Consider the following 55,348-nt stretch of genomic DNA (forward strand, 5'->3'; position numbering starts at 1 on the left):
GAGGAGATTCAGCGGTCGCCGACGTACTCCTCCGGGTACGCCCTCCGCTTCCCCCGCTTCGTCTCCGTTCGCGACGACAAGGACCCGGCCGACGCCGACTCGCTCTCGCGGGTCGAGCGGCTGGCCGAGTCGCAGTGACGGCGCGGGGTCGCTCCGGTCGGGGCCGCCGCGAAGCACAAGACACTTCTTCGACACTCGATTTGACCGTCCCGTGACTTCGGAACGCTCGCTCGTGACTCACGACCCCGGCCGCGACGCCGTGACCGCCCTGTCGGTCCTCGCCGTCGCCGTGACCGCCGCGTACGCAACTGGCGTCCTCCCGGGCGCCTCCGCGGTGTCCTCGTTCGCCCGGCTCGCGTCGGTGACGGGACTGTTCGTCGTCGCCGCGCTGGCGCTCTGGGCGGTGTCGCTTCTCGACCGGTAGCCGCCCGACCACCCGACAGGTCCGCAGTCGGCAAGCGACTCGACCCACCGGGAGCTATACGACCGTGGCGAGCCACCGACGAGCCATGACGATAAAACACGACGGTCTCCGCGTCACGTGGCTCGGCTACGCGACGGTCAGGATAGAAACCCCCGACGACTTCGTCGTCTACCTCGACCCGGGTCGCTACGGCGTGCTCGACGACTACCACGCCCGCGACGGGGACGTGGTCTGTGTCACTCACATCCACCACTACGACAGCGACGGCATCGAGCACGTCGCGAAGGAGGACGCCACCGTCGTCGCCTACGGCGGTATCGAGGCCGACGACACCGACCGCGACGTGCTCCCGCTCGACGAGTTGCCCTACGAAGTCGTCACGGTGGGCCAGGAGGACCGCGCCGCCGTCGACGACGCGCAGGTGTGGACGCTCCCGGCGTACAACCACGAGGACGGCCCGCACGTCCGCGACGACGGCACCCCGTACCACCCGAAGGGGTTCGGCGTCGGCTTCCTCCTCTCCGTGGGCGGGAGGACGGTGTTCTGGCCGGGCGACTCCGACGTGCTGGAGGGCCACCACGAACTCGAAGTGTCGCTGTTCCTCGCGAACATCGCCGGCACCGTCGTGATGGACCGCCACGAGGCCGCCGACCTCGCCGAGTCGCTCGACCCGGACCTCGTGCTCCCCGTCCACTACGACACGCTGGAGATGCTGGAGGCCGACTCCGCCGCGTTCGCCGCCGACGTGGCGGGCCGCGGGGTGCCCGTCGTGCTCGACGAGCGCGGCGTGCCGGGTCAGAAGTAGGAGTCGGACGGTGCCCACCATCGACTACGGTCACCTCGACGCCGGCGGGAACCGCTTCCCGTACTACCTCGTCGGCGACGGCCCCACCCCGCTCGTCGTCTTCTCGGGGCTCAACGACGCGCTCCAGCCCGCAGACCCCTCCCGGCTCGGCGCCGAGTATCTCGGCCGATGGCTGTTCCGGCGGTACACGGACGACTACACCGTCCTCGTCCTGAGCCGACCACGCGACCTGCCGCGGGGCACGACGACCCGCGACATGGCCGACGACTACGCGGACGCGGTCGCGGCGACCGTCGACGACCCCGCGTCGGTGCTCGGCGTCTCGATGGGCGGGCTAATCGCCCAACACTTCGCGGCCGACCACCCCGAACTCGTCGACCGACTCGTCGTCGGGACGGCCGGGGTCCGCCTCGGACGCGAGGAACGACAGGTGGTTGACCGCTGGCGACGGCTCGCCGAGGCCGACGACTGGACCGCCCTCTACGCCGACAGCGCCGACGCGTACGTGGGTCTCCGTCGGCACCTGTACCCGCCACTTGTGCGACGGCTCGGCGGGGCGATGCCGACACCTGCCGCGCCGTCCGACGTGGTCGCCTCCTGTGTCGCCTGCCTGGCACACGAGGGCACCCACCCCTGTTCCCGAGTGAAGGCGCCGACGCTCGTTCTCGGCGGGACCGAGGACCGCTACTTCCCGCCCTCGACCCTTCGGGAGGCGGCGTCGACACTCCCCGACGGCCGCCTCGAACTGCTGGACGGGGCGGGTCACCTCGCCCTCGCCGAGCAGGGAGCGGTGTGGGACCGGGCCCTGCTCGACTTCCTCGGCGGCTGAAGTCGCCGTCGGGGGCGGAACTCACCGGTCCACGACTCACTCCTCCCGACCCTCCCGGTCCTCCACCGGAATCGAGAGCGCCGACCCCTCGAACGTGGCGTCCCACGGACCCACCCGCTCGTATTCGACCCCGGCCTCGTCGAGAAGCCCTTCCAGCACCTCCGTCCCGTACCGGACGCTGATGTAGCGCTTCCGGACGTGGGCGTCCGGATGCTCGGCGGGTTCGGGTTCGAGGTGGGCGGTGAGTTCGAGGCGTCCGCCGGCCGCCGGGCCGTCGACCGGTGCGTCGTACGGGAACCCCCGGACGTGCACCTGCCACCAGCGGAGACGGTCGGGGGGCGCCTCTGGGAGGTACCCCTCGGGGAACGACGCCTCGTACTGGACCCGCCGCAGGTTCACCGTCTCGTCCTGGTAGCTGTAGGACATCTCCCACCCGGGCTCGAAGTAGCGCTCGCCGAGTGTCCGCCGGACGCCCTCCTCGTCGAGGTCGACGACGAACCCGGGGATGTTCGACCGCTCCCGGGAGAAGAAGGCCTTACGCACCCACCAGAGGCTCCGTCGGAGACTGCCCAGCGGCGCGTCCGATAGGTGTGCCAGCCGTCGCGGGTCGATGCCGAAGACGACGTCGCGCCACACCCGGATACGCGGGCCGAGTCCGTGCGGGATTCGGTCGGGGTCCATCGACGAACGGTACGACCCCGAAGCTATTCAGCGGGACGGGTACCCTACAGAATCCCCATCTCGGTCAGCCGCTCGGGGAGGTACGTGTCGGTGACGAAGTCCAGCCCGCGGGAGGCGAGCGCCTGCTGTTCCGCCTTCTTGCCGATTTCGAGCTGGAGCTCTATCTGCTCGCGCCAGAAGTCCGTCTGGAAGCGCGGGTCCTCCAGTTCGGATTCGAGGGCGTTGATGTCCGAATCCGAGAGGGGGTCCGTCGGCAGGTCGTAGTCGACGATGTCCTGCGGGCGGATGCCGACGTACTGGGCCGCTGGGGTGGCGAGGTACTCGGAGAGGTGGGCGGACTTGATGGAGCCGTAGGCGACGGAGCCGTAGATGCGGTACGACCACGGGTCGCCGTCGGTGAACACCGTCACGGGCAGGTCCAGTTCGTCGTGGAGGCGCTTCGTGATGCGTCGGGTCGCCCGCGCCGGCTGTCCCTTGAGGTGGACGACGAGCACGTTGTACTGCTCGTCGAACCCGTTTTCGACCAAACGGTCGCGCATCCCGCCGGTCTCGACACAGAGCACGAAGTCGACGTCGTGCTCGAGGAACTCGATGGTGTCCGGGTTGTTCGGAATCTGGTAGCCGCCCTCGCCCACGTCGTCCTGGCAGTGAATCTCGCGCTCGCCGCGGCGGGTCTGCTCGCGGATGCGGATTGGGCCCATCAGCGTCGCACCCGACTCCTCCGGCCGCATGTGGAAGTCCTCGCGCGTCACCTCCGAGACGATTTCTAAGTCCTCCACCAGCTGGTTGGACTCGTCCTGGTCGTTGAACTGCGCCTCCTCGTTGTCCCACGACTCCGAGAGGTAGTACAGCTCACGCAGGGTGGACGAGCGGTCCTGGTCCAGCTGCTGGGCGAGGAAGTCGATGGTGTAGATGGCTTTCAGCAGCTTCCGCGCGCCGCGCACCGAGTTGGCGGAGCGCGTCGAGGTGCGGTCGCCGTACACCCACACGTTCGAGTCCTCGTCGTACTCGATGTTGCTCTTCGTCCGAGTCGGCAGCTGCATCTCCGGAATCTCGCCGCGGGCGAACTGGTCGTAGAACTCCGCCGCGAGGTCGATGAGCTGTTCTCGCGCCTTCTCTTCCTGGGTTTTCGCGCTCATATCGTTAGTTCTGAACCGTCAGTTTCTCGGCTTCGACGCCGTCGACCTGGATGTCGAAGTCGGCGTCGTCGGCCACCTGATAGGTCAGCTCCGCCGTCTCGCCCGCCGACACCGACGGGGACCACTTCACGAACCACTCGCCGTCGAGGTCGACGACGGAGGCGTCGCCGTTGAGCCCCTGTGGCTCGACGCTGACGATGTCCGTTATCTCGGGCGTCTCGGTTCGGTCCGAGTAGTTCTCGACGCGGAGGGTCACCTCCCCCTCCGTCACGACGCGCTCGACGCTGACGTTGTTCATGATACGCGCCAACGCGCCGTCTATCTCGGGTCGTTCCCGCCCGGTGACCTCCGAGACCTTCGTCGCCATCTGCGGGAGAATCTTCCCGAGCACGTCCTGTTTCTCCCGGCGCTTCTCCATCGAGCGGCGCTTGTTGAGGTAGGACTTGAGCTCCCGTGCGGCCTCGCGGATGGCGAGTTCGATCTCGTCTTCGATGGCCGGGATGTTCGCGAGGGCGTCTTTCGACTCGCTGGTGAAGGGGACGTTCGTGGAGGCGACGTGAATCATGATGACGGCGGGGCCGTTCGGCATCCCGCTGCCGCCGGGCTGGTCCAGTCCGTAGTTGCGCCAGCCGATGCGCTTGACGACGTCCGTGGTGGCGCAGGCGCCGCGCTGGTAGACGAGCGGGACGCGGTTGGCGAAGCGGAGCAGGTCGACCTGTCCTTCCGCGGCGAGGTCGCCGCCGTAGGCGATGCCGGCCTCGACGATGAACGGGTCGCCGCCGTGGACCTCGGCGTCGCGCGTGGCGGCCGCGTAGAAGTCGGCGTCGTACTCCTTGCGAAGCCCCTCCTCCAGCAGTTCGGCGGTGATGGGGGAGAGACAGTCCGTCGGCGGCGCGAGGATGTCCGTCTCGCGCATCGCGTCGAGCAGTGCCGAGGCGGTGTCGCGGTTCGCGGCCACGTCGCGCACCTTCGGCGCCTCGTCGGGCACCGTCCGGGTCTTCGCCCACAGCGAGGCGACGACGTTCTCGCGGGCGGTCTCCCCGAAGGTGACCTCGTCGAACTCCACCATCCGGTCCGCGGCGTCGTCGACGAGTCGCTTCAGTTCCGAGTGGGTGAGCCGGTGTCGGAAGTCGTCGAGCGCCTCGAAGTCCGCGGCGAGGCGCTCTGCGAGCCCTTGCACCGTCGCGTCGTCCTTCTGGGTGCTGGTCGCGTCGTCGACGACGGCGTACAGCGGCGCGCGCAGGACGGACTCGGGTTCGACCTCGACGGCGTCGTCGTCCGCGTCGCCGACGGCGGCGTCGGCCTCTCCGTCGTCGACGCGGCCGGTCGTCATGGCGTCCCAGGCGGCCTCGACGGCGTTCTCGCGGACGGTGTCGCCGAACGTCTTGCCCGTCTCCGCCTCGACGCTCTCGGCGACGTTGTCGACGATTTCCACGAGGTCGGCGTGACACGTCCGGTCGCGGGAGGCGAGCACGTCGGCGACCCCCGTCGCGAAGGCGGCGGTCGCCTCCTTCCCCTTGCCGGAGACGGCCCCGATGAGGATGGCCTCGACGTCGACCGACTCGGGGGTCGGCCACGACATCTCCCGGCCGAAGTACCGGTCGCGGAAGTTGTTCACCACCTTGTCGGCGGTCTTCTTCCCGACCCGGGTGAACTCCTCCTGGAGGAACCCCGAGACGGAGTACGACTCCGTGGCCTCGAGCATCTTGATGAGGGTGCCGAGTTCGACCCCGTGCGGGTGGGGCCGAATCTCTTCGGTCTCGGCGGGGAGCTGGTCGGTTGCGCGCTCGAACTTCAGGGGCTCGTCGATGCCGGGCTCGCGGAGTTCGAGGCGGGCGTGGGGGTTGACGACCGCCGTGTGCTTGATGTAGTCGTGGAGCTGGGCCCGGGCGCGCATGTTGGCCTCCATCTCCAACTCGATGCGAGTGCCGTGTGAGCGGTCCCACGAAGTCTCGCTCTCGGCTTTGATTTCGGGCTCGTTCGTGTCCGTGTCGATGATGAGCTCGTAGTAGTTCGCCTCGGCGGCACCTTGGGTCCGACTCGTAATCTTCGCCGGCTTCCCGGAGGTGAGCTGGGAGAAGAGGACGGCCGCGGAGATACCGATACCCTGCTGCCCGCGGGACTGCTCGCGGGCGTGAAAGCGGGAGCCGTAGAGGAGTTTCCCGAACACTTTCGGGAGCTGTGCCTTTGTGATGCCCGGCCCGTTGTCCTCGACGACGAGGCGGTAGTAGTCGCCCACCTCGCTCACCTCGACGTAGATGTCGGGTGCGACCCCGGCCTCCTCGCAGGCGTCGAGGGCGTTGTCGACGGCCTCCTTCACGGCCGTGACGAGCCCTCGGGCCCCCGAGTCGAACCCGAGCATGTGCTTGTTCTTCTCGAAGAACTCGGCGATGGAGATCTCGCGCTGGCTCGCGGCCAGCTCCTCGGCGATCCCCTCGTCCTCGCCGAGCGTCGACTGGAACGACGTCATTCTGTGTGAACCCTCTTTACCCGTCGACCCTTAAAGCCTCTCCGTCACCGGAGTGAAAGTGAAATCGAAGGACGGCACCGGGATGTAGGGCCACGTTCGCCCGGCGTCCGACGAGCGTCTGCCGGCTACGCTCCCGTCTATTCTGTGATACCCGCCCGCGTGCGCGTGGGAGCCTTTAAGACCCACCATCACATAGGCCCCTCACGACCAATGTCACAGGAAAACGAGTACGGCGCCGGGCAGATTCAGGTGCTGGAGGGCCTCCAGGCCGTCCGAAAGCGCCCGGCCATGTACATCGGGTCCACGGACACACGTGGGCTCCACCATCTCGTCTACGAGGTCGTCGACAACTCTATCGACGAGGCGTTGGCGGGCTACTGCGACGACATCGACGTGACCATCCACGAGGACGGCTCCGTCTCCGTCGCGGACGACGGCCGGGGGATTCCGGTCGACACCCACGAACAGTACGACCGGCCGGCCGTCGAGGTCATCATGACCGTCCTCCACGCCGGCGGGAAGTTCGACAACAAGTCCTACCAGGTCTCGGGCGGGCTCCACGGCGTCGGTGTCAGCGTCGTCAACGCCCTCTCCTCGACGCTCGAAGTCGAAATCAAGCGCGACGGCGCGCTGTGGCGCCACGAGTTCGAGCGCGGCGAACCCAAGCCCGACGGGTTCGAGAAGGTGCGCGACCTCGAGGAGGGCGAGGAGCGCGGTAGCTCCATCCGATTCTGGCCGGACGACGACATCTTCGAGACGACGGACTTCGAGTTCTCCACGCTCGCCAACCGCCTTCGGGAGCTGGCCTTCCTCAACTCCGGCGTCGAGATAACGCTCACCGACGAACGCGAGTCCGAGGCGGTCGAGACCGAGGACGGCGACACCGAACCGCGCTTCGAGCGCTTCCGTTACGACGGCGGCATCCGCGAGTTCGTCGAGTACCTCAACGAGACGAAGACGCCGCTGCACGACGACGTCGTCTACTTCGACGACGAGGAGGAGGGCATCCAGGTCGAACTCGCCATGCAGGCCACCGACGAACTGCAGGGCTCCATCCACTCCTTCGCGAACAACATCAACACCCGCGAGGGCGGCTCACACCTCACCGGGTTCAAGACGGCGCTCACCCGCGTCGTCAACGACTACGCCAACTCGAACGGGCTGGCCGACGAGATAGACGGGAACCTCAAGGGCGAGGACGTCCGCGAGGGGCTGACGGCCGTCATCTCGGTCAAACACCCCGACCCCCAGTTCGAGGGGCAGACGAAGACCAAACTCGGCAACTCCGAGGTGCGCGGCATCGTTGAGAGCGCGGTCCACGAGGGGCTGGGCACGTACTTCGAGGAGAACCCCGACACGGCCGCGATGGTCGTCTCGAAGGCCGTCGAAGCCGCGAAGGCTCGACAGGCCGCGAAGAAGGCCGAGGAGCTGACGCGCCGGAAGTCGGCCCTCGAATCCACCTCGCTCCCGGGGAAGCTCGCCGACTGTCAGACCCGGGACCCGGCCGAGGCCGAACTGTTCGTCGTGGAGGGTGACTCCGCGGGCGGCAGCGCGAAGCAGGGTCGAGACCGGAAGTTCCAGGCCATCCTCCCGCTCCGTGGGAAGATTCTGAACGTCGAGAAACACCGGCTGGACCGCATCCTCGAGAACAACGAGGTGCGCGCGCTCATCACCGCCATCGGCGCGGGTATCGGCGAGGAGTTCGACATCGAGGAGGCGCGCTACCAGAAGGTCATCCTGATGACGGACGCCGACGTCGACGGCGCCCACATCCGCACGCTGCTGCTCACCCTGCTGTACCGGCACATGAAGCCGCTCATCGAGGCCGGCTACGTGTACGCCGCCCAACCGCCCCTCTACCGGGTTCGCTACCGCGGCGAGACGTACGACGCGATGACGGAGGCCGAGCGCGAGCGCATCATCGAGGAGGTCTGCGACGGCAACCCCACGCAGGTCCAGCGCTTCAAGGGGCTGGGGGAGATGAACCCCGACCAGCTCTGGGAGTCGACGATGGACCCCGAGAACCGTATCCTCAAGCGCATCACCGTCGAGGACGCTGCCGCCGCCGACCGGATGTTCTCGGTCCTGATGGGCGACGCCGTCGGCCCGCGCAAGCAGTTCATCAAGGACCACGCCGGCGACGCCGAGTGGGTGGACATCTGATGGCCCCCTCGGACGGCGTGAGCGGTCGCTACGGACCGCACACGGCGAATCAGCAGGACGGCGGCGACGCGAATCGCCGTATCGTACAGCGATGCACCGCTGACACCACCAGCATCCACGAGCCATGAGTTCGGAAGCACCACACCCAGACGACGACGTCGACGCCGCACGAATCACGACCGCCCGCATCGAGGACGAGATGGAGCAGTCGTACATCGACTACGCCATGTCCGTCATCGCCGGCCGGGCCCTCCCGGACGTACGCGACGGGCTGAAGCCGGTCCACCGGCGCATCCTCTACGCGATGCACGAGGCCGGCGTCACGCCGCGGTCCTCCCACCGGAAGTCCTCCTCCATCGTCGGCGAGACGATGGGTGACTTCCACCCGCACGGCGACAGCGCCATCTACGACACCCTCGCCCGGATGGCCCAGGACTTCTCGATGCGGTACCCGCTCGTCGACGGCCAGGGGAACTTCGGCTCCGTCGACGGCGACCCGCCGGCGGCCATGCGGTACACCGAGTCCCGGATGGCGCCCATCGCCCAGGAGCTCCTACAGGACATCGAGAAGGACACGGTCGACTTCTCCTCGAACTACGACGACCGCCTGCAGGAGCCGGACGTGCTCCCGGCGGCGTTCCCGAACCTGCTCGTCAACGGCTCCTCCGGCATCGCGGTCGGGATGTCGACGAACATCCCGCCGCACAACCTCGGCGAGGTCGTCGACGCGACCATCGAACTCATCGACGACCCCGACTGTGCCATCGAGGACCTGATGGAGCACGTCAAGGGGCCGGACTTCCCGACCGGCGCCAACATCGTCGGCCGCAACGCCATCCACAAGGCGTACAAGACCGGCCGCGGCCGGCTCCGCGTCCGCGCGGAGTTCGAAGTCGAAGAGGACGAACGCATCGTCGTCACCGAACTCCCCTTCCAGGCGAACAAGGCGCGTATGATAGAGCGCATCGCCGACGACGTGAACGAGGGGAAGATAGAGGGCATCCGCGACCTGCGCGACGAGTCCGACCGCGACGGCATCCGCGTCGTCGTCGAACTCAAGCGCGGCGCCAACGCCGAGGTCGTCAAGAACCAACTGCTCGAGAGCCACCTCGAGACGACGTTCGGCGTCATCAACCTCGCGCTCGTCGACGGCAAGCCCCGGGTGCTCGACCTCAAGGAGACCTTGGAGCACTACGTCGACCACCGCCGCGACGTGGTCCGGCGGCGCTCCCAGTACGACTTAGACGAGGCCGAGGACCGGGCCCACATCCTCGAAGGCCGCCTGAAGGCCCTCGACAACGTCGACGACGTGGTCGAGACCATCCGCGACTCCGAGAGCCGCGACGACGCCAAGACGGCGCTGATGGAGACGTTCGACTTCACCGAGCCGCAGGTCGAACACATCGTCGCGATGCAGCTCGGTTCGCTCACGTCGATGGAGGCGGAAGCCATCGAGGACGAGTACGAGGAGGTACAGGCGACCATCGAGCGCCTGAACGAGATTCTCGACGAGGAGGCCGAACTGCTCGGCGTCATCAAGGACGAACTCCGCGAGGTCAAAGACGAGTACGCGGACGAGCGGCGCACGAGAATCGTGGAGGACTACGGCTCGGTCACCCACGAGGACCTCATCCCCGAGGAGGAGTGTGTCGTCGTCCACACCGAGGACGACTACATCAAGCGAATGTCGATGTCGACGTTCCGCGCCCAGAACCGGGGCGGAAAAGGCATCATCGGCACCGAGCTCAAGGAGGGCGACCGCGTCTCCTCCGTCTTCGTCGCCAACAGCCACGACTACCTGCTCGCGTTCACGAACCACGGGCAGGTCTACCAGCTGAAGACCTACGAGATACCCGAGATGTCGCGGACGGCACGCGGGAAGTCCGCGGTGAACGTCCTCGAATTGGACGACGGCGAGGAGATCGAGGCCGTCGTCGACAGCGACGGGATGGACGAGGAGGAGTTCTTCACGATGGTCACCCGCGACGGGTACGTAAAGCGCACCGCCCTCTCCGAGTTCTCGAACATCCTCTCGACGGGCATCCGCGCCATCCGGCTGGAGGAGGGCGACGCGCTCGCCGACGTGGAGGTGACCGACGGGGAGATGGACGTGGTCATCGCCACCGCACAGGGGATGTCCATCCGGTTCGACGAGGACGAGGTCCGCCCGATGGGCCGCACCGCACGCGGGGTACGCGGCATCAACCTCGAGTCCGACGACCGGGTCGCCGGCGTCGCCGCCGTCGACGAGACCGACCACCAGTGGCTCCTCACCGTCACCCAAAACGGGTACGGCAAGCGGACCGACATCGGCGACTACCGCGTCCAGTCCCGCAACGGGAAGGGGCTCATCGACATCAAGACGAACGAGCGAAACGGCCCGTCGGTCGCGGTGGAGGCCGTCAGCTCGGGCGACCACCTCGTCGTGATGAGCGAGAGCGGCCAGATTATGCGCACCCGCGTCGACGACGTGTCGACGGTCGGGCGCAACACGATGGGCGTCATCGTGATGGACCTGGACGCCGGCGACCACGTCGCGTCCGTGGACGTGATTCCCGCGGCGGTCGTAACCGCCGACGCCGACGCCGACGACGAACCGGAGACCGTCGAAGCCGACGGCGGCGCGGCGGACGACCCCGCCGCCGGCGACAGCGAAGCTGACGCAGGCGAGGCCGACGACGAAGCCGAAGACGCCACCGACGAAGGAGCGGCGTAAGCGACCCACCGTTCACCGGTATCCGTCTCCCGTCCCCCTGTTGGGAGTCCGGATAGCGGGTCCGGATAGAGCGTCCGGGCTACACCTCTCCTCTCTTCACACGACGCCCGCTCCCGCCTCCTCCCCAGTGCGTCTGCTACCAGTATGCTCGGTCGACTCTCGCCCTCCGGACGGTCAGGCCGCCGTCTCGGACTCCGAGTCCTCGTCGAGGAGCCGTCGGATGTCCTCCTCGTCGAGGAGGTCGCCCAAGCTCTCGCCGTCCTCGTAGCGCCGCCGCTCGTCGGCGCTCAGATACTCGTCGAGGTCCTCGCCGTCGAGGAGCCCCTCCAGGTGGTCGTCGACGTCGTCGGGGTCGTAGCCGGGAATCGGCATGAACTCTCTTTCGACCTGTGGTGGCAAATAACACACGCCGGGTGGAGTCGACTCCCGCGGCCGAACGGGCCCCGCGAGGTCACCGCTCGTCGTCGCGCCAGGCGTCGACGCAGTCGTCGCTACAGAAGTGGCGGTGGTGGACGCGCCCCTCCTCGATGCGGCTGACGACGCGCCGGGTCGGACCGTCGACGGGGTCGCCACAGCGCCGACAGGAGGGGACGTCCTCGTCGTCGACGTCCTCGCCGAGGTCCGAGGTCGGGTCGACCATCCCCCGAACCGAGGGGGGCGCGACACTTGAAAGCGACTGCGTCGGCAGGTCTGACGGAAATATTGCGGGCGTCGACGGCCTCAGTAGACGGCGGACGAACCGCCGCGGGCCGACAGAGCGGACGGAGGTCTCCGGACGGATATTGAGACGACTTAGCAGGGGTTTTATGACCGGGAGTCGGTGTCCGAAACAGAAGCCGCAGATGTCCGCAACCGACCCATCCGCTCCCAGTACGGTCCGAGACGGCGCCCGTTCGGACGACCGCACCGGCCGCAGTTTCGCCCTCCACAGCGTCGTCGTCAAGTACGAGGACGGCCCGGACCGCTGTACTATATATCGACGGGCGGACTCTCGGATGGACCGGACGACCCGGTGGCTCTCCGCCGACCAGGAGGCGTTCGTCGACCTCGCGGACAGGTGCTGAACTGTCTCAGGCCGACAGCATCTCCCGCGCCTCCGTCGGGTCGAGGGCGATTCGATGTGCGTCCCACATGTGGTCTACGAGCGACTCGACGAGGTAGCGCCGGTCCTCCGACTCGATGCGGAACGGGCATTCGGGGCGACAGGTCGCCTTCACAGGGTGCTTCACGACCTCCACTGCGGTCGGAAACGACTTAGCGCATCTCGTCCGCCATATTTTGTGGACGCACGTCCACTTCGCTACGACCGCCACTGGGCGTCGGCGAGCGTCCGCTGGACGGCCTCCTCACCCACCGCCGCGGCGAGCGTCTCGAACCCCTGTCGTTCGGCGCGGTCGCGGGCGTTCGCGACGAGTCGGGAGACGATGAACTCCGGCGTGGACTTCCCGACCGTCCCGAACCGGGGCTGGTAGTCGACGCGGAGTTCGAGGTCGCCCGTCAACCCCTCCGCGAAGATGCCGTCGATGCGGGCTTCCTCGGGGAGCGGGCTGAGGTCGTCGGCGAGGTGGGTGACGTACACGCCGAGGGCGTCGCGGTCGACGGTGAGACCGACCAGCCCGTTGAGCAGGTCGGCCGCCCGTCCCGGTTCGGTGATGGCCTCGAACTCGTCGACGAGCATCAGCGGTCGGCTCCCGTCGACGAGCGGCGGGACGATGGACTTCAGCGTCGACTCCAACACCCCGGCGTTGAACGACGCGTGCCGGCGGTGGAAGACGACGGCGTCGAAGGAGCCCACCTGTGCGCGGTCGGCCGGGACCGGGAGACCCATCGCGGTCAACAGCGTGACGCCACAGAGCGTCTCCAGCAGGGTGGTCTTCCCGCCGGAGTTGGCGCCGGTGAGCACGGAGACGCGGTCGTCGCTCGGAGGGAGCGGGGCGGGGTCCACGTCGCCGGGTTCGAGCGAGTGCGTCCCGACCGCGTAGGTGACGGGCTGGACCTCCTCGCCGAGAAAGAGGTTCCGGGCGCCGGCGACGGCGATGCCGTCCTCGACGAGCTCCGGGCGGGTGAGGTCGTAGGCGACGGCGAAGCGGCCGAGCGAGAGGTCGAAGGCGATGTCGTCGACGGCGGCGACGGCGGCGTCCACGTCCTCCCGAGCGGTCTCGATTCTCGCCTGTAACTCCTCGCGGACGGTCGCCTCCCGCGACTCGGCGGACTCGCGCAGGTCGGCGACGAGGTTCCGGAGCGTGGCGCTCACGAAGTCGGCCTCGTCGCGGGCGTCGTCGGCCGCAGCGGCCCGAACCTCCCCGGCCGTGAGGTCGGTCTCCCGGGCGACGTACTCGACGACGGCGCTCTCGAACTCCGAGAGCGAGCGAACCCCGGAGTCGCGGACGGAGTCGAGCACGTCGAAGGCGGCGTTCTCCAGCCCCTCGGCGTCGACGAGGCGGGCGCGCAGGCGGTCGAGCTCCTCGTCGGCACCTTCGAGGACGCGGGCGTCCGCGTCGGTGCCGCCGGTGCCAGCGCCGTCGCCACTCCCGGTCTCGACGTACCCCAGCGCCCCGGCGGCGGCGCGAAGCTCCTCCGGGGAGACGGCGTCGAGCGCGTCGAAGGTGGCGCCCGAGAGCCCGGCGTCCCGCAGGGCGAGTGCGGCCTCGACGGCGGCACGCTCGGTCCCGTCGGCCTCGTCGTAGGCCTCGAACGCGTCGAGCACCGCCTCGCGGTCCCGCTCTTCGAGGCCGGCCCACGCGTCGCGGGCGTCGAGTACCCGGTCGAGTCGGGCCTCTATCGCCTCGCGGTCGGTGAGCGGCGTCAGGACGCGGATGCGGTCGGCGGCGTGACGGGTGACCGCGTAGTCGACAGCGAGTTCGAGCAGGTCGTCGTAGACGCTTCGGGCGTCGGACGTGGCGAGGATATCCATTCCGGCGCCGCCGTTGGCGCGGCGCAGGACGCGCGTCGCTCGCCCGCGGGGGATGCCGGCGTCGACGAGCGCGCGCACGTCGGCCGACTCGATGGCCTCGATGGCGCGCTCGACCCCGAGGGCCTCCTGCAGGCGTTCGCTCGTCTTCGGGCCGACCCCCCAGTAGTCCTCCAGACGTTGAGCCATAGGCGACCCTCCGTCGGGTCGGCTTTCTGTCTTTCGTCGTCCGCTCTTCGGGAGAATCAGCCGACCGCCTGCTCGGGCTGGTCGCGACCGTCCGAGGCGAAGGCGGCGATGCGCTCCGAGATGGCCGCCGCCAGGGTCTGTACCGCGCGCTCGTGGTCCGACCGGGAGGCTTGGAGGGCAACGGGAGTGACTTCCAGTTCGAAGTACGGCTCCAGGTCGGCGACCGTCAGCACGCCTTCGTCTCGGAGGTCGTCCGCGACCGTCACCAGGAGGCCGTGGAGGTGGAGTAGCTCCGTCTTGTTCACGGGCGTTTTTGGGGCCGAACGAGTGTAAACTGCGCGTCTAGGGTCAGTCAGTCGAGAGGTCGAGTTGCACGTCGGCACGCCGTCCGTCGCCTCACCCCCACCGCTCGGCGAGCGCGTCGAACCGTTCCAGGTCGTGGCCGTACAGGACCGACGCGTCGGAGCGGCGTTCCAGCTCCTTCACCGTCTCGAGGCTCTCGAACCAGTCGCGCTCGCTCCACAGCAACCCGGGACCGAGCGGTACCTCCTCGACGTAGTTCGCGTCGACGTAGCACTCGTCGCCGGCAATCAGGAGTGGCCCCTCGTCGGTGTCGAGATGCGCGCCCAACACACCCGGCGTGTGACCCGGGAGGTGGTACAGCTCGAACCCCGGGGCGAGGGTATGGCGGTGGCGGTGGACGACCTCCCAGTTCAGGTCGCGGTCGAAGTCGCTGGCGAGGTAGGCGATGGACCCCTCCGTCGTCTTCGCGGAGTAGTACGCGAACTTCAGCTCCTCCTCGTGGACGTAGACGGGGACGTCGGTCCCGTCGAAGTGGTACAGCCCGCCGGCGTGGTCGAGATGAAGGTGGCTCATCACGACGGCGTCGACATCCGACAGAACGAACCCCGCGTCGGCGAGGTCGGCTTCGAGGTCGTGGTCACCCGCGTCGACGTGTTCGAAGGCGTCGTACAGCGGCGCGGGCCAGTAGCCGTCGCCGGCGTCCGGGTGCGAGCCGGTGTCCCAGAGGTACGTCGTCTCCGGCGTCTCGACGACGGCGCTCCAGACGACGAACTCCTCCAACTCGTGGTCGGGGTCGGGATTCGACGCGGAGGCCATCGCGTGGCCGTCGACGACGTAGTTGCGGTCGGCGCGAACGCGCCCTCGGTCGAGCAGGGTGACGGAGACGTCTGCCATGGCCGGCGTAGGAACCGCCGGAAGATAACCGTTGGTCGAATGAGGGCTCCGCTCGAATCAGCGCCCCCCCTCGACCGCCTGCCGAACGCCGTCGAGGAACGACGAGACGACGCCCGCGACCGTCTCCGGCCGCTCCACACTCGGGAGGTGTGCGACGCCGGCGACGGTGTGGAGCCGGGCGTCCGGCACGTCACGTTCGACGAGCCGAGCGATTCGACGCATGTCGCTCGTGTCCCCCTCACCGACGACGACGAGCGTCGGGACGTCGAGGTCGCCGAGTCGGTCGACCGCGGGGGCACCACCGTCGACACCGTCCACCTCCTCGCCGCCCGCGGCGTCGAGTTCGTAACTCCGCAGCAGCATCTCACGGACGCGGACCACGAGGTCGGGACCAACGCCGTCGAGCGCCCGGTCCGGACCGGCGAGCCATACGTCCATCTCGATTCGGGCGGCCGCGTCGTAGTCGCCGGCCTCGAAGGCCTCCTCGGCCTCGGCCCACCCGTCGAGAGTCGCCTCGTCTTCGAAGTCGTACCCGCCGACCGCGGGTGCGAGAAGCGAGAGGGAGTCGACACGCTCGGGGTGTGAGAGCGCGAAGTCGACCGCCACGGCGCCACCCATCGACGCGCCGACGAGGCTCGCCGATTCGGCGCCGAGCGCGTCGAGGAGGGTTCCGAGGTCCCCGACGTGGGAGAACGTCCCCCGAGCGTGCCGGCTCCGGCCGAACCCGCGCAGGTCGTAGGTGACGACGCGGAAGCGGTCGGCGAACCGGCCGGCGAACCCGTCCCACATACGACTGTCCGCGATGCCGGCGTGAAGGAACACGAGTGCGGGGTCGTCGGGGTCGCCGGCGACGCGGTAGTGGAGTTCGGTGCCGTCGACCGAGTGGACACCGACCTCGAAAGTGGGGTGGGAGGAGGGTTGCACGGACCCCCGGAGGCGACCTGCGGGGATAACTGTCGCTGTGGACGGCCACCGACGGCAGACTCGCGGCTCCCGCTTCCCTCAGCCCTCGCAGATGTCGTGAAGGTCGGCGAGTTCGTCGATGACCCAGGTGGGCCAGACGTTCAGGTCCCAGTCCTCCCGGTGGGGCCGCCGGATGAACGCCGAGTCGATGCCGGCGTTCTGAGCGGCGACGACGTCGGACTCGTTGTCGCCGACGAACAGGATGCGACCCGGTCCGGGGTCGATGTCCTCGAGCGCCCGGTCGATGTAGTACGGGTTGGGCTTGCGTCGGTCGAGGCTCCCGATGGTCGCCTCGCGACCGTAGGCCGCGCCGAAGAGGTGGCCCAGTTCGAAGTGGTCGAGGAGGAAGTCCACCGTCTCCTGCTGGTTCGAGCTGACGATGCCCATGTCCACGTCGAGCGACTCGAGCTCGTCGATGTCGTCGTACGGCGTCTTTCGGCCGGCGCGGGCCTCCTTCTGCTGGGCGAGCGAGAGACTCCGCTCGCGGGCCTCCCAGAACGCTCGGGCGTCGAGGCCGTACAGGTCGGTGATGCCGCCGACCTTCCCGGGGGTCGTCCCCACGGTCATGTCGTGTGCGTGGTCGGGGTCGAAGTCCGTTACGTCGAACTGTTCGAAGGTGTCTTCAGTCGCCTCCCGGAGCACGTCGTAACGCGTCCGGCCGACGAGGACACCGTCGTTGTCGAAGACGACGGTATCGTAGGTCATAGCCGATGTGGGGGAATGAACGTGAAAAGAGTTCCGTCGTCGCGGCGGGGTCCGAACCCCACGCTTCCGAACCTATCGAAGACTCCGACAGTCAGCCGAGCACCACGGATACCCCCACCTTTTCGGACGTTCGGACCGAAATCGTACCGTTCGACCGTACCGAATCGCATGTCACATCGTCGGCTCGTCTTTCGAGGTGGTCTCCGGACGCTCCTGGGCTTCGGGGCAGCGCTCGGTGTCTGGATTCCCGCCACGCTGTGGCTCGAGGCTGCCGCCGCCGGGTACGCCGCTTGGGTGGTCCTGTCGGTTCACGTCGCCACCTTCGCCGCGTTGGCGGGGCTGACATTGCTCGTTCTCCGCTTCGAAGGTATCCGCGTGACGGCCGTCGGACTCTCGCGCCGACACCTCCGTCCGGCGCTCGTCGCCTTCGTCGGCGTCTGGGTCGGGGTGAACGTGGTCGGGCTCTGCGTAGCCGCGGCGACGGGGGCCCGGTGGGGCGTCGACCTCCTCGGGGCGACTGTCGACCCCCGGTGGCAGCCCCTGCCGGCGCCGTGGGTGACCACCCTCCTCGTCGAGTTCCTCGTCGTCGGCGTGGTCGAGGAGTTCGCGTTCCGTGGCTACTTCCAGACGAAGACGGTGGCCCTCCTCGGCGACGACTCCCGGCTCCGAATCGCACTCGGCGTCGTGACGGCGAGTCTCCTCTTCGGCGCGCTCCACACACCGGGTGCACTCGTCGCCGGCGCCTCGCTCGGCGGGGTCCTCGGGGCCGCCTTGCTCCCGACACTTACCGGGCTGGTGTTCGGGACGTTCTACGAGTTGACCCACAACGTGTACTTCGTGGCGTTACTTCACGGGTTGGGGAACACGTGGCCCCTCGTCGTCGACTGGTCGACCTGGTCGACGCCCGCCGTGGCGGCGTTTTTCGTCGGTGTCGCCGTCGTATACGTCGCCGCGACGGCGGCGTATCGCTACCGGACAGTCGGGACCGCGCGGACGCCGCTGGTCGAGCGGAAAGAGGGTGAGACGGCCGATGCGGTGGACTGAGTCGGGAGTCCGAGGCTGTCTCGGTGCCGGACGGGACGACTGCGGGTGCCCCGTCTACCGGCTCTGGCGGTAGATGAGGTTGCGCTGAATCTCGTTGGCGCCCTCGTAGATGACGGGGATGCGCACGTCGCGGTAGACGCGGGCGATGCGACGCTCGCCGAGCACCGAACGGCCGCCGTGGAGTTGCATCCCCCGCTCGGCGCAGTGCATCGCCACCTCGGTCGACTTCGTCTTGCAGCAGGCCGCCCAGAAGCCGGCGTCCTCCCCGTTCGCGACCTTCTCCGCGGCGCGCCAGTTCAGCGAGCGCGCGGCCTCGAACTCCAGTCGCATGTCGGCGAGGTCGTGCTGGACCGCCTGGAACTCGGAGACGTTCCGCCCGAAGGCGTTGCGCCCGTGGACGAACTCCCACGCCTCCTCGATGGCGGCGGCGGCGAGGCCGAGGCCGTGGCCGCCGACGACGACGCGGCCGTGGTTGAAGAAGTCCGCGAGCATGTAGAACCCGCCGCCCTCGGTACCGACGAGGTTCTCCTCGGGGATGCGGCAGTCGTCGAGGACGATGTGGCCCTGCTTCGAGGCGCGCATCCCCATCTTCTCGGGGATGTGTTCGGCCTCGTATCCGGGGGCGTCGGTCGGGACGATGAACATCGAGTAGTTCGAGTAGCGGTCGTCCTTGTCGCCCGTCTTGGCGTACAGGGTGAGCCAGTCGGCCTCGACGGCGTTGCCGACCCAGTACTTCTCGCCGTTGAGCACCCACTCGTCGCCCTCCTTCTCCGCGCTCGTCGTCATCCCCGCGAGGTCGCTCCCCGTGTCGGGTTCGGAGACCGCGAGCCCCGAAATCTGGTCGTTCTCGGCGACGGGCCGGAGGAACTCCTCTTTCTGCTCCTCGCTCCCGTAGTGTTCGACGATTTCACAGCCGAAGCTCGCGAGCTGGAGGGTCAGCGCGATGCCGGCGTCGGCGCGGTAGAACTCCTCGGCGATGGCGAGCACCTGCTGGAGGTCGAACCCGCTCCCGCCGTACTCCTCGGAGATGTCCTGGGCGATGAGCCCGGCGTCCATCCCCGCTTCGAGCACCTCCCACGGGTACTCCCCGCTCTCGAAGTACTCCTCGGCGTTCGGTTCGATGTGTTCGGCCGCGAACTCCCGCGCCTGCTGCTTCACGTCCCGGGCGTGCTCCGGAACGACACTCTCTTCCAGAAGGTCCATACTCGTCGTCGGGAGGGAACGGGCAAATAGTTCGTGGAACGGGGGTAAACGTGGTACCCGTTGGGAGCGCCCCCGTTCGCTACGTTTCGTCCGACGGCTCGTCCGCGCGCGAGTCGCCGGTCGAAGCGCCCTCTGCCCGGTCGACGGCGTCAAGAGGGTCGTCGCCGCCGTCGTCGTCGCCGTCACCGTACTCGTCTGACCTGTCGCCGTCGTGGCCGCTACCGGCGTCGTCATCGTCGCCGTCGCCGGGCCTGCGGTCGTCGATGCCACCCCCATCGGTGCCACCCCCGCCGGTGCCACCGTCGTCGATATCACTGGAAACGTCGTCGCCGTCGCCCGTCGCGTCCTCTCTCCCGTTCGGCTCGACGTCGTCGGCGTCGCGGGATTCGGCTTCGGCGACCTCGATTACGTCCACACCCGACTCGGTCTCCTCGGTCGCTTCGGCCTCCTCCCCCTCCCCGAGCGACAGCAACGCCTCCCGGACCGCCTCGCGGGAGACGGTGCCGGATGCGGTCCGGGGGAGTTCGTCGGCGAACCCGACCGTCCGGGGGAGCTTGTAACCGGCGATGCGTTCCCGACAGTGAGCCGTCACGTCCTCGGCCGTGAGCTCCGGGTCCGAAGGGACGACGAGCGCCGCGACGCGTTCGCCCCACGTCTCGTCCGGGAGTCCAACGACCGCGGCGTCGGCGACCCCTGGGTGAGCCCGGAGCGCCCCGACCACCTCGCCGGGGTCGACGTTCTCGCCACCGGTGACGATTCGGTCGTCGAGACGGTTGCTGACGTACACTCGACCGGCCTCGTCGACGTGTCCCACGTCGCCGGTGCGGAGCCCGTGGGGGCCGAAGGCGGCTTCGGTGGCCGCCTGGTCGCCGTAGTACCCCGGTGTGACGGTCGGCCCGGAGACGACGAGTTCGCCGGACTCGCCGGCGGGGAGGGGGTCGCCTGCGTCGTCGACGACGGTCAGTTCCGTCCACAACAGGGGCCGGCCGACGGTGCCGGGGTGCTCAAACGCCTCCTCGGGGAGCGCGGTGGCGATCTGCGAGGCGGTCTCGGTCATCCCGTAGGTCGGGTGGACGGGGACGGAGTAGTCCCGACAGCGGCGGACGAGTTCCTCGGTGGCGGGGGCGCCGCCGAGGAGGACGAACCGGAGCGACGCCGCGAGCGTCCCCCGGGAGTCGAGCATCCGGGTGAGCATCGTCGGGACGAGCGAGACCCCCGTCACGTCGTAGGTGCCGATGTCGTCGGCGGCGGCGCCGGGCTCGAACTCGCCGCGGAGGACGACCACGGAGCCGTACAGCGTCGAGCGGTACAGCGGCGCGAGTCCGCCCATGTGGTACAGCGACAGCGCGACGAGCCAGCGGTCCCCCGGCGTCACGCCGAGACGGAACGCGCTCGCGACGGCGGAGCTGAACACGTTCCCCATCGTCAGCGTCACCGCCTTCGGCGTCCCGGTCGTCCCGGAGGTGAACAGGAGCGCGAGGGTGTCGTCGTGCTCCCAGTCGGCCGGGGAGACGGCCTTCGGCGACCAGTCTTCGAGACGTGCGACCGCCGTCCGCTCGGGGTCGTCGACGGAGGCGACGGGGACCGCACCGGCCGCCTCGTCGGCTCGGTCCTCGGTCTCGCCGTCGCAGACGAGCACCGTGAGGCCCGACACTCGGACCTGTTCGCCCAGTTCCTGGACCGTCAGCCGGCGATTGAGCGGGACGAGGACGGCACCGAGTCGCATGACGGCGTGGACGAGTTCCACCGCCACCGGTCGCGTCCCGACGAGCGTCCCGACGTGGTCGCCGGCGCGGACGCCCAACCCGACCAGCCGGCCCGCGAGTTCGTCGACCGCTTCGTCAAGGGCCGCGTAGCTCCACTCCTCGCCGGTCTCGGCGGCGACGAGCCCCACCTTCCCCGGCGAGGTCCGGGCGCGGTGTGTGAGCCAGTCCTTCATCGGTCGCTCATCGCGCGGAGGGTTTTACTGTCTTTGCATCGCTCGCGTGGTCGGGGCCCAAGAACGCGGGACGGAGTCGGGTCGGGAAGGGTGCGGGCCGACGAGCCTGCCGAAGAGGGGTCAGTGCTGGACGAACTCCACCAGCACCCCGCCGGTCGACTTGGGGTGGAGGAAGGCGACCTCGTGGCCCCACGCGCCGGGTCGTGGCTCCTCGTCGACGAGTTCCACACCCACGTCGCGGGCGGTCTCCAGTGCGGCCTCGATGTCGTCGGTCTCGAGGGCGACGTGGTGGATGCCGGAGCCGTGGCGGTCGAGATAGCGAGCGATGGCGCCCTCGGCCTCCGGGTCCGGCTCCAGAAGCTCGAAGTAGCCGTCGCCGAACTCGAGGAAGACGACGTGCATCCCGTCGAAGCGCTCCTCGTGAGCGACGGTCACGCCGAACAGGTCGCCGAACAGCGCCGCCAGCGCCTTCGCGTCGGTCGTCGCCACGCCGACGTGGTCGAAGTTCATATCGGCGGGTCGCCCGGAGAAGACATAAATCCCGGCCGGAAGAGCGATACGATATGGAGGTAACCTCCACCGAGACGGTCCCCGGTCGCGACGTTGCGGAGTCACTCGGCATCGTCCGCGGCAACACCGTACGCTCCAGAAACGTCGGCTCCGACTTCGCACAGGGCCTGAAGAACATCGTCGGCGGCGAGTTGAAGGGGTACACCAAGCTCCTCGGCGACTCGCGCGACGAGGCCGTCGAGCGGATGCTCGCCGAAGCGGAGGAGACGGGCGCCGACGCGGTCGTGAACCTGCGCTTCGAGACCGGTAGCGTCGCCCAGAACAGCGTCGAGATGCTGGCGTACGGAACCGCGGTGCGCCTGGAGTAGCGAAGCGGCGCGACCCGCGACGACACTCCTTCTGTTACCGCCCGCTCAGGGCCAGTTGCCGCCCTGTTCGTACGCCCGCAGGACGCGCTCGATGGCGACGACGTAGGCGGCGGTGCGGAAGTTCGGCAGGTCGTGCGCCTCGTATGCGTCCGTGAGGTCGTCGAAGGCGGTCGTGATGACCCGTTCGAGTTCGTCGTTGACGCGCTCCTCCGTCCAGTAGAACCGCTGTCGGTTCTGGACCCACTCGAAGTACGAGACGGTGACCCCGCCCGCGTTGGCCAGGATGTCCGGGAAGACGGAGACGTCGCGGCCGGTGAGCACGTCGTCGGCGTCGGGCGTGAGCGGCCCGTTCGCGGCCTCGACGATTACGTCGGCCCGCACCTCCTCGGCGAGGTCGCCGTCGATGGCGTTCTCCAGCGCGGCGGGGACGAGGAGGTCCACGTCGAGTGTGAGCAGGTCCTCGTTCGTCAGCTCCTCGTCGGCCCCCTCGAAGCCGGAGAGACTACCCGTCTCGCGCTTGTGCGCCTTCGCGGCCCGGGCGTCGAAGCCGCCCTCGGCGTAGACGGCGCCCGAGGAGTCGGAGGCGGCGACGACCGTGGCGCCGAGGTCCTCGATGAGGGACGCGGCGATGGAACCGGCGTTGCCGTACCCCTGGACGGCGACCGTCGCGTCCTCGACGTCCTTCCCGAGGTAGTCGAACGCCTCGCGGGCGGTGAGCATCGTCGAGCGACCCGTGGCCTCGACGCGGCCCTCGCTCCCCCCGGAGTCGAGGGCCTTCCCCGTGATGACCCCCGGCGCCGTGGTGCGTTCGAGCGTCTCGTAGGTGTCCTTTATCCAGTTCATCTCCCGCTGGCCGGTGTTCACGTCCGGCGCGGGGATGTCGCGGTCCTCACCGATGATGGGTCGGAGCTCCGTCGCGAAGGCGCGGGTGAGCCGTTCGAGTTCGGCCTCGCTGTACTCGTCGGGGTCGACGACGATGCCACCTTTCCCGCCGCCGTAGGGGATGTCGACGACGGCGCACTTGTACACCATCCACCCCGACAGCGCCTTCACTTCGTCGCGGCTGACGCCCGGGTGGTAGCGGATGCCCCCTTTGTACGGGCCGCGGTCGCCGTTGAACTGCGAGCGGTAGGCGCGGAACACCTCGACCGAGCCGTCGTCGAGCTCGACCGAGAGGTTCGTCTCGAGCACCCGCTCGGGGTTCTTGAGGCGCTCGATCACGTCGGCCGACGCGTCGAGGTACGCCGCCGCGTCGTCGATCTGCTCCTGCAGGCTCTCGAACGGGTTGGCCTCGCCTGACATACGAATCCGTGCCACGGGGTGGGGGTTAAGCCTGCCGACTCGATATCACACCCCAAACCTAGAACAATATTAATATCGGTCCGAATCAGTCCTTCGTCGTGTCGTCCGTACGGTCCTCGCCGCTCTCGCCGTCCCCCTCGTCTCCCCCCACGTCAGCCGCGGCCGCCCGCGCCACGATTCGCTCGGCCTGCGCGACGAGCGGCGCGTCTATCATCTCGCCGTCGACCTGGAACACCCCGCGGCCCTCGACTTCGGCCTCGTCGCGGGCCTCGAGTACGCGTTCGGCCCACTCGACGCGCTCCGGCTCCGGCGTGAACGCGTCGTTGATGACTTCGACCTGCGAGGGGTGGATGGCCAGTTTGCCGTCGTAGCCGAGTCCGAGTGCGAACGCCGTCTCCTCGCGCAGTCCTTCGGGGTCGCCGAAGTCGGTGTAGACGGTGTCGATGGCGTCGACGTCGGCCGCGGCGGCGGCGACGACGACGTGCTCGCGGGCGTACAGCACCTCCGTCCCCTCCTCGGTGCGCGTCGCCCCGAGGTCCGCCGCGAGGTCTTCGGCGCCGAAGACGAGCGCGTCGGTCGCCGACGCCCGGGCGATTTCGGCGGCGTTCAGCACGCCGGCGGCGTCCTCGACGAGCGCGAGCACGGGCAGTTCCCACCCCGCTCGACCGAGGCGTTCCTCGGCGCGGACCACGTCGTCGAGTCCGCCGACCTTCGGGAGCATCAGGGCGTCCAGTTCCCCGTCGAGTTCGTCGACGAGGAGGGCGTCGAGGTCCGCCTCGGGGGCGGCGTCGACGCGGACGCACACCTCGACGTCGGGGTCGAAGTCGTCGTCTGCGAGCACCTCGCGGACCGCCTTCCGAGCCTCGTCCTTCCGGGAGGGGGCGACGGCGTCTTCGAGGTCGAACACGAGCGTGTCGGCGCCGGTCCGGGGGGCCTTGCGCATCAGTTCCGGGCGGTCGCCGGGCGAGAAGAGGACGCTCCGTCGTGGCATGGCCGTGGTATCGACCGGGGACGGTTTCAAGCTACGCGTTGGAGTGCCTCGCCGTACGGGCTCACGCCGCGAGCCGCGCGTACAGCCGCTCGGCCCCGCCGTGGAAGCCGAACCAGTACGCGACCCCGTAGGCGGGGAGGACGAACAGCGCCGGGAGGACGACGCCGAAGACGGAGCCCCTCGGGAGGGACGCACCGCCCTGCACGAGGTAGTACACCGGCGAGAGCGCGAGCCACGAGGCGAGGAAGAACGCGACGACCTGCCGGTACGACTCCGCCCGGATGACCAGCCAGAGCGAGAGAACCAGCGAGAGGACGACCGCGACCGGGAGGATGGCGGGGAGGGCGAGGGACGCCGGCGGCGCCAACAGCGCCAGTCCGGGGAGGATGACCGACGCGAGCAGCAGCGTTCCCAGCGCGAAGCGGAGCCGTTCGTACCCCATCGTCGGCGACTACGCGGGAGGAGGGTGGTAAACCCGTCGTCCTGGGTCGGGCACCGTCGGTGTCGTCAGCCGGACGGGCTTCCGGCGGTCGAGAAGTCAGGGAGCCGCCTTTCGGCGACGGTGCGCCGCGGCGACCCGCTCGACCGCGAGGAGGTAGGCGGCCTGCCGCCAGGTCACGTCGCGTCGGGCGGCCGTGGACGCGACGGTTTCGAGCGCCCGCTCTATGCGGTCGTCGAGTTCGGCGTGGACGCGCTCGCGTGACCACCGCGTCGCCCGCCGGGTCTGGACCCACTCGAAGTACGACGCGGTCACCCCGCCCGCGTTGGCGACGATGTCGGGGACGACGGTGACGCCACGCTCCTCGAAGACGGCGTCGGCGGCCGTCGTGGTCGGTCCGTTGGCCCCCTCGACGACGACGTCCGCCCGCACGCCGGGCGCGTTGTCCGCGGTCAGGACCCCGCCCACGGCCGCCGGAACGAGCACGTCGACGCCGAGTCCGAGCAGGTGTTCGTTGGTGAGCGTCCCCACCCCGGCGTCGTGGTCGAGTCGACCCGGCACGTCGCTCGCCGCTCGGCCGAGGTCGAGCCCGCTGGGGTCGTAGACGGCCCCGTCGACGTCGCTGACGGCGACGACCGACGCGCCCCACTCGTCGAGGAGGCGGGCGGCGTTCGCCCCGACGCTCCCGAACCCCTGGACGGCTACCGTCGCCGCGTCGAGCGGTGCGCCCGTCGACTCCCACGCGTACCGGGCCGCGAGCGCGACGCTCCGGCCGGGCGCCGCCTCCCGCCCGCGACAGCCGCCGGCCGAGAGCGGCTTCCCGGTCGCGACCGCGGGGTCACCGGCGGCGTCGGCGAACGCCCGCATCGTCGACGCGTCGGTGCCGACGTCGGGGGCGACGACGTCGCGCTGGGGTCCCACTGCCCCGGAGAGCGCCGCCGCGAGCCCGTAGGTGAGCCGCTCGTGTTCCGCTCGGTTCAGAGTCGAGGGGTCGACGACGACGCCGCCTTTCGCCCCGCCGAAGGGAACGTCCACGACGGCGCACTTCCAGGTCATCCACATCGCGAGCGCGAGACACTCGGACTCCCCGACGCCCGGGTGGTAGCGGACGCCACCCTTGTACGGGCCGCGCGAGTCGTCGTGCTGGACACGGTAGCCGACGACCGTCTCGCGCGTCCCGTCGTCACGGTGCACGGGGAACGACACCCGGTGGACGTGATCGGGCCGACGGAGACGGTCCGCGAGGGCAGGCTCCACGTCCGCGCGGTCGAGCGCGGCGTCGAGCTGCCGTCGAGCGGTCTCGACGGGCGTCTCGCCCGCGGGGACCGAGCCGTCTTCGGTCTCCGCCTCGGCGGGCGAACTGTCGATGGGCGAACTGTCGGTCCGGTCGGAGGGGTGTCTCGTACTCATGGGATCGTCGAAACCGGCACCGACGCCGGCTTCCTCGTGACGAACGTCCACCGATAGCCACTTAGTTTTGCTATCTATAAACCAAATTCGCACTATCTCGGACGGTGTGGCTACCGGGTGCCGGCAGAATTCGAAGAGAGCGGCCTCGTGACTGTAGAACCGACGATTCGACCAGTCGGGTAGGGGTGAGCAATCCAGAACTGGACGATAGGGCTACCCTACGGCCAGACGCCGCGAATCTCGTGAGCCTCGGAGACGCGTTCGAGGGCGACGACGTAGGCGGCGTCACGCCAAGTCACGTCGCGGTCGTCGACCTCGCGGCGGACGGCGTCCCACGCCTTCAGCATCTCCGACTCCAGTTCCTCGTGGACGCGGTCGAGCGACCACTGGCGGCGGTTGATGTCCTGGAGCCACTCGAAGTACGAGACGGTGACCCCGCCCGCGTTGGCCAGGATGTCGGGGAGGACGTGGACCCCGCGCTCCTCGAAGATGGCGTCGGCGGCGGTCGTCGTCGGTCCGTTGGCGCCCTCGACGATCATGCGCGCCTGCACGTCGTTCGCGTTGTCGACGGTGAGCACGTTACCGATGGCGGCGGGGATGAGCACGTCCACGTCGAGTTCGAGCAGTTCCGCGTTCTCGAGTTTCTGCGGGGCGTCGTAGCCCGAGACCATCCCGGGGCGCTCGTCGTGGTCCTGCACGTCGTCGGTGTCGAGGCCGTCGGGGTCGTAGATGGCGCCGTTCACGTCGCTGACAGCGACGACGGTCGCGCCCCACTGGTCGAGCAGGCGCGCGGCGGGCGCGCCGACCGACCCGAACCCTTGGACGGCGACCGTCGTCTCCGAGAGGTCCCAGTCGTAGTACTCGATGGCCTGCCGGGCGATGATGGCGACCGAGCGGCCGGGGGCCTCCTCCCGGCCGTAGGAGCCGCCGATGACCGGCGGTTTCCCCGTGACGACGCCGGGGTGGGTCTCGCCCTCCTGCATCGAGTAGGCGTCCATGAACCACGCCATCGTCTGGGGGTCGGTGCCCATGTCGGGCGCCGGGATGTCCTTCATCGGCCCGACGAACTCCCGGAGTTCCTCGGCGAACCGTCGAGTCAGCCGCTCCTTCTCGGTCTCGGAGAGCTCCTTGGGGTTGACGACGACACCGCCCTTCCCGCCGCCGAAGGGGATGTCCATCACGGCGCACTTCCAGGTCATCCACATCGAGAGGCCGACGCACTCCTCGGCGCTGACCTCCGGGTGGTAGCGCAGGCCGCCCTTGAACGGCCCGCGCACGCTGTCGTGCTGGGCGCGGTAGCCGGTGAAGACTTCGAGCGACCCGTCGTCGCGCTTGAGCGGGATGGACACCTGGTGGACCTTGTCCGGATGCTTCAGGCGGTCGATGACCCCCGCGTCCACGTCGAGGTGGGCGGCGGCGCGTTCGAGCTGGCGCCGTGCGGTCTCGACCGCGCTCTCTTGTTCTTCGGCCTCGTCCGTCGCCTCCGTCTCTGAGGATGCAGCAGCCGTCATGAGTGTGTCTCCGTGTCGTGGCTGCCCCTCACTGTCACGGGAGGGGCGCCGAGAATCGCCCGTGGAGCGTGCCGAGTTCGGCGTGTCGCGGGCATTCACCGACCGTTCTCGGTGAACAATCATAAACCTTCATAAAAGCATTGTGCCGGTGCCACCTTTTGCCACGGCGCTGATTGCGAGCGCCGGGAGGATGCGTTCTCGTGACACCCCACGTCGAACCCGCCGAACCGTCACGGTTTTGCACCGGCCGGTCGACCGCGGCGACATGACCGGCCGCTACTACGAGGAGTTCACCGTCGGCGAGACTATCGACCACGAGCGCCGCCGGACGGTCTCCGAGAGCGACAACCAGCGTTTCTGTGACATGACGATGAACCAGCAGCCGCTCCACTTGGACGCCGACTTCGCCGCCGACACCCAGTTCGGCGAGCGCCTCGTCAACGGCATCTACACGCTCGCGCTCGCGGTCGGCGTCTCCATCCCAGAGACGACCGACGGCACCATCGTCGCGAACCTCTCGTACGACGCCGTCGAGCACCCCAACCCCGTCTTCCACGGCGACACGATTCGCGCGCGGTCGACCGTCACCGACAAACGCGAGACCAGCGACGGCGAGCGCGGCGTCGTGACGATGCACGTCGAGGCGTTCAAAGTCGACGACGACGGGGACGACACCCTCGTCTGTGAGTTCGACCGGACGGTGCTGTCGCTCAAAGGTGGGGAAACGGAGTAAGTCGACGACGAATCGCCGACCGGCCGAGTCGGTGGACGGGTCGACCGGGCGGCCGGTCAGAGCGTCGACAGCATCACGACGTTCACCGCCACGGCCGTCCACCAGGGGATAGAGAGCCCGATAGGGACGACCGTGCGCGTCCCGGCCGGGAGCACCCGCCACGCGACGAGGCCGACGGCGACGACCGCCGCCTTGGAGGTCGCGAGCGCGACCGGCGCGCCGTACGCCTCGACCAACGACCTGACGAGGGGGTTCGCCTCGGTCAGTCCGCGCTGGAGGCCGTAACCGGTGAGCACCGAGTCGAGCGTCAGGGCGAGCACCACCGACCCCCACAGGAGCCACGCCCGCCGGTCCGCGGCGACCAGCGCCGCGTCGATTCGACTCGTCGTTCGCTCGACGGCCCGCGAGAGCGGTAGTGGGGTAGAGGTGGACATCGAGAGCACCGGGTCTGTGGGTCGTACGCGGGCAGGGTACGTGAGAAATTGCCGCGTACTGGGGCGTACGGAGGTCTTACCGCCGAACCGGGGGAAAGGGACTCGCCGCCATCCGGAGGGCGCGAAACGGTCGACACGGGGCGGAAACCGACCATTACCAAAAAGAAAGTATGTCTGGTTACTCTGACGTTCGCTAAATTTTATATGTTGAGCGCGACCAGCGTGTACTGGGAGGCGAAGACGGGTCGGCTCACGCCGGCCACCGACGACAGCGTAGGAACGTGACGGCCTCCCGAAGCGAAGTGTCGGGGAGCACGGTGCTACCGACCCAATCGGGGTCAGCCCGGTTCGGGCCGGACCGACGATGGCGTGGCCGCCCGGACCCGGGTGGTCGGGGGAAGGTTCGGCTTCCGTCGAACCTGCCGTCGTCACGCGACTTCCCGATGCAGTGTCGCGCGCTCGGTCGAAAACAATCGCGTGCCAGCGACGATGCCAGTGCGACCGGCGCCGGGACACGCTACTCTTCGAGGACGCCACGGACGGTGAGCGACGACGAGGCGGTCCCCGAGCGACTCTCGCCGACCGACGCGCCTCAGAGGACCGTACCGTGTTTCTTGTCCGGCAGTGACTTCTCGACGTCCTCGTAGAACGCGAAGCGAGCAGCGAGTTCGTCGCGCAGTTCCGACGGTGGGACGATTTCGTCGATGACGACCTCGCTCGCCATCCGATGGGCGTCGATGTCCTGGCGGTACTCCTCGCGGAGCTCCTGCTCGCGCTCGGCGCGCTCGTCGGGGTCGTCGATTTCGGCCAGCTTGTTGGCGTAGACGGCGTTGATGGCCGCCTCCGGACCCATAATGCCGATTTCGCCGGAGGGGAGCCCGATGACGCTCTCGGGGTCGTAGGCCGGGCCGCCCATCGCGTAGATGCCGGCGCCGTAGGCCTTGCGCACGACCACGGTCTGTTTCGGCACCGTCGCCGACGACGTGGCGTAGATGAACTTCTTGCCCTTCTCGAGGATGGCGTCCTTCTCGACCTGCGAACCGGCCATGAACCCCGGCGTGTCACAGAGGTAGAGCAGGGGAATCTCGTAGGCGTCGCAGGTCCAGATGAACTCGGCGGCCTTCTCGGCGGCGTCCGGGAAGATGGCGCCCGACCGTTCGGTGGGCTGATTGGCGACGACCCCGACCGGCCGGCCGTCGATTCGACAGAAGGCGGTGACGATCTCCGCGCCGTACTCCGGTTTGAGTTCGAAGACGGACTCGGCGTCCGCGACGCGGTCGAGGAGGTCGAACACGTCGTAGGCGCGGTTCGGCTGGTCCGGGATGAGCTCGTCGATGCCGTCGGGCGAGTACGTCGGCGGCTTCGTCTCCGAACGCGGCGGCTTCTCCCCCGCCTGGTTCGGCAGGTACGTGAGGAGGTCGGCGACGAGTTCGCGGGCGTGGGCCTCGTCCTCGGCGACGAGGTCCGCGCTCCCGGAGTACTTCGCGTGCACCTCCGGCCCGCCGAGGTCCTGCATCTCGATCTCCTCGCCGGTGACCATCTTCACCATGCGCGGGGAGGCGATGGCCATCGCGGACATCCCCTCGACCATGACCGTGAAGTCCGCAAAGACCGGCGTGTACGCGGCGCCGGCGATACACGGACCGTACAGCACGCATATCTGTGGCACCCGGCCGGAGAGCATCGAGTGGTTGTAGTAGTACTTCCCGATACCCTCGCGGTTCGCGAAAAACCCCGTCTGCTGGTCGATGCGTCCGCCGGAGGAGTCCATCAGGTAGAGGACGGGTTTGCCCGATTTGAGGGCGCGCTGTTGCATCCGGAGGAACTTCTCCACCCCGAGACGCGCCATCGACCCGGCCTTCACGGTGAAGTCGTTCGCCATGAAGTGGAGGTCGCGACCCTCGAACTCGGCGGCGCCCGTGATGAGTCCGTCCGCCGGGAGTCGGCTGTTCTCGTCGTACTCGTCGACCTCCGGCGACGCGGGGTGCCACTCGTCGAAGCCGGCGAAGCGGCCGTCCTCGAAGGCGAGTCCGTCCTCGCCGAACCACAGGTCGAGGCGGTCGCGGACGAACAGCTTCCCCTGCTCGGGGAGGCGCTGTTTGTACTTCTCCGGACCGCCCGCGAGAATCTCGTCTATCTCCTCCCGGAGCGCCCGCTCGCGCTCGGTCGGACCGCGGTCGTCAGAGAGCGGGTACTGCGTCTCCGGGGGCTCGGCGACGGCCGACGGCTCCTCCCCGTCGCCGACGTGCACCTCGATGTCGACGCCGAGATGTTCGGCGAGCGCACTCGCGATCGCGCCCGCCTCCTCGTCGTTCGCCCCCGCACCGACGTGGACTTTCATGCGTCGGCCTGCGAAGGGCGATTGGAAATCGTTTTCCATGTGGAATTCTCCGAACCGGTCGGTCGTAGTACACTACCGCGAACCGAGCGAACCAGTGGCTACCGGTGCGACGCGAAGCCCGACCCACTACGAGAGCGACAGTAACCCCGACCCCCAACCCCGAGACCGACCCCGACGGGGACACCGAGGGACCTGACCAGCGACCGGACTCGGAGGACCACGACCGCTTCGCGGAGGCGTTCGGTGGCGTCGGCACGCTGCTGCGGTTCCCCATCGGATGACGACGACGCTACTGTCCGCGTGAGTTTGCGGACAGGTGGCGTCGTCGCTCCTGGGGACAGGCCGCGACACGACTACTGACTGGCCCCGAATCGAATCGTCAGCGCACGCTCCGGGGTGGTCGTCTCCTCCCTGATAACCCTCCGTCGCCGCCTTCGGGGGCGCGGCTGGCGCAGAAGCGTCCTCTCGAAAGGAAACGCACTCCGGAGAAAGCCGCAGGAGTCGCCGGGCCTCAGTCCAGCGTCTCTTCGAGCAGGTCGATGAGGTCGTCGTTGCCGACGTACACCGGGACGCGCTGGTGGAGGTCCGTCGCCTCCACGTCGAGCAGCGACCGCTCGCCGTCCGAGGAACTGCCGCCGGCGCACTCGACGATGTAGCCGATGGGGTTCCCCTCGAACTGGAGGCGGAGCTTCCCGCGCTCGGCGGACTGGAGCGCGGGGTAGGCGAACACCCCGCCGTAGGTGAGCACCTGGTTGATGTCGCCGATCATCGCTCCTCCATACCTGAGCTTCATGCTCGGGTCGGCTTCCACCTGCTCGACGTAAGCGGCGAAGTCGCGGGTCCAGTCGGGGACGCGCCCGCCGAACCCGTAGACGGAGGGGTCGTCCGGGAGGGTCACGTCCTCGCGGATTTCGCGGCGGGAACCGTCCTCCACGACACACTCCGTCACTCGGCCGTCGCGTGCCGTAATCATCGTCGTGATGGGGCCGTAGAGGACGTACGCGGCGCCGACGAGGTCGGCCCCCTGTGCGGGGAGCGGCGCGTCGTACAGCGCGAGGATGGTCCCCATCGTGTTGTTCGGCTTGAGGTTCGAGGAGCCGTCGAGGGGGTCGATGGCGGCGGAGAGCCCGTCGCCGAACCCGTCCTCGTCCACGTCGATGACCTTGGTGCGCTCCTCGCTGGCGTACGTGCCGACGCCGTCGACGCCCTCCATCGCTTCGAGCAGGAGGTCGTCGGCGTACGTGTCGGCCGCGAGCTGGTGCTCGCCGCTCGGGTTGGTCTCGTCGCCCTTGGTGCGGCGACCGGGGAGCCCGGCCCGAATCTCGGGGGCGACGCTCGCGACGGCCGCGAAGGCGGCTTCGACGGCGTCGTCGTGGCCCTCGGAGTCGTCGGCCCCGCCGTCGGTCCGAGCCATCAGTCGTCGCTCGCGGCGGCGGGTTCGCTCTCCGCGCCCGGCATCGCGTCCAGCGCCTCCTCGGCGGTGGTCCCCTCGAAGATGACCTTCTCCAGTCCGTCGAGCATGGCCTCGGGGTTCTCCCGCTGGAAGATGTTGCGACCGACCGCGAGGCCGGACGCGCCGGCGCGCATCGCCGACTCGACGGTCTCGAGGAAGTCGCGGTCGCTCGCCTTCGAGCCGCCGGACATGACGACCTTGCACTTCCCGGCGGACTGGCAGGCCCACTCCATCGCGTCGGCCGAACCGGGATACTTGACCTTCGCGATGTCGGCGCCGAGTTCGAGGCCGAGCCGGGTCGCGTACGCGATGGTCTTCGGGTCGCGGTCGTTCTTCAGCCCCTGTCCGCGGGGGTACGACCACATCACGACGCCCATGTCGCGGTGGCGGGCGGCCTCCTGTGCGTCGCGGAACTCCTCGGCCATCTCAACCTCGTTGTTCGAGCCGCCGTAGTAGGTGAACCCGATGGCGTCGGCGCCGAGGTCGTGGGCGTAGTCGACCGACCAGTTGACGGCCGAGTCGGGCTCGCCCATCCACAGGTTCGAGGTGCCGTTGAGCTTCGCGAGGAGCGTCACGTCGTCCTCGTAGGAGGGGTAGTGCGCCTCGGCCACACCCTTCCCCACGGCGAGTGCGGTGACGGCGTCGTGGGTCGCGAGGTCGAACACGACGCCGGGGTCGGTCGTCTCCGGCACCGGTTCGAAGTCGACCGGCCCGTGCTCCAGACCGTGGTCGTACGCGAGGATGAGTGCTTTCCCGTCCCTCGTGATGGCGGAGTCGGCGTCGTCTAACATCGAGATAGACTGCGGGAAGGAGCTATATCAAAGTGGTGGTGGCCAGGTGGGCGCATCGCACGAAATCGGACGTTGTAGTGCTCCATAACCGAATTTACGCAGTTCCGAGTGGTGGATTAAATAACTACGCTCGTAGTAAATGAGTGGGTCGGTGGACGCGACCGCGGGGTTCGGGTCGATTCGGGTCTGTCGGGTCGGGTCCGGGTCAGTTCAGGCTGGTCCCGGTCGGGTCTGGGTCGGTCCGAGTCGTGACCGGCCGCGCTCGGGCCGTCTTCAGGCCGGCGTCCGGGGGGACGTCCGTCGGAGCCAGACCGGGGTGTCGGTGTCTCCGTACACCTTCGTCAGTAGCCCGCGGTCGGTGAGTTCGTCGAGCAGGTCGGTCGCGGTCTCGACGTCGACGCCGACGTCCTCGGCGACCAGGCGCGCGGAGCGGGCCTGGAACGTCGCGAACGTCTCCAGCACGTCTTCTGGGGTCAGGGGCCGGCTGTCGTCGTACCGGAGCCCGTCTGTTGCCATGGGGGTGGTCTCCTCCACCCGACGGTGGGAGTGGCTCCCATGTATATGGTGTGGCCGGTTTCGTCCGGAACGATACACAACAATTGCCGTTTGCGTCGGGAAGCGAACGATTACCCGACGCTTCGACGCAGCCAGACCGGGGTGTCGGTGTTCCCGTACACCTTCGTCATCGTTCGTCGCTCGGCCAGTTCGTCGAGCAGCGCGGCGGCCGTCTGTCGGTCGACGCCGAACTCCTCGGCGACCATCCCGGCCGACTTCGCCTGGAACGGTGCGAACCGCGAGAGCACGTCGTCGGGAGTCGGGGTCGGGGTCTGAGGGGGTTTCATAGTGGGGTGTGGGACCGGTTCCCGACCTACTGTCGACGACGACCACGGGTGAGTTCCCGGCTTGACAGGAACAGGTCCTCAAGTGGGGGGGTAGTCTACGGTGGCCTCGTGACGGGACCCCGGAGGTGACGGCGACGGTGACAACCGAAGCTATACGTCGCCGCCGGGCACAGCCCCCGCCATGCGTGGACTCGACAGCGTGGAGCGAATCGGCATCGTCGGCGCGGGAACGATGGGAAGCGGCATCGCACAGGTGTGTGCGACAGCCGGCTACGACGTGGTGATGCGCGACATCGAGCAGTCGTTCGTCGACCGCGGCTTCGACACCATCGAGGACTCCCTCTCCCGGTTCGTCGAGAAGGAGAAACTCAGCCGTGAGGAGGCCGACGCCGCGACCGAGCGCGTCGAGGGGACGACCGACCTCGACGACCTCGCGGACTGCGACCTCGTCGTCGAGGCCGCGGTGGAGAACATGGAGATAAAGAAGGACGTCTTCGCGGACCTCGACGACCTCGTCGACGAGGAGGCGGTGCTCGCGACCAACACCTCCACCCTCTCCATCACGACCATCGCGAGCGCGACCGACGCGCCCGAGCGCGTCGTCGGCCTCCACTTCATGAACCCCGTCCCCGTGATGAAGGGCGTCGAGGTCGTCGTCGGCGAGAAGACCGACCCGGCCGCCGTCGAGCTCGCCCACGAGTTCTCCGAGGCGCTCGGGAAGGAGACCTGGGAGTCCGACGACAAGCCCGGCTTCGTCACCAACCGCGTGCTGATGCCGTGGATCAACGAGGGCATCCGCGCCTACGACGAAGGCGTCGCCACGAAGGAGGACCTCGACAAGGGGATGACCCTCGGCACCAACGTCCCGATGGGGCCGCTCACCCTCGCCGACCACATCGGCCTCGACGTCTGCCTCCACGCCACCGAGACGCTTCACGAGGAGCTCGGCGACCGCTACACCCCCGCCTACCTGCTGAAGCGGAAGGTCGACGCCGGCGACCTCGGGAAGAAGACGGGGAAGGGGTTCTACGAGTACGAGTAGGCCGTCGACGGGCGGTCCGCCCGGGAGCGTCTACTGGTACATCCCCAGCGGCTTCGCCTGCGTACTCTCCGCCTGTTCGCCGTCACCCATCCGCTGAGCGAGGCGCTGTTTCGCGTCGCGAATCTCCTCGGCGTGTTCGACGAGGTCCTCGGTCGGGGCGTCGACGCCCGCCAGCGGCCCGATGCCGTCGGTGATGAGCTTCCGCGCCGCCTCCGGGTCGGGGAACTGCGGGTCCGACTCGACGATGAGCCCGACGGCCGTTCGCCGCTCCTGGATGGCGTGGTTCATCAGCGCGCCCGTCGGCCCGGTGACGACGCCGGTCTCGGCCGGGGCGTCGACGCCCGCCTCCGAGAGCAGGTCGTGGCCCTCGCCGGAGGCGACGCCGTACAGCACCGGCGGCTCCTCGTCCTTCTCGCGGCCGATACCCGAGAGGTAGATGGGGACGACCGAGTGCTCGTCGAGCCACCCGTCGATACACTCGGCGAACTCCGTCGCCGCCTGGGGGTGGACGGGGACGTCGCTCTGAAGCACGACCAGTCCCCGTTCCTCGTCGGCGTACAGTCGAACCGGAGGTCTGAGGTCGGCGTCGCCCTCCTGGTAGACGGCGACGCGCGGGAGGCCGTCACAGAGGACGTTCGCGTAGTGGGTCATCTCGAACTCCTCGACGAGGTGGTCGGCCGCGATCTTCCCGACTAATCCGACGCCCGGGAGCCCCTCTACCAGATACGGCGCGTCGAGTGCCAGCCCCTCGTCGAGTACGTCGATGTGTGCCATACCGAAACCGAGGGGGCGACCGACCGTAAAACCGCGGTCGCAGCGCGGGGTCGTGTTTAGTTTGGAGAATTGAACCAGGCAGCGAACGCTTGGAGCCAGTTTTCAGCGGTTTCAGGGAAAACGTGGCTGAAGCAGTTCGAGAACGAGGACGTTCGACGTTTCAGCTCACGAAAGATGCGCTCGATGCTGTTCCGATTTCCATGTCGTTCAGGATGAAATCGGAGCCCAGCTCGGGAAAGCGCAGTTTGGAGGTGCTGAGCGCCATCGACCAGAAACACGGCAGATTCGACGGAGTGTTTCTCGCGCAATTCGGCGAGAAAAATCTGCGTTGCTGAGGTCGTCGTAGTTGGAAAGAGCCTGACATGGAGTAACTGGTTTGTGTCGGGGTCACAGGCAGCGTACAGCCAGTATTGCTGGGAATTGATCCGAATCACCGTCTCGTCGAGCGCGACGTGATTCGGGTTCCGACCATCGGTCGGCTGTAGATCGGCCTTCTGAATCCAGTCGTGAACCGCTTTTCGAGACCGTTCGACACCCAGGCTTTCGAGCAATGAGACGGTATTCGACAACGAGAGGCCCGCCAAATGCGATTGAATACCGAGCTTCATCGCCCACTCGGGTGCCCGCTCTCGTTCCACAAATTCCATGTCGATCCAGCCACTAGGACCGACGAGGCGGCTGATTTCTGGCATAGAGCACCAAGAAATCACGGCGCCTCACTTTTCACGCTTAACTAAACACGACCTCCCACACCCGGAGAACACTTTTGTTCCGGGGGTGACACCTCCCGACCGATGCTGACCCTCTCCTCGTTCTGAACCGGGTCCACGCGGCGGGGTGTGGACTCCGGTACGTCGGGCACCCGAGCGCCGGGCGTCCCGTGTCGCGTTCGACTACACAGCCGTCGGTGGCGGTCGGCTCTGGCCGCTACCGGCGGCACCCCGCGTCGCCGACGCGCGTTCGACAGCCTCCCGCTGGGAGGTCGGCGCGACGGCGGCGCCGACACCGAATGCAGGATTCAGACAGACGACGTCGAAGGAGTCAGGAACGGACAGCACTCGTCGCCGCCCGCGACGCGGCGACGGAGCCGGACACCGAGGAGGCCATCGCTCTCGCCGACACCGCCGGCTACGAGGTAGTCGGCGCGGTGACCCAACGACGGGTCGAGGACCCGGACTACTGGTTCGGGCGCGGGAAGGCCGAGGAGCTGATGCGTCGTGTGACGAACACCGGCGTCGACACCGTCGTCTTCGACGGCCCCCTCTCGCCGAAGCAGGCTTACACCCTCGGGGAGCTCTGTCCCGACGGGACGCAACTGCTCGACCGGCATCGACTCGTGCTCGATATCTTCGCCGAGCGAGCGGGGACGCGGGAGGCGGGTCTGCAGGTCCGCCTCGCGGAACTCCGATACGAACTGCCACGAGTGAAGATGGCCGTGCGACTCGAACGGCAGGCCGCCAACGAGCGGACGGCCTCCGGGGCGCACGCAGGGCAGGGCGGTGGGAGGGACGAGAAAGAGCACCGTCGCGTCCGGGACCTCCGCGAGCGCATCGAGCGAATCGGGGCGAAGCTCGACTCGCTCGGCGACGTGGCGGCCGACCGCCGAGCGCGACGACACGCGGCCGGCTTCGACCTCGTCGCAGTCGCGGGCTACACGAACGCCGGGAAGTCGACGCTCTTCCAGCGACTCGCGACGGACCTCGACCTCGGCGAGAACGACCGTCGCCACCCGGACGAACACTCGACGGCGGCCGCCGACGACGGCCTCTTCGAGACGCTCGACACGACGACGAGACGGGCCGAACTGGACGGCCGGCGCGTCCTCCTCACCGACACGGTCGGATTCGTCGCCGACCTCCCGCCGTGGCTCGTCGAGTCGTTCGAGACGACGCTCTCGGCGGCGTACGCCGCCGATGCCGTGCTGCTCCTCGCTGACGCGAGCGACCCGGTCGACCGGATTCGTGAGAAGGTCACGACGAGTCGGGAGATTCTCGCCGACGGTGTCCGGGGCGAACTGCTTCCCGTGCTCACGAAGGTCGACCGAGTGCCCGACGAGGCAGCCGCGGACCTGCGGGCGGCCGTCGCCGGCGCACTGAGCGCCGAGCCCGAGGACGTGGCGGCCATCAGTACGCACGAGGGTGACGGGCTCGAGACGCTCGAACGGCGGGTCGCGGCAGCGCTTCCACGGGAGACGGCGACCTTCGACGTGCCGAACGACGGTGAGACGCAGTCGCTGCTCTCCTGGGCACACGACCACGGCGTGGTGCACGACGTGACGTACACCGGCGACCGGGTGCGGTTCGGGTTCGAGGCGCGACCGGCGGTCGTCGAGCGCGCTCGGAGCCGAGCGACGCGCTGAGACCGCAAGCGGAAGCGCGCTGACCCGGTGAACGTGACGAACAGGCGAGACCGTCGACGAACGACTCCGCGGGCGGTGTCTCGCACGACCGCCTCGGCCGACCCGCGGTTCCTCTCAGGCGACGACGGTGGTAGTCCCGGTATCCCGTATGAACTCCCGCGTCGGACGAGGGTCGAACCCGCGGGACGCGACCGCACGACACTCCGACAACGGTAAACCGCGCCGCCGTGTTCACGACACCGATGAGTAAACGAGCGGAGTCGGTCGCCGACGGGGGGAGCGTCCACGTCGTCGGTACGGCTCACGTCTCCGCCGGCAGCGTTCGCGAGGTCGAGGAGGTCATCGACCGCGAGCGCCCGGAGGTCGTCGCGGTCGAACTCGACGAGGGTCGCTACCGGCAGATGCAGGGCGAGACGCCCGACGACCTGGAGCCCGGCGACCTGCTGAAGGGGAATACCGTCTTCCAGTTCATCGCGTACTGGACGCTCTCGTACGTGCAGGCGCGCCTCGGCGAGAAGTTCGACATCCAACCCGGTGCCGACATGTTGGCGGCGGTCGAGACCGCAGAGGAGTTGGGCATCGACGTGGCGCTCGTCGACCGCGACATCCAGACCACCGTCCAGCGCTTCTGGACCCGGCTGTCGACGTTCGAGAAGCTCCAGATGATGGGGAGTCTGGTGTTCGGCCTCGCCGACCCGCGAATCGTCGGCCTCGGCATCGGCGTGTTCGTCGGTCTGTTCTTGGGGCCTATCATCGGCCTCTTCGGCCCGACGTTGGGGCTCACCGACGCGGTGCTTCTCCGGGCCGCGACCGGCGGCGTCGTCGGACTCGGGGCCGGGTTCCTCACCTACCTCGTCGCCGGGTCGTTCCTCGGAGAAGAGGAGAGCCTCCTCGCCGGGGCGGGCGTCGGCGTCCTCGCCGGCGGCGTCGGCGGTGCCGCGCTCGGTCTCGGCGCCGGGTTCGTCGCCGGCCTCGGCGGGTTCGCGGTCACCGCGCTCGGGAGCATGACCCTCGGGCTCACGGCGGGCGTGCTCGTCGGCGCCGCCGCCGGCGCTGCCTTCGCCGCGCTCGGGGTCGGTTCGGGCGGCGAGGAGATAGAGGAGGTCGACCTCGACCGGCTCACCGACCGCGACGCGGTGACGGTGATGATGGAGGAGTTCCGCGAGTTCAGCCCGGGCGGCGCGGAGGCGCTCATCGACGAGCGCGACGCGTTCATCGCGCATCGACTCCTCGCGTTGCGCGAGCAGGGCAAGGAGGTCGTCGCCGTCGTCGGCGCCGGCCACCGCGCCGGCATCGAACGCTACCTCGACGACCCGTCGTCGCTGCCGCCGATGGAGTCGCTCGTCGGGGAGGCGAAGTCGCGCGGGATTCCGTGGTTCAAGATTATCGGAGTCACGTTCTCGCTGGGCTTCCTCGCGTTCTTCCTCCTGCTCGCGATGGCGGGGGTCCGAAACGGGTTCCTCCTCCGGCTGTTCGGCGCGTGGTTCCTCGTCAACGGCCTGTTCGCCGGCGGTCTCGCCAAACTGGCGGGCGCCCGCTGGGATTCGGCGCTCGTCGGCGGCGGACTCGCGTGGATGACTTCGGTCAACCCGCTTCTGGCGCCCGGCTGGTTCTCGGGATACGTCGAACTCCGACACACCGCCGTCAACATCGCCGACATCGGCACGCTGAACGAACTGCTCTCCGACGAGGAGCGCCCGCTGAAGGCGGTGCTGTCGGACATGCTCGACGTACCCCTCTTTCGGCTCATCATGGTCGTCGCGATGACGAACATCGGGAGCATGATCGGCACCGCGCTGTTCGCGGCGTACGTCCTCCCGCTGTTCGGGGCCGAACTCGGCGGCGTCGACGCGGTGACGCGCCTGATGCTCGACGGGGCGCGCAACAGCCTCGACATCATCCTGGGGGCGCTGTCGTGAGCTCCCGAACCGAAAGCGGTCTGCGGTTCAGCTCGCGCGAACTGCTCGACCTTGGGGTCGCCTGGGTCGCGCTCGGACTGGCCTTCGCCGTCTTCTTCGCCCGCGGTGGCCAGGGGTTCGTTAGGGCGCTGGTCGGCGGCGGCGCGGTGACGCTCGTCGTCGTTTCCCTGCTCACGGCCGGCGTCGGCTTCCTGCTCCACGAACTCGCCCACAAGGTCGTCGCCACCCGGTTCGGGCAGGTGGCGGAGTTCCGCGCCGACTACGGAATGCTGTTCGTCGGCGTGATGAGCGCGCTCGTCGGCTTCATCGTCGCCGCCCCGGGTGCCGTCCACCACCGCGGCTACCTCTCCGAACGCGAGCACGGGCTCATCGCCCTCGCCGGCCCGGCGATGAACCTGCTGCTCGCCGTGTTGTTCGTTCCGCTGCTCGTCGTCGGCGCGGTCGGCGCCGGGTCGAACCTCGTCCTCGAACTGGGCGCTCGCGGCCTCGCGGTGAACCTCTTTCTCGCCGCGTTCAACATGATTCCCTACGGCGGCATCGACGGGAAGACGGTGCTCGGCTGGAGCAAGGTCGTCTGGGCGCTCGTATTCTTCCCGAGCGCGGCGGTGACGGTGTTCGTCGTCTTCGTGCTCGGTATCGGGTTCTGACTCCCGGTCGCGTCGGCCGACCCCTCGTGACCGGACACCGTCACCGCGGTGACCACCAACCGCGGCCCAACCGCCTTTCACCGCGGCCGGCCAACGCGCCCCCATGGTAGAGAGCGTCAACCCGGCCACCGGTGAGACCGTCGAGAGCTACGAGGACCACACCGAGGAGGAGGCGCTCGACGCGCTCGACGCCGCGGTCGACACGTTCGAGGAGTGGCGCGAGACCACGTTCGCCCACCGCCAGTCCCTGCTTGAGAACGCCGCCGACGTACTCCGCGAACGGCAGGACGAGTACGCCGAACTGATGACCCGCGAGATGGGCAAACCCATCGAGCAGGCCCGTGCGGAGATAGAGAAGTGCGCGTGGGTCTGTGAGTACTACGCGGAGACCGCCGAGTCGCATCTCGCCGAGGAGCAACTGAGCGTCGGCCCGACCGACAGCGCCGTCGTTCGCTACGAGCCCCTTGGACCGGTGCTCGCCGTGATGCCGTGGAACTTCCCGTTCTGGCAGGTGTTCCGCTTCGCGGCGCCGAACCTCGCCGCCGGCAACGTCGGCTTACTCAAGCACTCCTCGAACTCCCCCGGCAGCGGGCAGGCCATCGAGGAGGTCTTTCGCGAGGCGGGGTTCCCGGAGGGGGCTTTCCAAAACCTCTTCGTCGGCTCGGAGGTGGCGTCGACGCTCATCGCGGACGATCGCCTGCGCGCCGTGACCCTGACGGGGAGCGTCGGCGCCGGGCAGGCCGTCGCCGAGCAGGCCGGCGCGAACCTCAAGAAGACCGTGCTCGAACTCGGCGGCTCGGACCCGTTCGTCGTCCTCGACGACGCGCCGGTCGAGGAGACCGCCGCGAAGGCCGCCCACGCCCGCCTCCAGAACGGCGGCCAGTCCTGCATCGCCGCGAAGCGCTTCATCGTCCACACGGACGTGTACGACGAGTTCGTCGACGCCTTCGTCGAGGAGATGGACTCCTGGACCGTCGGTGACCCGCTGGAGGAGGAGACGCAGGTCGGCCCACAGGCCGACGCGGAGCTGATGGAGGAGCTGCACGACCAGGTCCAGCGGACCCTCGACGAGGGTGCCGAGGCGCTCCTCGGCGGCGAGCCCCTCGACCGCGAGGGTGCGTACTACCCGCCGACCGTGCTCACGAACGTCCCGCGCGACGCCGCCGCGGCGTGCGAGGAGACGTTCGGCCCCGTCGCCGCCGTCTTCGAGGTCGAGAGCGAGGACGAGGCGGCCGAACTCGCGAACGACTCCGAGTTCGGCCTCGGCGCGTCGGTGTGGACCGGCGACCCCGCGGGTCGAGGGCGGGCGTTCGCGAAGCGCTTCGAAGCCGGCTGTTGTTTCGTCAACGAGTACGTCAAGTCCGATCCGCGGGTGCCGTTCGGCGGCGTGAAGGACTCCGGCTACGGCCGGGAGCTGTCGAAGGCCGGGATTCGCGAGTTCGTCAACCGGAAGACGCTGTGGGTGAACCACGACCTGACCGAGGGGTCGGAGTAGGTCGGGATCACGGGACGGACCTGTCGTGTTTAGTTAAGCGACCCACCGAGCAGGGACGGGCAACAATCGGCCGAACAGCCGGTGTTGGGAGGGACTTCGGAAGGGGCCGCGCTCGCGGCGAAGGCCGGCGTTCACGAGAGCGAAGCTCTCGTGAGCCCACGAGAAGTGCCGTCGGCACTTCTCGGGACGACGTAAGCACCGCAGGCGAGCGAACCCAGTGAGCGAGCCGAGGAGCGCAGCGAGATTCCCGTGAGCGTTGCGAACGGGAAGCAGCGAGACGAGTGGAACGAGTCTCGCCAGCCGCCCGAGTCGCGAGCGCGGGGGCTTCCGTGAACTACCGACACAGCACCTCTACCGACTCAACCCCTCTTAACTACACATCGCCGACGGACCACACGGAAGGTTTATTTTCCGAGCTACTGAGACCCGGTCGAAATGTCGTCCGACTTCGGTCGCCGCCGTCTGCTCGCGCTCTCCGCGGGGGCCCTCGCCGTCTCTGCCGGTTGTTCCGCGCTCCGTTCCGAGGAGCCACCCGAACCGTACGTGATGGGTGAACTGTCGATTGCGAACGGCTCGACGGCGGACCGTGCGGTGAGCCTACTGGTCGAGCACGACGACGAGATACTGCTCTGGGAGCGCTACGAGCTGCGGGGCCAGGGCGGGGCTCGGCGGTACTCGAAGACGGTCGGCGAGGACCTGCGCTGTGAGACCGGTCCGTTCACGCTCTCCGCACGGGTTCACGGGACGGGGGCGCGGAAGCGGTACAGAACCGACAACCCCCGGCTACGGACACATCTCGGCCGGAGCGGCGGTATGGAGTTCCGAATCGAAGAGGAGGGTGGACTCACACTCCTCGTTAGCTACCACGAGGAGACCGCGTGTCGTGAGGCGCTTCGGACGACCGGAGAACGGTAGTGACCTAGCTTCCGGCACGTCGAACAATCGGCTTCGGCGCGCAGACGAGGGGTTCGCTCGGTAACCGTGACTCGACGACGGACAACGCGAGGTTCGAACTCCTCCCCGCTGTCCCGATTCGTAGCGGCCCACCGACTTTTCCCGCCCTCACCCGAACGCACCACCATGACCGACAACAACGCGGCCGATCTCCTCGTGGAGTGTCTCGAGGCGGAGGGAGTCGAGCGCATCTACGGTCTCCCGGGCGAGGAGCTCGCCCACCTGATGATGGCCATCAAGGCCTCCTCGATAGAGTTCGTTCCCGTCCGCCACGAGCAAGGGGCGGCGTTCATGGCCGACGTCCACGGGCGGCTCACCGGCGACGCGGGGGTCTGTCTCTCCACGCTTGGGCCGGGGGCGACGAACCTCCTCACGGGGGTCGCGGACGCCCACCTCGACAAGGCCCCGCTGGTGGCGATTACCGGACAGGCCTCCCGCGAGAAGGCCCACAAGGAGTCCCACCAGATGCTCGACGTCGTCGACATCTTCGAGTCGACGGTCAAGTGGAACACGAGCGTCGACGACCCGGCGGTCGTCAACGAGACGGTTCGAAAGGCGTTCAAACTCGCCGAGTACGAGAAACCCGGCGCGACCCACCTCGAACTCCCCGAAGACGTGGCGAGCGAAGCCGTCGACGACGACCCGCTCCCGACCCGCGACCCCGTCCGGCGGCCCGACCCGGACACCCCCTCCGTGGAGCGCGCCGCGGAACTCATCGAGGCCGCCGACCACCCCATCGTCCTCGCCGGGAACGGGGCCGTCCGGACCGACGCGGCCGAGAACCTCCGTACCTTCGTCGAGGAGACCCACCTGCCGGTCGTGGCGACGTACATGGGGAAGGGCGCCATCTCCGACCGCGACCCGCACTCGCTGATGACCATGGACTCCGGCCCGGAAGACGAGTCGACGCGGGCCATCGAACGCGCGGACCTCGTGCTCGCGGTCGGGTACGACATCGCCGAACACGACCCGGAGAGTTGGAACCCCGACCGCGAGACGACGGTCGTCCACCTCGACCACGAGCCCGCAGAGGTGTACGCCCACTACAACCCTGAGTTGGAGATCGTCGCCGACCTCTCGATGGGGCTCGAACGGCTCGCGGAGGCGGTCGAACCCAGCGAGGAGAGCTCGTGGTGTGAGGACGAGCACGACGCCGTGCTGTCGGACGCCATGGAGACGCCCGACGACGAGGGGTTCACCGTCGAGGGGACGCTCCCGTACCTCCGCGAGGCGATGGCCGACGACGACGTGCTCCTCTCGGACGTCGGTTCGCACAAGATGGCCATCGCGAAGCGCTTCCCCGTCTACGAACCCAACACGTGCATCATCTCGAACGGGTTGGCGTCCATGGGGATTGCGGTTCCGGGGGCCGTCGCGGCCGACCTCGCGGTCGACGGAAACGTGGTGGCCGCCACCGGTGACGGCGGGTTCCTGATGAACGCCGCGGAGTTGAACACCGCCGACCGTCTCGGCTGCGGGTTCACGGTCCTCTTGTTCAACGACGACGAGTACCGGCTCATCACCGAGGAGTTCGAGCACGTCGTCGGCGACACGTTCGGCACAGAACTGACGAACCCGGACTACGTCGACTTCGCCGAGAGCTTCGGGATGGCGGCGTATCGCCCGGAATCGTGGGCGGACCTCGAGGAGACCCTCGACAGCGTCGTCGGCGACGGGGAGCTGTCGCTCGTCGAGGTTCGACTGGCGTAGTCCGAAAACGGGAGTCTCCGTACGCCGAGGTGGCGTCGCTCGAACGGTCGTCTGCTCCGTCGGTCGACGGGAGGCCGCTTCCGCGGCGCGTTACGCGTCGCGGTTGTACCCGTGGCCGACGAGCAGGGCGAGCGCGTTCACGACGAGGAGCGCCAGGAACACGGTCGCCTCGTTCCCCTCGAGCCCACCCATCAACAGGGGGACGTAGAGGAACGGAAACGCGATAGCGGCCCAGAATCCCACGAATCGGAGCGGAGCGACCGCCATCTCCGCGGCGGAGACGGCGAACGCTGACGCGCCGGCCGACGTACGGTCACTTGCGGTCGTTGAAGCACCTGACATCCGAAACACCCGGTCGGGAGTACGGTAGACACGTGCTTGAAAAGATCACATCGTTGTGGAATTTTCAGACCGTTCACCCGCTAGTACTGGATAATTACTCAGTCTATACCACCAATACTGCCCGTGGCGCCCGAATTCGTGCTCCAGGACGGCTGTAAGGCCTGCGTTCCGGCCGGTAGACGCTCGTACCCGTCGGCTACGGGTGCCCTAACTGGTTGGATACCTGGAACGGTGGCGCCGCGGGCGATGCGAGCCGACGGGCGCCGGCTCCCGGCCGGTTCGCAGGGCCTACTCCGCCGATATCGTCCGTTAGGCCGCCAGTAAGCGACCGTTCACGGTGAAAACGGTCGGCTTCGGGCCTCGGAGACGACGGGTGGCGGGCCCCCGGACGAACGGTGGGCTTTTGCCGGCCCGCATCGCCGGGTCGTCCATGGGAGACGACGGCTCCGAGAGCGACCGTGAGAGCGATGCGCCGGACGCGCCGAACGCGCCCGAAGAAGCCGACGAGGCCGAGGAGGGCGACGAGGGGCTGACCTACGCAGCGGCCGGCGTCGACATCGACGCGAGCGAGGCGGCGACCGCGGCGCTCGTCGGCGCCGTCGGGGCGGGAGAGGCCGAGGGGAGCGACTACGCCGGGCTGATGGATATCGGCGACCGGTACCTCGCGCTCGCGACCGACGGCGTCGGGACGAAACTGCTCGTCGCGGAGGCGCTCGGGGACTACTCGACGGTCGGCATCGACTGCATCGCGATGAACGCGAACGACCTCGTCGCCGCCGGCGTCGACCCGGTCGCGTTCGTCGACTACCTCGCCGTCGAGGAACCCGACGAGGCGTTCGCCGAACAGGTCGGCACCGGGCTCTCCGCCGGGGCCGCCGAGGCGGGCGTCCGTCTGGTCGGCGGCGAGACGGCGGTCATGCCGGAGGTCATCCGCGGACTGGACCTCGCCGGCACCTGCGCCGGCCTCGCGCGCAAGGACGCGGTCTTCGCCGGCGAAGCCGAGGCCGGCGACGCCTTGGTGGGGTGGCGCTCCTCGGGTATCCACTCGAACGGGCTCACCCTCGCCCGCCGGGCGGCTACCCGCGACGGCGACTACACCGACGCGTTCCCCTACGACGGCTACGACACCGTGGGCGAAGCCCTGCTGGAGCCGACCGCCCTCTACACCGACCTGCTCTCACCGATGCGCGAGCACGGCGTCCGCGCCGCGGCCCACGTCACCGGCGGCGGGTGGACGAACCTCTCGCGGATGGGCGAGCACCGCTACGTCGTCGACGACGCGTTCGACCCCCAGTCCGTCTTCCGGTTCGTCCAGGAGGCCGGTGACGTGGACGACGAGGAGATGCACCGCACGTTCAACATGGGCACCGGGTTCGTCGCCGCCTGTCCGGCGGACCGGGCCGAGTCGCTCGCGGCCGAGACGAACGGTCGCGTAATCGGTCGGGTCGAGGCGGCCGAGGCCGCGGCGGACGAGTGTGTCGAGATTCGCGGGCTGGAGATCTGAGACGGTCGGTTCGCGACCGACCCTTGTATATTGGGCATCAACGGGTAACCGGTCGTTCACGTACGTGTGGGTATGGCGCGACCGCAGTTCTCGACCGGGCTCTCGGTCCGGGTCGTCGGCGCCGCGCTCGTGTTCGTCGGAGCCCTCCTCCCGTGGCTTCGAGTCACCGCGGACCCCGCCGGTACGGCGGGGCTGGCCGACCACGCGGGGCTGCAGACGGGTCTCCACTTCCGGGCGGTCGTCGTCCTCCCGCTCGTCGTCACCGCGCTCGTCTACGTCGTTCACCGCCCGAGCGAGTCCTGGAGTCGCATGCTCGGCTCCGCCGCCGGTCTCGGCGCGCTCGTCCTCGTCGGCTTCTACTGGCTGGACAACGTCGGGTCGACGTTCGACCCCGGCCCTGGGATGGCGGTGACCGTCCTCGGCGCCGCCCTGCTCGTCCTCGCGACGACGAGCCCGGAGCTGTTCTCGGAAGCCAAGGAGCGGCTGTCGGGGTCGGGGTGAGCGCAGAAGTGAGGCGGAGCGGTGCTGTGGCGGTGCGGAGGCGGCGCAGCGGCGGTGCGGTTGCGCTCCGATAGTCGCCGCGAGTGACCGGAGGGAGCGAGCGGCTTTTTGCTCGAGCTTTTTCGAGGAGGGGCGAGACGACGGAGCAGTCTCGTTTCTTCACGGGGCGCCGGCGGCGCCCCGTGAAGAGTGGTGGCCGAAGGCCATCCGACGAGGAAAGAGGTCGGTTAGGAGAGTTGGCGGGCCAAATCCGCCTCCGTGATGATTCCGGTCGCCTCGCCGCCCTCGGTGACCATCACGGCCTTGTAGTGGTCGAGGAGGTTGCGCACCTCGCCGACGGTCGCGTCCGGCGACACCGAGGGGAAGGATTCGCTCATCACCTCGCGGACGGGGAGGTCGCCCACGTCCTCGCCGCTTCTGATGATGTCGCCGTGGCTGATGGAGCCGACGGGGATGCCGTTCTGGATGACGGGGAGTTGGGAGTAGGCGGCCTCGTCCATGCGCTCCTCCGCCTGGCGGACCGAGTCGTCGGGGGCGACGTTGATGACTTCGGGGTGCATCACGTCGCCGGCGCGGAGGACGCTCCCCTCGGCCTCGTCGAGCGCCTCGACGATGCGCCGGAGCGTGGAGAGTCGGGGGTCCACGTCGCCGCCCTCGATGCGGGCGATGAGCGGCTGCGACACGTCGGCGCGGTCTGCGAGTTCGCTCTGCGTGAGGTCCAGACCGGTCCGGCGCTCGCGGAGGTCCTGCGGCGTCGGGAGTTCCATACCGGCCATAACCAAAGGTAATACGAAAAGCTTTCGACGATGTGTTGGCGGTCGTGAGGGTGGTTCGAGCCGTGGCCGCGCCGTCGGCTCGACCGACCTACGCCTCCAACCGCCCGGCGAGAAACACCCACGGGAGGTCCTCCTCGTCGAGTGTCCCGTGGCTCTCGGGGTCCTCCTCCAGCGAATCCGGTGCGAGCCAGCGGTCGACGACGCGGAAGCCGGCCTCCCGGAGGTGGTCGCGTGTCGCCTCCTCACCGGCCATGTTCCACTCCATCCCGACGTCCGTGTCGAGCCAGTCGGGGTTGGCGCCGTCCCACTCGCCGCGCCCCTCACAGAGGAGGACACGCCCGCCCGGGCGGAGTACGCGGGCGACCTCGCCGACGACGCGTCCGTGGTCGTCCATCGGCACGTGGATGAGCGACCAGCAGGCGACGACGGCGTCGACGCTGTCGTCGTCCAACGGAAGCGCCGTCATGTCGCCCTGCAGGAGGTCGGCCGCGGGTGCGGCCTCCCGGGCGAGGTCGAGCTGTCCCCGAGAGAAGTCGAGTCCGACCGCGTCGGTCGACCCGGCCATCCGCGTGAGGACGGGTCGCCCGTGCCCACAGCCGGCGTCGAGGACACGCTGTGGGTCCGAGAGCGAGTCCAGGAACGCCTCCAGAATCTCGACGCTGCGGCCGGTGGTCGCCCGCTCCTCGGCGTACACCTCGGCGATTTCGTCGTACGCCCGGCGGACTGCGTCCTTGTCGACCACGGGCACCGACTATCGAGGCAAACACAATCAGTCTTCTGACTATTTCGTCCCGGCCCCGGACTCGGGCAGACGCGGCGGGACGCGCTATCGCTCGTCCTCGTCGTCCTCGTCGCCCTCGGTCTCGACGATTTCGATGACTTCGAGGGGGACGTCTCGGAGCGCCCCGCCGACCTCGCTCTTGGCGATGCGGGCGGCGTGTTCCTCGGTCTCGGCGTTGAACACGTCGATTTCGAGCATCAGCCCGACGAGGGCCGTGCTGGCGGCGATGAACGCCGAGTCGAACGGCTCGCCACAGGCCGGACACGGAGTGAGGCCGACCTCGACCTCGACGTACTCCTTGTTCTTCTGGTTCAGCCGACGGCCGGCCTCGCTGACGGCGACGCCGATGGCGTCGTCGATGTCCTCTACGTCCCGCACCAGCCAGGCCGCCTCCATCGCGACGAGGTAGTTGCTCATACCACCCACAAGTCGGCGGTGCTTTCAGGTGTTGTGGTTTCCGGACGCCTCGGCCGGTGACGACGCGTCGACCGGTCCGCGTGTGGGAAACCCTGATACGGCGGCTGGCCGAACGAGGGGACATGGCAGACTGGACGGACTCCATCGTCGGCGACCGGATGACCGTGGACCGGGAGTTCAACGACCGGCTCCAATCCTCGCGCTTCTCGAACCAGGAGTGGGGGCTCATCATGACCGCCACCGAGTTCGAAATCGAACACGCGGACGACCCCGACCGGGCGCGCATCGTCGTGAACACCGAGAAACTCCCCCAAATCATCCCCGAACTGGAGAACGTCCGCTCGCAGATGGGCGCGATGGGCGGCGGAGGCGGAAGCGGGGGCGGTGGCTCCTCCGGCGGGGGCGGCGGCGGCCTCTTCGACTCGGTGAAACGCGCTTTCGGTCTCGGCTCCGGCGACGGGGTAAAAGACGAGGAACTGGAGGCCGCAGAGCGGCTCACACAGGAGTACGCCGACGAACTTCAGCGCCACCTCGAGAGCAAGGGAAAGTGGGAGCAGGTCAGAATCGCCTACCAAGAGTAGCGCGAAGCAGGTGCCGGAGGGACGCACCCGGGCTCCTCGCGTGCGGGTCGAACCGACCGCGACCTTACACCTCGTCGCCGCTGTGGAACAGCGTCAGCTCCTCGGCCTCGTAGATGTTGATGAGCTCTTCGACGAGTTCGTCGTAGCTCTCGTCCTCTTCGCGGAGACTGTCCAGGCGGGCCACGGTCTGCTCGCTGAGTTCGACCTCTGGCATGGGTGACCGTTGGCTACGCGCCCACTTATACTGTCGGCCGGCCCTTCGCGAATCCGGGTCCCACGCCGCTCGCGGTGTCGGTGGCGTCGATGGCATCGGTAGCGTCGGTAGCGTCGGTGGCGTCGGGGGCGACGCTGGTACCAATAGCGACGCCGGTGTCGGCGGGGTCACGCCGGGAGGACGCGAGCGAGGACGCCCCCGACCGCCTCACTCCTGGCCCGACCGGCCCGTCACGTTCGGCTCGTCCGCTCGTTGGGGCGTCGACAACACGCGTTCGAGGGCGTCGATCACCGCCTCGGGCTCCTCGCCTTCGACGACGAGTTTCACCGACTCCCCCTGGCGCACGCCCAGGCTGGCGACCGCGATGGTGCTCCCGGCGTCGACGAGGTCCGACTCGTTGTCGACGCGAGCCACTCGTACGTCCGCGTCGTGGCGGTTCACCGCCTCGACGAACTCGTTCGCGGGGCGGGCGTGGAGCCCCGATTCCGCGGCGACCCGGACGGTACGCACCGCGCGCGTCGTCTCACTACCGCTCATCCGGCACCCCCTGCCCGGAGGGCGTCCTGCACTGCCTCGACCGTCGTGGCCGCGAGGAGCCGATTGCGCACCGACTCGCGGGCGAACACGTCGGCGCGGGCGGCCCCCCGGTCGACGACTCGACCGCTCGCGGCGGCTCGGTCGGGCAGGAACTCGCGGCAGTCGTCTTTCGTCCCCGGCGCGGGTCGGGACTGACGACGGCGCGGGGGAGGAGCTCTGCTGTGTCGACGGCGGGTCGGTGGCTCTGTGTCATGGGAGGCATTCCGGTCAGGAATCCGTACAGGTGTGTGGTTGGCTGGCGCTTGTCGGGTCGTCGGGCCGGGGCGACATACCGATTGCGGTGGTAACGGTGGCGCGCGCTCCGACCCGGCACCGTCATCCCGGGTCGGAGCGCGCGTCGGCGCGATTCCGGCGATGCCGCGCCGCGCGAGGACCCACGCCGGCAACCCGACCGCGCTCCCAACCCGTGCGTGTTCGCGTGTGTTCGACGGCCTGCGCGACGCTCGCGAGCACGTGTTTCGAACGGAAACGAAACCGGCCGAACGGTCGGGTCCTCAGAGACGGTCGACGACCGCCGCGGTCACGTCCTCAGTCGAGGCGTCCCCGCCGAGGTCCGGCGTTCGGGGACCGTCGGCGAGGACGCCTTCGGTCGCCTCGCGGACGCGTTCGCCCGCGTCGTCGTGGCCGAGGTACTGGAGCAACATCGCGGCCGAGAACAGCGTCGCAGCCGGGTTGGCGACTCCGTCGCCGGCGATGTCCGGGGCGGTGCCGTGGACCGGTTCGAACAGCGCGCGGTCGGGGCCGACGTTCGCGGAGGGGAGCAGACCGAGTCCCCCGACGAGGCCCGCCGCGAGGTCCGAGAGCACGTCGCCGGCGAGGTTCGGACAGACGACCACGTCGAACGTCTCCGGTTCGAGACAGAGGTGGGTCGCCACCGCGTCCATCAGCACCTCGTCGGTGTCGACGCCGCGTTCGTCGGCGACGCCGACGACGGCGTCGCGGAACCGGCCGTCCGTCTCGCGCATCACGTTCGCTTTGTGGGCGACGTGGAAACCCGGGGTCTCGCCGGCGTCCGCACGGTCGGTGACGTAGTCGCAGGCGAACTCGGCGAGGCGTTCGGAGGCCGAGGTGGTCACCACGCGCGTCAGCGTCGAGAGGTCCTCGGAGAGGCGGTCCTCGTGGCCCGAGTAGACGCCCTCGGTGTTCTCCCGCAGGAAGACGAGGTCCGTCTCCGGGCGGAGCGCGTCGACGCCGGGGTACGCCTTCGCCGGGCGTACGTTCACGAAGGAGTCCACAGCCTCCCGAAGCGGGAGGATGACGTCTGCGGCCGTCTCGCCGGCGGCACCGAACAGCGTCGCGTCGGCTTCGGCGGCGAGGTCGTACGTCTCCTGTGGCAGGGCGTCGCCCGTCTCCGCTTTGACGGCGTCGCCGGCGTCGGCCTCGACGAACTCGAAGTCGCCGACGGCCTCCAGCACCTCGACCGCGGCCGGGACGACCTCCTGACCGATGCCGTCGCCGGGGATGACGGCGATTCGGTCGCGTTCGTCGCGTCCCATCTCAGACACCGTCCCCCGTGACGTACGGGAGCGAGTCCGCGGTCTCGCGGACGGCGTTCCCGTTCGCGCCCATCAGCGCCGTCGTGTCCCAGACGCCTTCGACGAGCGCCTTCCGCTGGGCGTCGTCGACGGTCACGTCGACGGTCGTGTCGCCGTAGGTGACGGTCTCGCCCTCGACGTCGACGTCGATGGTCTCCTGCGGGTGGGCGTCGACCCACGCCTGAATCTCCGAGACGGTCTCGTGGTCCGCGGTGACGGTCGGGACGCCGAGCGCGAGGCAGTTGCCCGCGAAGATTTCCGCGAACGACTCGCCGACGATGGCGTCGACGCCCCAGCGCATCAGCGCCTGCGGGGCGTGCTCCCGGGAGGAGCCACAGCCGAAGTTGGCGTTCACGACCATCACCGAGGCGTCGCGGAAGCGGTCCTCGTTCATCGGGTGCTCCTTCTCCTCGTCGTCGTCCGTGAACCGCTGGTCGAAAAAGGAGAACTGACCCAGGCCGTCGAAGGTGACGACCTTCATGAACCGCGCCGGGATTATCTGGTCGGTGTCGATGTCGTTGCCGCGAATCGGGATGCCCGTTCCGGAGACGTGCGTGACGGTCTCCGCCGGCCCCTTGTCGCCGCCGTCGTCGGTGGGGTTAGAGGAACTCATCGTTACGCCTCCACCTCCCCGTCGACCTCGCGCTCGGGCAACTCCCGGACGTCGGTGACGTGGCCGGTGACGGCGGCGGCGGCGACCATCCGTGGGTTCATCAGGACCGTGCGGCCGTCCTTCGACCCCTGTCGGCCCACGAAGTTGCGGTTCGAGGAGGAGGCACACGCCTCGTCGCCCTCCAGTTGGTCCTCGTTCATGCCGAGACACATCGAACAGCCGGCGTTGCGCCAGTCGAACCCCGCTTCACGGAACACGTCGTCAAGCCCCTCCGCCTCGGCGGCGGTCTGGACGCGCTGACTGCCGGGGACGACCATCGCGCGCACGTCGGGGTCGACCTCGCGGCCCTTCACGAGTCGGGCGGCGCGACGCAGGTCGGCCAGCCGGGCGTTCGTACAGGAGCCGAGGAAGGCGACGTCGACCTCGTACCCCTCCATCGTCTCGCCGGGCGTGACGCGCATGTGTTCCTGCGCGCGCCGCGCCGTGTCCCGCTTGTCCTCAGGCAGGTCCTCGGGGTGGGGAATCGGTTCGGAGATGCCGACGCCCTGTCCGGGCGTGGTCCCCCACGTGACGACCGGCTCCAACGAACTGCCGTCGATGGTGACCACGTCGTCGTACTCGGCGTCGTCGTCGGAGGCGACGGACTCCCAGTACGGCTTCAGGCGCTCGAACTTCTCGGGGTCGTCGCGGAAGGCGTCGGTGTCGCGCAGCCACTCGTAGGTGGTCTCGTCGGGGTTGACGTACCCCGCGCGGGCGCCGCCCTCGATGGACATGTTACAGATGCTCATTCGGCCCTCCATGTCGAGGGATTCGATGGCCTCGCCCGCGTACTCGTACACGTAGCCGACGCCGCCGTCGGTGCCGAGCCGGCGGATGATCTCGAGGATGACGTCCTTCGCCTCGACGCAGTCGCCGAGCTCGCCGGTGACCTCGATTTTTCGCACGTCCTTCTTCTCCATCGCGACACAGCCGGTGGCGAGCACGTCGCGAATCTGGGACGTGCCGATACCGAACGCGAGGGCGCCGAACGCGCCGTGCGTGGAGGTGTGAGAGTCGCCACAGACGACCGTCATGCCGGGTTGAGTCATCCCCTGTTCCGGCCCGATGACGTGGACGATGCCCTGGTCGCCGGAGGTGGGGTCCGAGAACTCGATTCCCGAGTCGCGAACGTTCTCCTCCAGTTCGGACATCATCTCCTCAGCGGCCGCGTCGGCGTACGGCCGGGACTGGTCGGCCGTCGGCACGATGTGGTCGACCGTCGCGTGCGTGCGCTCCGGGAACGCCACGTCGACGCCGCGCTCGCGCAGCATCCCGAACGCCTGCGGGCTCGTCACCTCGTGGATGAGGTGGAGGCCGACGAACAGCTGGGTTTGGCCCGTCGGCAGCGTCGTCACCGCGTGGTTCTCCCACACCTTGTCGTACAGCGTTCCGTCACTCATGTACGCCGTCACTCCCGTCCTCGGCGTCGTCGTTCACCTCGTCCTGGGCGGACAGTTCGTCGCCGCGCTCCCACACCTCGTTGGGCTCGTCGCCGTTCGGGGCGGTGTGCTCGACGTCCTTCATCCGCTGGCCGTCGCCCGCGTCCTCCTCGTCGTCGCGCTCCGGCACCGCACCGCCGTCGGCAGTTCCACGGCCGTTCGGTGCCGTTCCACCGTCGGCAACGGCGGGGCCGCGAGTGTAGACCGTGGTAAACGTCTCGCCGGTCTGGGGGTTCGTGTGGCTGACCTCCCCCATCGTCTGTCGGCTCCGGTTCTTCTCCGTCACGCTCGTCTCGTCCGTGTCTCGTCGATTCGCATTCATGCGTTGACCTCCGCTCTCTCGGCCTCGTCCTCGCTCTCCGACTCCTCCTCCTCGGCCCACGCGAACAGTTCGCGCAGGCGGCCGCCGACCTGTTCGATATCGTGGTCCTTCTCGGCCTGCCGAATCTGGGTGTAGCTCGGCCGGCCGGCCTGGTTCTCGGCGATCCACTGGCGGGCGAACTCGCCGGTCTGGACCTCCTCCAGCACCTGTTCCATGTTCTCGCGGGCGTGCTCGTCGACGATGCGGTCGCCGCGCGTCAGCCCGCCGTACTCCGCCGTGTCGGA

The 55,348-nt window shown here is 68.7% G+C and carries 58 protein-coding genes (2 of these 58 cut by a window edge); 20 read left to right on the top strand and 38 right to left on the bottom strand.

Features of this window, described 5'->3' with window-relative positions; translation table 11 throughout:
* The 4 genes from ligA to N5095_RS19485 all read left to right on the top strand — a co-directional run.
* Positions 1-138 carry the 3' end of an ATP-dependent DNA ligase LigA gene (gene ligA, locus N5095_RS19470; RefSeq protein WP_267624840.1) on the top strand. 1,839 nt of this gene lie to the left of the window's left edge, so the window shows 138 of its 1,977 coding nt (coding positions 1,840-1,977); its start codon lies off the left edge, out of view; it ends in the stop codon at positions 136-138.
* Between the two features lie 73 nt (positions 139-211).
* A complete protein-coding gene (locus N5095_RS19475; protein WP_267624841.1) occupies positions 212-424 on the top strand; it encodes a hypothetical protein in 213 nt (70 codons plus the stop codon).
* An 85-nt stretch (positions 425-509) separates the two neighbouring features.
* Positions 510-1,229, top strand: coding sequence for an MBL fold metallo-hydrolase (locus N5095_RS19480; protein ID WP_267624842.1), 720 nt, complete (start codon positions 510-512; stop codon positions 1,227-1,229).
* 10 nt (positions 1,230-1,239) lie between these two features.
* Entirely contained in the window at positions 1,240-2,058 is an 819-nt protein-coding gene (locus N5095_RS19485) for an alpha/beta fold hydrolase (protein WP_267624843.1), read from the top strand.
* Positions 2,059-2,094: 36 nt separating this feature from the next.
* Here the strand turns inward: N5095_RS19485 and N5095_RS19490 are convergent, their stop codons facing one another.
* Genes N5095_RS19490 through N5095_RS19500 form a run of 3 tightly spaced genes read right to left on the bottom strand, consistent with a single transcriptional unit; the run spans position 2,095 to position 6,348 of the window.
* Positions 2,095-2,739: a hypothetical protein gene (locus N5095_RS19490; RefSeq protein ID WP_267624844.1), complete on the bottom strand. Its 645-nt coding sequence runs from the start codon at positions 2,737-2,739 to the stop codon at positions 2,095-2,097.
* A gap of 44 nt (positions 2,740-2,783) precedes the next feature.
* Positions 2,784-3,878, bottom strand: coding sequence for a DNA topoisomerase IV subunit A (locus tag N5095_RS19495; protein ID WP_267624845.1), 1,095 nt, complete (start codon positions 3,876-3,878; stop codon positions 2,784-2,786).
* A gap of 4 nt (positions 3,879-3,882) precedes the next feature.
* A complete protein-coding gene (locus tag N5095_RS19500; RefSeq protein ID WP_267624846.1) occupies positions 3,883-6,348 on the bottom strand; it encodes a DNA topoisomerase VI subunit B in 2,466 nt (821 codons plus the stop codon).
* Positions 6,349-6,558: 210 nt separating this feature from the next.
* On the opposite strand from N5095_RS19500, the gene gyrB reads away from it, so the two are divergent.
* A complete protein-coding gene (gyrB, locus tag N5095_RS19505) occupies positions 6,559-8,511 on the top strand; it encodes a DNA topoisomerase (ATP-hydrolyzing) subunit B (RefSeq protein ID WP_267624847.1) in 1,953 nt (650 codons plus the stop codon).
* Positions 8,512-8,635: 124 nt separating this feature from the next.
* On the top strand, positions 8,636-11,227 hold the full coding sequence (gene gyrA, locus N5095_RS19510; RefSeq protein ID WP_267624848.1) for a DNA gyrase subunit A: 2,592 nt from the start codon (positions 8,636-8,638) through the stop codon (positions 11,225-11,227).
* A gap of 174 nt (positions 11,228-11,401) precedes the next feature.
* On the opposite strand, the gene N5095_RS19515 is transcribed toward gyrA, so the two are convergent.
* Both N5095_RS19515 and N5095_RS19520 read right to left on the bottom strand, forming a co-directional pair.
* On the bottom strand, positions 11,402-11,599 hold the full coding sequence (locus N5095_RS19515; RefSeq protein ID WP_267624849.1) for a DUF8027 family protein: 198 nt from the start codon (positions 11,597-11,599) through the stop codon (positions 11,402-11,404).
* Positions 11,600-11,678: 79 nt separating this feature from the next.
* Entirely contained in the window at positions 11,679-11,867 is a 189-nt protein-coding gene (locus N5095_RS19520) for a DUF7576 family protein (RefSeq protein WP_267624850.1), read from the bottom strand.
* A 202-nt stretch (positions 11,868-12,069) separates the two neighbouring features.
* Here N5095_RS19520 and N5095_RS19525 point away from each other — a divergent pair, with 202 nt between their 5' ends.
* On the top strand, positions 12,070-12,291 hold the full coding sequence (locus N5095_RS19525) for a DUF7511 domain-containing protein (protein WP_267624851.1): 222 nt from the start codon (positions 12,070-12,072) through the stop codon (positions 12,289-12,291).
* Between the two features lie 6 nt (positions 12,292-12,297).
* On the opposite strand, the gene N5095_RS19530 is transcribed toward N5095_RS19525, so the two are convergent.
* The 6 genes from N5095_RS19530 to N5095_RS19555 all read right to left on the bottom strand — a co-directional run bounded on the left by N5095_RS19530 (position 12,298) and on the right by N5095_RS19555 (position 17,192).
* The gene (locus tag N5095_RS19530) at positions 12,298-12,456 is read right to left on the bottom strand and encodes a hypothetical protein (RefSeq protein ID WP_267624852.1); all 159 of its coding nucleotides are present in this window, start codon (positions 12,454-12,456) and stop codon (positions 12,298-12,300) included.
* A gap of 71 nt (positions 12,457-12,527) precedes the next feature.
* Entirely contained in the window at positions 12,528-14,327 is a 1,800-nt protein-coding gene (locus N5095_RS19535; RefSeq protein WP_267624853.1) for a MutS family DNA mismatch repair protein, read from the bottom strand.
* A gap of 56 nt (positions 14,328-14,383) precedes the next feature.
* Entirely contained in the window at positions 14,384-14,632 is a 249-nt protein-coding gene (locus N5095_RS19540) for a UPF0058 family protein (protein ID WP_267624854.1), read from the bottom strand.
* 91 nt (positions 14,633-14,723) lie between these two features.
* Complete coding sequence (locus N5095_RS19545; protein ID WP_267624855.1) at positions 14,724-15,524, bottom strand: N-acyl homoserine lactonase family protein; 801 nt, start codon at positions 15,522-15,524, stop codon at positions 14,724-14,726.
* Positions 15,525-15,581: 57 nt separating this feature from the next.
* On the bottom strand, positions 15,582-16,448 hold the full coding sequence (locus N5095_RS19550; RefSeq protein ID WP_267624856.1) for an alpha/beta fold hydrolase: 867 nt from the start codon (positions 16,446-16,448) through the stop codon (positions 15,582-15,584).
* A gap of 78 nt (positions 16,449-16,526) precedes the next feature.
* Positions 16,527-17,192, bottom strand: coding sequence for an HAD family hydrolase (locus tag N5095_RS19555; protein ID WP_267624857.1), 666 nt, complete (start codon positions 17,190-17,192; stop codon positions 16,527-16,529).
* 168 nt (positions 17,193-17,360) lie between these two features.
* On the opposite strand from N5095_RS19555, the gene N5095_RS19560 reads away from it, so the two are divergent.
* Positions 17,361-18,236 carry a CPBP family intramembrane glutamic endopeptidase gene (locus N5095_RS19560; protein ID WP_267624858.1) on the top strand — a complete coding sequence of 292 codons (876 nt, stop codon included), beginning with the start codon at positions 17,361-17,363 and terminating at the stop codon, positions 18,234-18,236.
* A 54-nt stretch (positions 18,237-18,290) separates the two neighbouring features.
* On the opposite strand, the gene N5095_RS19565 is transcribed toward N5095_RS19560, so the two are convergent.
* The 3 genes from N5095_RS19565 to mce all read right to left on the bottom strand — a co-directional run bounded on the left by N5095_RS19565 (position 18,291) and on the right by mce (position 21,888).
* Positions 18,291-19,439 carry an acyl-CoA dehydrogenase family protein gene (locus N5095_RS19565; RefSeq protein WP_267624859.1) on the bottom strand — a complete coding sequence of 383 codons (1,149 nt, stop codon included), beginning with the start codon at positions 19,437-19,439 and terminating at the stop codon, positions 18,291-18,293.
* Between the two features lie 79 nt (positions 19,440-19,518).
* Complete coding sequence (gene menE / locus N5095_RS19570; protein WP_267624860.1) at positions 19,519-21,378, bottom strand: o-succinylbenzoate--CoA ligase; 1,860 nt, start codon at positions 21,376-21,378, stop codon at positions 19,519-19,521.
* Positions 21,379-21,498: 120 nt separating this feature from the next.
* Positions 21,499-21,888, bottom strand: a complete 390-nt coding sequence (gene mce / locus N5095_RS19575; RefSeq protein ID WP_267624861.1) for a methylmalonyl-CoA epimerase — start codon at positions 21,886-21,888, stop codon at positions 21,499-21,501.
* Positions 21,889-21,941: 53 nt separating this feature from the next.
* Here mce and N5095_RS19580 point away from each other — a divergent pair, with 53 nt between their 5' ends.
* Entirely contained in the window at positions 21,942-22,256 is a 315-nt protein-coding gene (locus tag N5095_RS19580) for a YbjQ family protein (protein WP_267624862.1), read from the top strand.
* A 45-nt stretch (positions 22,257-22,301) separates the two neighbouring features.
* Here N5095_RS19580 and N5095_RS19585 read toward each other — a convergent pair whose 3' ends face one another.
* From N5095_RS19585 to gdhB, 5 genes are all read right to left on the bottom strand, one after another.
* Positions 22,302-23,558, bottom strand: a complete 1,257-nt coding sequence (locus tag N5095_RS19585) for a Glu/Leu/Phe/Val family dehydrogenase (RefSeq protein ID WP_267624863.1) — start codon at positions 23,556-23,558, stop codon at positions 22,302-22,304.
* 85 nt (positions 23,559-23,643) lie between these two features.
* Positions 23,644-24,549 carry an HpcH/HpaI aldolase/citrate lyase family protein gene (locus N5095_RS19590; protein WP_267624864.1) on the bottom strand — a complete coding sequence of 302 codons (906 nt, stop codon included), beginning with the start codon at positions 24,547-24,549 and terminating at the stop codon, positions 23,644-23,646.
* A gap of 61 nt (positions 24,550-24,610) precedes the next feature.
* Complete coding sequence (locus N5095_RS19595; RefSeq protein ID WP_267624865.1) at positions 24,611-24,991, bottom strand: hypothetical protein; 381 nt, start codon at positions 24,989-24,991, stop codon at positions 24,611-24,613.
* Between the two features lie 96 nt (positions 24,992-25,087).
* Entirely contained in the window at positions 25,088-26,398 is a 1,311-nt protein-coding gene (locus N5095_RS19600) for a Glu/Leu/Phe/Val family dehydrogenase (protein ID WP_267624866.1), read from the bottom strand.
* Positions 26,399-26,616: 218 nt separating this feature from the next.
* On the bottom strand, positions 26,617-27,909 hold the full coding sequence (gene gdhB / locus N5095_RS19605) for a glutamate dehydrogenase GdhB (RefSeq protein ID WP_267624867.1): 1,293 nt from the start codon (positions 27,907-27,909) through the stop codon (positions 26,617-26,619).
* Positions 27,910-28,174: 265 nt separating this feature from the next.
* Here gdhB and N5095_RS19610 point away from each other — a divergent pair, with 265 nt between their 5' ends.
* Positions 28,175-28,642, top strand: coding sequence for a MaoC family dehydratase (locus N5095_RS19610; protein WP_267624868.1), 468 nt, complete (start codon positions 28,175-28,177; stop codon positions 28,640-28,642).
* 56 nt (positions 28,643-28,698) lie between these two features.
* Here the strand turns inward: N5095_RS19610 and N5095_RS19615 are convergent, their stop codons facing one another.
* The 6 genes from N5095_RS19615 to N5095_RS19640 all read right to left on the bottom strand — a co-directional run bounded on the left by N5095_RS19615 (position 28,699) and on the right by N5095_RS19640 (position 34,503).
* The gene (locus tag N5095_RS19615; RefSeq protein WP_267624869.1) at positions 28,699-29,076 is read right to left on the bottom strand and encodes a DUF5658 family protein; all 378 of its coding nucleotides are present in this window, start codon (positions 29,074-29,076) and stop codon (positions 28,699-28,701) included.
* A gap of 592 nt (positions 29,077-29,668) precedes the next feature.
* Positions 29,669-31,417 carry an acyl-CoA carboxylase subunit beta gene (locus tag N5095_RS19620; RefSeq protein WP_267624870.1) on the bottom strand — a complete coding sequence of 583 codons (1,749 nt, stop codon included), beginning with the start codon at positions 31,415-31,417 and terminating at the stop codon, positions 29,669-29,671.
* A gap of 511 nt (positions 31,418-31,928) precedes the next feature.
* Positions 31,929-32,831 (bottom strand): class 1 fructose-bisphosphatase, encoded by a 903-nt coding sequence (locus N5095_RS19625; RefSeq protein ID WP_267624871.1) that lies wholly within the window; start codon positions 32,829-32,831, stop codon positions 31,929-31,931.
* Complete coding sequence (locus tag N5095_RS19630; protein ID WP_267624872.1) at positions 32,831-33,661, bottom strand: class I fructose-bisphosphate aldolase; 831 nt, start codon at positions 33,659-33,661, stop codon at positions 32,831-32,833. Before N5095_RS19630 ends, N5095_RS19625 begins: the two co-directional genes overlap by 1 nt.
* Before the next feature lie 273 nt (positions 33,662-33,934).
* Complete coding sequence (locus N5095_RS19635) at positions 33,935-34,177, bottom strand: hypothetical protein (protein WP_267624873.1); 243 nt, start codon at positions 34,175-34,177, stop codon at positions 33,935-33,937.
* A gap of 110 nt (positions 34,178-34,287) precedes the next feature.
* On the bottom strand, positions 34,288-34,503 hold the full coding sequence (locus tag N5095_RS19640; protein WP_267624874.1) for a hypothetical protein: 216 nt from the start codon (positions 34,501-34,503) through the stop codon (positions 34,288-34,290).
* Positions 34,504-34,684: 181 nt separating this feature from the next.
* Between N5095_RS19640 and N5095_RS19645 the strand changes: the two genes are divergently transcribed.
* Entirely contained in the window at positions 34,685-35,545 is an 861-nt protein-coding gene (locus tag N5095_RS19645) for a 3-hydroxyacyl-CoA dehydrogenase family protein (protein ID WP_267624875.1), read from the top strand.
* Between the two features lie 30 nt (positions 35,546-35,575).
* Here N5095_RS19645 and N5095_RS19650 read toward each other — a convergent pair whose 3' ends face one another.
* Complete coding sequence (locus N5095_RS19650; RefSeq protein WP_267624876.1) at positions 35,576-36,319, bottom strand: proteasome assembly chaperone family protein; 744 nt, start codon at positions 36,317-36,319, stop codon at positions 35,576-35,578.
* Positions 36,320-36,375: 56 nt separating this feature from the next.
* Positions 36,376-37,011, bottom strand: coding sequence for an IS6 family transposase (locus tag N5095_RS19655; protein ID WP_267624877.1), 636 nt, complete (start codon positions 37,009-37,011; stop codon positions 36,376-36,378).
* Between the two features lie 317 nt (positions 37,012-37,328).
* Between N5095_RS19655 and hflX the strand changes: the two genes are divergently transcribed.
* The 6 genes from hflX to N5095_RS19685 all read left to right on the top strand — a co-directional run bounded on the left by hflX (position 37,329) and on the right by N5095_RS19685 (position 45,403).
* Positions 37,329-38,678: a GTPase HflX gene (gene hflX, locus N5095_RS19660; protein ID WP_267624878.1), complete on the top strand. Its 1,350-nt coding sequence runs from the start codon at positions 37,329-37,331 to the stop codon at positions 38,676-38,678.
* A 242-nt stretch (positions 38,679-38,920) separates the two neighbouring features.
* Complete coding sequence (locus N5095_RS19665; protein WP_267624879.1) at positions 38,921-40,597, top strand: TraB/GumN family protein; 1,677 nt, start codon at positions 38,921-38,923, stop codon at positions 40,595-40,597.
* Entirely contained in the window at positions 40,594-41,244 is a 651-nt protein-coding gene (locus tag N5095_RS19670; protein WP_267624880.1) for a M50 family metallopeptidase, read from the top strand. The genes N5095_RS19665 and N5095_RS19670 overlap by 4 nt, the downstream gene beginning before the upstream one ends.
* A gap of 103 nt (positions 41,245-41,347) precedes the next feature.
* Entirely contained in the window at positions 41,348-42,739 is a 1,392-nt protein-coding gene (locus tag N5095_RS19675) for an NAD-dependent succinate-semialdehyde dehydrogenase (RefSeq protein ID WP_267624881.1), read from the top strand.
* A gap of 435 nt (positions 42,740-43,174) precedes the next feature.
* The gene (locus N5095_RS19680) at positions 43,175-43,654 is read left to right on the top strand and encodes a hypothetical protein (protein ID WP_267624882.1); all 480 of its coding nucleotides are present in this window, start codon (positions 43,175-43,177) and stop codon (positions 43,652-43,654) included.
* 165 nt (positions 43,655-43,819) lie between these two features.
* Positions 43,820-45,403 (top strand): acetolactate synthase large subunit, encoded by a 1,584-nt coding sequence (locus N5095_RS19685; protein ID WP_267624883.1) that lies wholly within the window; start codon positions 43,820-43,822, stop codon positions 45,401-45,403.
* A gap of 90 nt (positions 45,404-45,493) precedes the next feature.
* Here the strand turns inward: N5095_RS19685 and N5095_RS19690 are convergent, their stop codons facing one another.
* Positions 45,494-45,745 (bottom strand): DUF8028 family protein, encoded by a 252-nt coding sequence (locus N5095_RS19690; protein WP_267624884.1) that lies wholly within the window; start codon positions 45,743-45,745, stop codon positions 45,494-45,496.
* A 430-nt stretch (positions 45,746-46,175) separates the two neighbouring features.
* Here N5095_RS19690 and purM point away from each other — a divergent pair, with 430 nt between their 5' ends.
* Positions 46,176-47,249: a phosphoribosylformylglycinamidine cyclo-ligase gene (gene purM, locus N5095_RS19695; protein WP_267624885.1), complete on the top strand. Its 1,074-nt coding sequence runs from the start codon at positions 46,176-46,178 to the stop codon at positions 47,247-47,249.
* Positions 47,250-47,321: 72 nt separating this feature from the next.
* Positions 47,322-47,750: a hypothetical protein gene (locus tag N5095_RS19700; RefSeq protein WP_267624886.1), complete on the top strand. Its 429-nt coding sequence runs from the start codon at positions 47,322-47,324 to the stop codon at positions 47,748-47,750.
* A 227-nt stretch (positions 47,751-47,977) separates the two neighbouring features.
* Here N5095_RS19700 and N5095_RS19705 read toward each other — a convergent pair whose 3' ends face one another.
* The 3 genes from N5095_RS19705 to N5095_RS19715 all read right to left on the bottom strand — a co-directional run bounded on the left by N5095_RS19705 (position 47,978) and on the right by N5095_RS19715 (position 49,724).
* Complete coding sequence (locus N5095_RS19705; protein ID WP_267624887.1) at positions 47,978-48,517, bottom strand: CBS domain-containing protein; 540 nt, start codon at positions 48,515-48,517, stop codon at positions 47,978-47,980.
* Positions 48,518-48,614: 97 nt separating this feature from the next.
* The gene (locus N5095_RS19710) at positions 48,615-49,268 is read right to left on the bottom strand and encodes a class I SAM-dependent methyltransferase (protein ID WP_267624888.1); all 654 of its coding nucleotides are present in this window, start codon (positions 49,266-49,268) and stop codon (positions 48,615-48,617) included.
* A gap of 84 nt (positions 49,269-49,352) precedes the next feature.
* Complete coding sequence (locus N5095_RS19715; protein ID WP_267624889.1) at positions 49,353-49,724, bottom strand: DUF555 domain-containing protein; 372 nt, start codon at positions 49,722-49,724, stop codon at positions 49,353-49,355.
* A 122-nt stretch (positions 49,725-49,846) separates the two neighbouring features.
* On the opposite strand from N5095_RS19715, the gene N5095_RS19720 reads away from it, so the two are divergent.
* Positions 49,847-50,305, top strand: coding sequence for a DUF5799 family protein (locus N5095_RS19720; protein WP_267624890.1), 459 nt, complete (start codon positions 49,847-49,849; stop codon positions 50,303-50,305).
* A gap of 64 nt (positions 50,306-50,369) precedes the next feature.
* On the opposite strand, the gene N5095_RS19725 is transcribed toward N5095_RS19720, so the two are convergent.
* The 7 genes from N5095_RS19725 to ilvC all read right to left on the bottom strand — a co-directional run.
* Positions 50,370-50,519 (bottom strand): DUF7557 family protein, encoded by a 150-nt coding sequence (locus N5095_RS19725; protein WP_267624891.1) that lies wholly within the window; start codon positions 50,517-50,519, stop codon positions 50,370-50,372.
* 207 nt (positions 50,520-50,726) lie between these two features.
* Positions 50,727-51,056 carry an HPr family phosphocarrier protein gene (locus N5095_RS19730; RefSeq protein ID WP_267624892.1) on the bottom strand — a complete coding sequence of 110 codons (330 nt, stop codon included), beginning with the start codon at positions 51,054-51,056 and terminating at the stop codon, positions 50,727-50,729.
* Between the two features lie 554 nt (positions 51,057-51,610).
* Positions 51,611-52,612 carry a 3-isopropylmalate dehydrogenase gene (gene leuB / locus N5095_RS19735; protein ID WP_267624893.1) on the bottom strand — a complete coding sequence of 334 codons (1,002 nt, stop codon included), beginning with the start codon at positions 52,610-52,612 and terminating at the stop codon, positions 51,611-51,613.
* A gap of 1 nt (position 52,613) precedes the next feature.
* On the bottom strand, positions 52,614-53,264 hold the full coding sequence (leuD, locus tag N5095_RS19740; protein ID WP_267624894.1) for a 3-isopropylmalate dehydratase small subunit: 651 nt from the start codon (positions 53,262-53,264) through the stop codon (positions 52,614-52,616).
* Positions 53,265-53,266: 2 nt separating this feature from the next.
* Entirely contained in the window at positions 53,267-54,703 is a 1,437-nt protein-coding gene (gene leuC, locus N5095_RS19745) for a 3-isopropylmalate dehydratase large subunit (RefSeq protein WP_267624895.1), read from the bottom strand.
* Complete coding sequence (locus tag N5095_RS19750; RefSeq protein ID WP_390203584.1) at positions 54,696-55,064, bottom strand: DUF7989 family protein; 369 nt, start codon at positions 55,062-55,064, stop codon at positions 54,696-54,698. The genes leuC and N5095_RS19750 overlap by 8 nt, the downstream gene beginning before the upstream one ends.
* Positions 55,061-55,348 carry the final stretch of a ketol-acid reductoisomerase gene (gene ilvC, locus N5095_RS19755; protein ID WP_267624896.1) on the bottom strand. The gene runs 765 nt beyond the window's last position, so only the last 288 of its 1,053 coding nucleotides appear in the window; its start codon lies off the right edge, out of view; it ends in the stop codon at positions 55,061-55,063. The genes N5095_RS19750 and ilvC overlap by 4 nt, the downstream gene beginning before the upstream one ends.

Source organism: Halobium salinum, from assembly GCF_026586625.1.
In the GTDB taxonomy this organism is placed as follows: domain Archaea; phylum Halobacteriota; class Halobacteria; order Halobacteriales; family Haloferacaceae; genus Halobium; species Halobium salinum.

Bases quoted from the DNA above. Each gene is read 5' to 3' on its own strand.
- N5095_RS19490 (WP_267624844.1), bottom strand. From the start codon at position 2,739: ATGGACCCCGACCGAATCCCGCACGGACTCGGCCCGCGTATCCGGGTG.
- N5095_RS19480 (WP_267624842.1), top strand. From the start codon at position 510: ATGACGATAAAACACGACGGTCTCCGCGTCACGTGGCTCGGCTACGCG.
- menE (WP_267624860.1), bottom strand. From the start codon at position 21,378: ATGAAGGACTGGCTCACACACCGCGCCCGGACCTCGCCGGGGAAGGTG.
- N5095_RS19495 (WP_267624845.1), bottom strand. From the start codon at position 3,878: ATGAGCGCGAAAACCCAGGAAGAGAAGGCGCGAGAACAGCTCATCGAC.
- leuD (WP_267624894.1), bottom strand. From the start codon at position 53,264: ATGAGTTCCTCTAACCCCACCGACGACGGCGGCGACAAGGGGCCGGCG.
- N5095_RS19675 (WP_267624881.1), top strand. From the start codon at position 41,348: ATGGTAGAGAGCGTCAACCCGGCCACCGGTGAGACCGTCGAGAGCTAC.
- N5095_RS19640 (WP_267624874.1), bottom strand. From the start codon at position 34,503: ATGAAACCCCCTCAGACCCCGACCCCGACTCCCGACGACGTGCTCTCG.
- N5095_RS19500 (WP_267624846.1), bottom strand. From the start codon at position 6,348: ATGACGTCGTTCCAGTCGACGCTCGGCGAGGACGAGGGGATCGCCGAG.
- N5095_RS19610 (WP_267624868.1), top strand. From the start codon at position 28,175: ATGACCGGCCGCTACTACGAGGAGTTCACCGTCGGCGAGACTATCGAC.
- N5095_RS19615 (WP_267624869.1), bottom strand. From the start codon at position 29,076: ATGTCCACCTCTACCCCACTACCGCTCTCGCGGGCCGTCGAGCGAACG.
- N5095_RS19750 (WP_390203584.1), bottom strand. From the start codon at position 55,064: ATGAATGCGAATCGACGAGACACGGACGAGACGAGCGTGACGGAGAAG.
- gyrB (WP_267624847.1), top strand. From the start codon at position 6,559: ATGTCACAGGAAAACGAGTACGGCGCCGGGCAGATTCAGGTGCTGGAG.
- N5095_RS19620 (WP_267624870.1), bottom strand. From the start codon at position 31,417: ATGAAAGTCCACGTCGGTGCGGGGGCGAACGACGAGGAGGCGGGCGCG.
- N5095_RS19515 (WP_267624849.1), bottom strand. From the start codon at position 11,599: ATGCCGATTCCCGGCTACGACCCCGACGACGTCGACGACCACCTGGAG.
- N5095_RS19535 (WP_267624853.1), bottom strand. From the start codon at position 14,327: ATGGCTCAACGTCTGGAGGACTACTGGGGGGTCGGCCCGAAGACGAGC.
- gdhB (WP_267624867.1), bottom strand. From the start codon at position 27,909: ATGACGGCTGCTGCATCCTCAGAGACGGAGGCGACGGACGAGGCCGAA.
- N5095_RS19685 (WP_267624883.1), top strand. From the start codon at position 43,820: ATGACCGACAACAACGCGGCCGATCTCCTCGTGGAGTGTCTCGAGGCG.
- N5095_RS19720 (WP_267624890.1), top strand. From the start codon at position 49,847: ATGGCAGACTGGACGGACTCCATCGTCGGCGACCGGATGACCGTGGAC.
- N5095_RS19645 (WP_267624875.1), top strand. From the start codon at position 34,685: ATGCGTGGACTCGACAGCGTGGAGCGAATCGGCATCGTCGGCGCGGGA.
- N5095_RS19650 (WP_267624876.1), bottom strand. From the start codon at position 36,319: ATGGCACACATCGACGTACTCGACGAGGGGCTGGCACTCGACGCGCCG.
- N5095_RS19545 (WP_267624855.1), bottom strand. From the start codon at position 15,524: ATGGCAGACGTCTCCGTCACCCTGCTCGACCGAGGGCGCGTTCGCGCC.
- N5095_RS19635 (WP_267624873.1), bottom strand. From the start codon at position 34,177: ATGGCAACAGACGGGCTCCGGTACGACGACAGCCGGCCCCTGACCCCA.
- purM (WP_267624885.1), top strand. From the start codon at position 46,176: ATGGGAGACGACGGCTCCGAGAGCGACCGTGAGAGCGATGCGCCGGAC.
- N5095_RS19715 (WP_267624889.1), bottom strand. From the start codon at position 49,724: ATGAGCAACTACCTCGTCGCGATGGAGGCGGCCTGGCTGGTGCGGGAC.
- N5095_RS19555 (WP_267624857.1), bottom strand. From the start codon at position 17,192: ATGACCTACGATACCGTCGTCTTCGACAACGACGGTGTCCTCGTCGGC.
- N5095_RS19705 (WP_267624887.1), bottom strand. From the start codon at position 48,517: ATGGAACTCCCGACGCCGCAGGACCTCCGCGAGCGCCGGACCGGTCTG.
- N5095_RS19655 (WP_267624877.1), bottom strand. From the start codon at position 37,011: ATGCCAGAAATCAGCCGCCTCGTCGGTCCTAGTGGCTGGATCGACATG.
- N5095_RS19520 (WP_267624850.1), bottom strand. From the start codon at position 11,867: ATGGTCGACCCGACCTCGGACCTCGGCGAGGACGTCGACGACGAGGAC.
- N5095_RS19690 (WP_267624884.1), bottom strand. From the start codon at position 45,745: ATGTCAGGTGCTTCAACGACCGCAAGTGACCGTACGTCGGCCGGCGCG.
- N5095_RS19590 (WP_267624864.1), bottom strand. From the start codon at position 24,549: ATGCCACGACGGAGCGTCCTCTTCTCGCCCGGCGACCGCCCGGAACTG.
- N5095_RS19730 (WP_267624892.1), bottom strand. From the start codon at position 51,056: ATGAGCGGTAGTGAGACGACGCGCGCGGTGCGTACCGTCCGGGTCGCC.
- N5095_RS19725 (WP_267624891.1), bottom strand. From the start codon at position 50,519: ATGCCAGAGGTCGAACTCAGCGAGCAGACCGTGGCCCGCCTGGACAGT.
- N5095_RS19585 (WP_267624863.1), bottom strand. From the start codon at position 23,558: ATGTCAGGCGAGGCCAACCCGTTCGAGAGCCTGCAGGAGCAGATCGAC.
- N5095_RS19625 (WP_267624871.1), bottom strand. From the start codon at position 32,831: ATGGCTCGGACCGACGGCGGGGCCGACGACTCCGAGGGCCACGACGAC.
- hflX (WP_267624878.1), top strand. From the start codon at position 37,329: ATGCAGGATTCAGACAGACGACGTCGAAGGAGTCAGGAACGGACAGCA.
- mce (WP_267624861.1), bottom strand. From the start codon at position 21,888: ATGAACTTCGACCACGTCGGCGTGGCGACGACCGACGCGAAGGCGCTG.
- N5095_RS19595 (WP_267624865.1), bottom strand. From the start codon at position 24,991: ATGGGGTACGAACGGCTCCGCTTCGCGCTGGGAACGCTGCTGCTCGCG.
- N5095_RS19560 (WP_267624858.1), top strand. From the start codon at position 17,361: ATGTCACATCGTCGGCTCGTCTTTCGAGGTGGTCTCCGGACGCTCCTG.
- leuC (WP_267624895.1), bottom strand. From the start codon at position 54,703: ATGAGTGACGGAACGCTGTACGACAAGGTGTGGGAGAACCACGCGGTG.
- N5095_RS19700 (WP_267624886.1), top strand. From the start codon at position 47,322: ATGGCGCGACCGCAGTTCTCGACCGGGCTCTCGGTCCGGGTCGTCGGC.
- N5095_RS19565 (WP_267624859.1), bottom strand. From the start codon at position 19,439: ATGGACCTTCTGGAAGAGAGTGTCGTTCCGGAGCACGCCCGGGACGTG.
- N5095_RS19680 (WP_267624882.1), top strand. From the start codon at position 43,175: ATGTCGTCCGACTTCGGTCGCCGCCGTCTGCTCGCGCTCTCCGCGGGG.
- N5095_RS19630 (WP_267624872.1), bottom strand. From the start codon at position 33,661: ATGTTAGACGACGCCGACTCCGCCATCACGAGGGACGGGAAAGCACTC.
- gyrA (WP_267624848.1), top strand. From the start codon at position 8,636: ATGAGTTCGGAAGCACCACACCCAGACGACGACGTCGACGCCGCACGA.
- leuB (WP_267624893.1), bottom strand. From the start codon at position 52,612: ATGGGACGCGACGAACGCGACCGAATCGCCGTCATCCCCGGCGACGGC.
- N5095_RS19600 (WP_267624866.1), bottom strand. From the start codon at position 26,398: ATGAGTACGAGACACCCCTCCGACCGGACCGACAGTTCGCCCATCGAC.
- N5095_RS19525 (WP_267624851.1), top strand. From the start codon at position 12,070: ATGTCCGCAACCGACCCATCCGCTCCCAGTACGGTCCGAGACGGCGCC.
- N5095_RS19580 (WP_267624862.1), top strand. From the start codon at position 21,942: ATGGAGGTAACCTCCACCGAGACGGTCCCCGGTCGCGACGTTGCGGAG.
- N5095_RS19665 (WP_267624879.1), top strand. From the start codon at position 38,921: ATGAGTAAACGAGCGGAGTCGGTCGCCGACGGGGGGAGCGTCCACGTC.